We start from the raw sequence: 49,948 nt of genomic DNA on the forward strand, positions 1-49,948 counted from the left end.
GCAAGCCTCCGCCAATCGCAGGCCCAACGAAGGAACCGACCCGCCCGATTGCATGCCCCCAGCCCACCCCGGTTGCACGAATCTCCGGCGGATAGAAGGCGACTGCGAGCGCGGTTTGGCCCATGATGCCGTTGACCAGACCTGCGCCGATCACACCGATGAACAGCAGCACGATGGCCGGCGTCACCGCCACCTGGCTAAGGCTGCCGACGCTGATAATCACCAGCAACAATCCCACAACCAGCGCCGATTTCACCCTGAGCCTGCCGGCAAGCGTCATCATCGTGACCGCCACCGTCATCAGGACGTTGCCGCTCAGACCACCGATACTGAAGGCCGCCATGCCGACCGACGCATGGTTCGCTGAGAAGCCGAAATCCACCAGCAACGTCGGCACCCAGAACAGCAGTGCGTAGACGTCCATGAAGATCAGGAATGAGAACAGCCACAGCAGGCACGTATAGGCGCCCAGACCATTTTCGAACAGCGCCTTGAGCGGGTTAGACACACGCACGGCGGCGGCATCGGCTATCACCGGGCTGCGCGCCGGGAGGATGCGAAAGAACGCAACAACCAGCAGGAAAGGCAGGACACCACCGGTCACAAAGATCGACTGCCAGCCGAAGTGACTCATCAGAGGACCACCTGCCACGCCGCCCGTGACGGCGCCGACGGACATGCCAGTCGTAACGAGCAGGGACGCCGCCACCTTATGCTTCGCGCCAATGATGCCGGCCGCCGCCGTAATGGCGATCGGCAACGCCGCGCCCAAACCGATGGCCGCCGCAAGGCGCATGACGGACATGCTGGCGATATTGGTCGCGTACGCCGTCACGAGCGTGCTCCCGGCAAATAGCACAACACTCGCGACACCTATGGAACGGTGTCCGAAACGTTGAGCGAGCGGACCGGAAATCATGAAGCCGATCGCCGCGCCAATGTTCGTCGCGACAAAAACGGTGGTGAAGAGCGCCGGCGCCAGATGCCATTCATGAGCGAGCCTCGGCACGACAAAGGAGATCGACGTGGTGTTGAATCCGTCCAGAACGATCACCAGGAAGCACACCAGCAGGGCCAGCACGGGCCCCACGCGGCGTGTTTTGGCCAGGCCGCCTTCCATGGACGGGTTCGGGTCTTTCGCAATCATCGAATCATCTCCTTTGCAACTCGTGCACGGGTACGCGACCCGGCTGACATGCTGTAGCCAGGCGCGAGTACACGCCTGTTGAACTGACGCACCACCATGGACTCAGGCCCGTATAGACGCCGCGATGCGCTGCTGCAGCGCGGGGGTAAAAATGCGCTTGGGAAGCATGCAATGAATACCTTTGGGCGGAATGGTCGAGTAGACCGTTCCGGTCTGATTGGCGTATTGCGTCACACGGAAGCTGCCTGCCACGCTATAGATTCCGTAGCAATCTTCCGGTGCAATGCCACTGGCGGCAGACAGCCAGCTGATCATCTGGCGCAGACAGGCAACCAGTGAATTCTCGAGAGAGTCGGAAAACCCGAAACCGATCCAGTGGTCAGGCGTCTCCGCCATGGGCACATTCAGCGCAGCGCCTTTGTGCAGGATGTACTGGATACGCATCTCTTCGAAAGCCGTCTCAATCGAGGTCTGATCGACGTTGCCTTCACCCGAGGCGCCCATGGAGCCGCCCGTCCACACCCGCGCACCGGTGACCTGTACAGGCAGGAAGATCGACGTGTCCACCCCCAGCACGGCACAGTCCAGATTGCCGCCGTAGTTGCCGGCCAGATTCGCGCTGATGGGTTTCTCGCCGGCCGGCTGCGTGGCGATATACGCCTGAAATGGCTGTAGAGGAATATTGACGCCCGGCACATATGCCGCTGCGGTCCTGTCCTTGTCGAATTTCAGATAGCGCAGGTAAGGCTTGAAATCGTGCGGCAATGCGCCGACACCGGGAGGCGCGGAGTTCCAGCCCCAGTCGATCGGCCGCATCTTCAACATACGGCATTCAACCAGATCGCCCGCTTCGGCACCGATGATCGAAACGGGCCCAATCAGCGAGAAGGGACCGTTGGGGTACTTCTTGCGGATCGGCTCGCGCTCCTTGAAGGTCAGCCCATACTTGGCCTCATTGCCCCAATTGGTCCAAGTGCCGTCATACCAGACCGTATCGCCCGACTTGATCGTAACTGCCGTCGGCGCGCTGGGCTCGATCTGCCCGACCTTGACCGTTTCCAGCGACGGCACCAGTTTGATGGTCTGACCTTCGCGCGAGGCTGCCGCGACAGCCGCCCCTTGCGACGAGCCGCTCTGCGCGCGAGCCGCGCCGGAAAAACCTAAAGCACCCGCCGCAAACGCGCCGAAACCAAGCTTCAGAATCGATCGGCGGCAAGCGTCGGTGGCGTCACATGTCGAGGCATGCCTGTCGTCCGTGGCGCCTGTTACGCCCACTGCATCGCGTTGTTCTGTTTCGCGTTTCATGAAAATCTTCCCAATATCGTTTCAATAGGACACGACGTGTCATCGCACAGTCGTTGCGCCGATTGCTTCAATTGCACCCTTGACGACCTGATCATCGATCTCCGAGGGCGCCCCACTCGCGCCAACGGCACCTAACAGATGCCCGTCGACAAAAACAGGAAACACACCCCGTGCCGGCAGAAACGGGGCGAAATACCCAGCACCGGAAACATTGCTGTACTCCGAAGGATCGTCCTTGAAGCGCTGCTCCAGCGTTGCACCGGACTGGCCGCCGAGCGCAACGGAGGCGAAGGCTTTGCCGCGGGCGAAATCAACGCTAACAAATGGTGCGCCGTCCATTCGTACAGCCATGATGAGGTGCCCTCCCGGGTCGAGCACGGCGAAACTCATCGCGAGATGGCGGCTCTGCGCAGTTGCCGTTGCGATGTCGACAAGCTTCATTGCCTGCTTGATACTCAGCGAATAGCTTGCAAGCGGAGGCGCTGCCTGCTGCGCTTGAGTTGTGTCGGCAGCGCAAACGTTGCTCAGAAAGACGAGGCACGCCGAACCCAGCAATGTGGCGAATACAGCCTTGTTTGACGGAGCTGAACGACGGAATCTCAAGCTAGTCTCCTCTTCATGACACCTCGAGCACCGCTCGATAGATGAAGCTTATGCTGGGGAGCGCGCGTCCCTATAACCAGAAAGATTGCGCGCTTACCAACGAGTCCGATAATTTCTGATCAGGCCTATCGCTGAGAACGCAGCCCCCAGCGCCACCCTTAAAGTCGAGCGTGTTATTGACCCGATGCGGACGCCGGCGTAGCGGGTTTCGATGCAGCGGCCTTACGCTCCGCGTCCATGAGATTCTGCGGATAGTTATCCTGATTGCCTGACTCTCGATAGCCGTTCTTCTCGAGGGCCTTCAACTCGGCGTTCTTCTTTTCCCGCCGGGCCTTGCTAGCAGCCTTCCGTTGGGCCTTGGCGATCTGCTTTGGCGTTGATGCGCCCATGGAGGAGGACGCCTGCTCGCCACTAGCCGGTTGAGCCGTCGCCACAGGCGTCTCGATAAGCACCAAACCAAGCGATACGACGAGTGCAGCTGAAACTGCACGAAACTGGACCATGATTGAGTCTTTTTGAAAGTTGAACTACTGAGGGCAGCCGGACAGTGCTGCACGGCGCCCCAGGACCACTCGACGAAGTCCTGGGGACATGGCAACGGCCCGACTGCGAGTCACACGCGGCAAACAGCTACAGGGGCACTTACTCGGTCGCGAATACCGCTACGCCCGCACCTGCAAACTGCTCCGAGTGCCCCGGTCCGTGCGGCACGAAGACACGATGAGACTCACCGTCCACCGCCACTGAGTGCGCGCCCATCGTGGTCGGAACAATCGCGACGATGCTGCGCGTAGCGGCGTCGATAATGCCGAGTGCCGGGTCGAACTTCGCCGTCTTGCTGCCGACCTGGGAGACGTTGTCGGCCGAGCGGTGACCGGCGGCGAGGAAGTAACGATTGGACACCGGGTCGTACACGACTTCGTCCGCGCCGCCGAACGGCAACTCGGCGACGGTTTTGCCGTTTGTACGGTCGATGATCACCGTAGTCTGCTTGCCACCCTCGTCCGGATCGCATCCGATCAGTGCATCGTTGCCCGGGCCCATCGCGAGGCCGGTCGGGCCTTCACAACCCTTCAGCGAGAAAACGTTCGCAACGACAGGCTTGCCTTCGAGAACCGACGCGACCGGAATCACATCGACTTCTCCTTTCGGGTTGGCTTTCGTACCATCGTTGTTCAACACGAAGTTCTTGCCCTTCGGGTCATACGCGCACGCTTCAAGACCGGTCGAGTCCTTCAACGAGAGTTTCCCGATCACTTCCTGGCTCTCGGTATTGATGAAGGTGGCAAAAGGCGGTTCCTCTGCGCCGCTCGAGAACATCACGACATGATGCACAGGGTCCAGGCAGCTCTCATCGGCGCGAATACCGGACGCGCTGACGGTAATGGTCTTAACCAGCTTTTTGGTTGCGACGTCGATCACCTTGACCGAGTTGACGTCGCCCACGTACACCAGCGACGTGCCCGGCAACGGCGTGACCCCCGACGGTCCAGATTTGTCATGGCTCGGTCCGATGCCGGCGAAGTTCGCCGAAATCTGGTCGAGCAGCGTGGCCGTCTTTGCGTCGAACACGTCCAGCGTGGCGTTCGCCCCGTCAGCCAGGTAGTACTTGCCATCCGCCGACGCACTGATGTCGAAGCCGAACGGCTTGGCGCTCGTCACCGGAATATTCGCAACCCATTTGGGCGCGGTCTCCGCCGCGTTGCTCGCCCATGTATAAGCGCCGATCGCGCAAGTACCCGCTAAAGCCAGGCCAAGGTATGTACGTTTCATGTGTTGACTCCTCCAATCAATCGTTAAAATTTCCAGCCGCGGCTGGGACGGGGAGCACTTCCCCAATTTGGTTATCGCAGCGCAGAAAAACCCGCGAAATAAGGGTGCTTAGAAAGCGTGATACATGCCGATTCGCACGTCAGCCTGCTGACGTGCCAGCGAGGGCGCGAAACTCCCGCCGATGACGGGGTCCACGCCGGATGACGCCTTCAGGTAATCCGAGGAGATATAAACCTGGGTCCGTTTCGACAGCGAATAAAGCGCCGCTGCAGTCACCTGATTCCAAGTGTGGCCTTCGAAGCCGGTGTGCTGATAACCCAGAACCAGTTGCGTGGCCGGAGTGACCTGATACGTCGCCCCGGTTTCATAGACATGCATGACCGAGGTCTGGGCCAGGTACTTCAGGACGGTGTCGCTGAAGTCGCCGTAGAGCGTAAAGTCTCCAATCGCGTACGATGCGCCGATCCCGAACGTTCCCAGAGAGCTGATCTGGAACTCGGGCATCAGATCGGTCGCGGTATTGCCCGACACAGAGGCGACAGGCACATTGAAGAACGTGTGGACACCAATTTGCGCATAAGGGTCCAGCGTGGGCTTTGCCTCGTACGTGTACGCTGCCCCCACAATCAGAGGTCCATTGGCGTATTGCAAGCCGGCACTCCAACCGCTTCCGTCATGAAAACTTCCCGGCGTATTGCTAAAGCCGTACATCGCGCCAAACGTGAAGCCGCCCCACACAGGACTCGTGTACTTGATGGAGTTGTTCAGGCGGTCATTGTTGGTGTGGTCGAAGTCGCCCTGATGGATCGCGTAACCGCTGCCGGAGGCGCCCACGTTGAACTGCCCAAAGAAATCCGCGCTGAAGTCGAACTGCCTGCCCATTGTCAGCGTGCCGTAGTCGGTCTGCAGACCCACCCATGCCTGCTGGCCAAATAGCGTGTTCGTCTGATTGAGCTGACCGTTGTTCAGGTTAAACAGCGACGACAACTTGAACACGGTCTTGATGCCGCCGCCCAAATCCTCGGTGCCCGTCAATATCCATAGATTTGGAAAGAGCACGCCGCTATCGGCCTTGTAATTGTGGTGACCGCCTTCGTTGTCGACGAACGTGATACCGTCGTCCAGTTTGCCCGCCATCGTGATGCTGCTCTGCGCAAAGCTCGCACAGCTCAAACCAGCGCTGCACAGCCCCGCGCCAATGACCGCGGCAATCAGCCTTCGTTTCATGTCTTCCTCACTCGCTCTTAGTAATGGATTCACTGCCAGCCGTTTCCGACTTCACAGCTCGCATTTATATATTCGTTGTACGAATCGTTCAGGAAAGAAAGACAAGCTAAAAGAAACACGCGACGCACCTGCACGACAGCCAGATTGCCTCGGTCATCGCCTTAGCCGGCTTTCCGCCCCACCACCACGCCAAATCCTTCCTAAAGATCTACTTCTGCAATACTGATGCAATCGATTGCCTGAAGACTCGTATTGAAGATCCGTTGGCCGCCCTATTCTTCCGGTGCGTTCTCAACTGATCTCGTTAGCGATTACGTTTGTGTCGGCCGGATCGTTATTCAGATAATACGGAACATCCGGTTAAAGTCCTTGACCTCGAAGTCTCGCCGCTTATCAAAGCGTCCGTTTTCGTGACTAACGTCAGGTGGAAATAGCGACAACAACGGCAAAGGGCATACAGGACTAACAACACAATGAGCGACAAACAACCGTGAGGTCATGTATCGCCTGGCAGAGTCAGCCGATCCGCTCGTTTCTGCCCCGTCCGAGCACGTCCGCGAGTACGGCAACGAGCAGAACGGCGCCAATGATCAATGGTTGCCAGTTTGAGTTGAGGTTCAGGAGGTTCATCCCGTCGATCACGAGTGCAAGAATGAGGCACCCGGACAACGTGCCGAGCAAGCTCCCTGCGCCACCGAACAGGGACGTGCCGCCGATCAATATGGCCGCGATGACGGGAAGCAGAAGCGGCTCGCCCATGGCTGAATCTGCTGCATTGACCCGCGCGAGATAGATGAGCGCGGCAATCCCGGACATCAAGCCGCTTATCGTATAAACGGCAATTTTGCGCCGGCGCACCGGTATGCCTGAGAGCCTCGCAACTTCGCTATTGGCGCCGATCGCATAGATTTCCCGGCCGAAGTTGAGTCCTCCCGTGACGATCGTCGCGCCAATCAGCACGAATACCATCATGTAGACGGGCAACGGTATGCCGCCGAGGAATCCTGTGCCCAGTGTTCTGAACCCCGTCGGAAAGCCGTAGATTTCGTTGCCGCCCATGTAATGGAACGCGAGCCCCTGAACGACCCAAAGCATCCCATAGGTGGCGAGAAACGGCGGAAGCCGCAGCAACGTCACAGCGAGACCATTGAGCAGACCGATCAGCGTGCTGCATGAAAGCGCGGTGGCGGCTGCCAGAATCGGCGACCCGCCTGTCTTCATGACACCGGCCGCCAGGCAGGCCGACAGCGTCAGATTGGCCGCGATCGAGAGATCAAAGCCGCCGGACAGGATCACCAGCGTAAGCCCGGAGGCGAGCAGGAACATCAGGCTCGCCTGACGCAGAACGTTGAGCAGATTGGGGGCTGTGGAGAACGCCGACGTCGTGAAAGCCAATGCCATCGCAATCAGAACGATGAGTACGGCGCGATAGATCAGCGTGGCCGTTTCCTCGCGAACATGATGACGCACATCCAACTGGCTGACACGGGACCATACGAAGCGGGAGTTGTTCAGAATACTCATACTTTCGCTCCATTGACTCTGGACTTGCGCACACTATCGATAACAACGACAAGGAGCACCAGCATCCCGACGGAAACAACCTGAAGAGAGGACTCAATGCCAAGGAGATTCAAGGCATTGCGCAAAACGCCGATCGTCACGACGCCCATGACCGTGCCGAACAACCATCCTTCGCCACGCTCGAAAGACGTGCCACCGAGGACCACGGCCGCAATGGCATCGAACTCCATGCCGATTGCCGAATTGGGCTCTGCAGAATTCATTCGACCGACCAGCACCAGTGCTGCCAGGCCGACCATCAACCCACCGAAGACATAGATCGCAATGTGAAAGGCTTTGGCTTTGATGCCGGCTAGAAGCAGCGCATCCCGATTGCCGCCGATGGCGAACACATAGGTGCCAAACCGGGTGTGATACAACAGGAGATGGGTAAGCGCATACGCGAGGAGCGCAAAGATCACCGGAAACGGAATGCCGAGAAGGGTCCACGCGTAGAGCTGGGCCACGCTGGGGTTCCCGACGACAACCGCATTGCCGTCCGTCAGCACTAGCGCGATACCGTGGGCAATGCCGAGCGTACCGAGTGTGACAACAAAGGGAGGAAGCCCCAGCCTCGCGATGAGGGCGCCGTTGAAGAGACCCGTCAGCATCCCTACCGCCACCGAAGCACATAACGCCAGCGCGATGCCCCACCCCAACCCAAGAGTCTGAGCGAAAACGACCGCACAGAGACTGAGGAGCGCACCCACGGAGAGGTCGAGCCCCTCGCTCAGGATGACGAGCGTCATTGGCATGGCAATCATGAGCAGGATCGAGACCTGCAGTCCGATGTTGGTGATGTTGCCACTCGATGCAAACCCGGGCACGCCGAACATCGCCGTCACCGTAAGTACACCGCTCGCCGCGACAATCGACGGCACTGGCCGCCGCTTTCGTATCACACTGATTCTTTCAGCGCTTGCGTCCATGATTTAACTCCCATGCATTGCCAGGCGAAGAATGTTCTGTTCGCTCAAGCTTTCTCTGGGCAATTCACCCGAGACCACGCCTTCGCGCATGACGTATGCGCGATCGCAAACGTGAACAATCTCCGACAATTCGGAACTGATGAGAAGAACGGCGGCACCGTCTTTAATCAGTTTCTCGATCAGATTGAAAATTTCCGTCTTTGCGCCTATGTCAATGCCGCGCGTCGGTTCATCGAATATGAACAGCCGGCAGCCGGCGCTGAGCCATTTGCCGATCACGATCTTCTGCTGATTTCCGCCGCTGAGGACACGAGCGCTCTTGCCGGGGTCGCCGGGAGCGATCCGCAAGGAATCGATGAGCGCTTTAGTCGCACTCCTTGCTTTCTCCGCTTGATACCATCCTCTCGGAAAGAGTTTCCACAGGCTGGCGGTGAGCAGGTTTTCGTGCACGGAGCGCTTCAGCGCCAGCCCTTCCTGCTTCCGGTTCTCAGGAATCAGACCCACGCCCATCGCCGCGACTTTGTGAGGACCGCCGGTCACAGCCTCACCAAAGACGGCGACCTGGCCGGTTTCGATCGGGTCTGCGCCAAAGACCGCCCGCACGACTTCCGTGCGCCCGGCGCCGACAAGTCCCGAGAGTCCGACGATCTCGCCGCACCGGACCTGCAGATCGACACCTCGGACGCCTGTTGTGGTGGTCAGTTGGCGCACGTCGAGCGCGACCTTGCCCGGCTCGCCGAAATATTGGCGCTTGTACACCGTTCCGACTGACCGGCCAACCATCAACGCGATCAGTTCATCGGGTGTCGCCACGGTGGCCGGCATCGACCGCACCAGACGGCCGTCACGCAATACCGTGACGCGATCGCCCAGGTCGAACACCTCCTTCATGCGATGCGAAATATAGACAATCGCGGCACCGGACTCGCGCAGCTTCCTGACGACACTGAACAGCGCCTCGGCCTCACGGTCGGAAATCGCTGCCGTCGGCTCGTCCATGACCACTACGCGGGCATTGTGCGAGAGCGCCTTCGCGATTTCCACCATCTGCTGCTGCGCGACGCCGAGGTCGGCCGCGTACGCATGGGTATCGTAGGCAAGGCCAAGTTCTTCGAGCGCGGCTCTCGCGTCGAGATGCATCTTGCGATGATCGATCAGGCCAAAGCGATTGCGCGGTTCGCGCCCAAGGTAGATGTTCTGCGCGATGTTCAGGTGCGGTACGAGAGAGAACTCCTGGAAGATCACCGCGATGCCGAGTCGTTTGGCGTCGGCAGGCGACTCGATTGTTATCGGTCGGCCGTCGCTGAAGAACTCGCCGGAGTCCGCTCTGTACGCGCCGAACAGTACTTTCATCAAGGACGACTTCCCTGCACCGTTCTCCCCGAGAAGCATATGCACTTCACCGGCATACAACTGAAGGTCGACGTCAGTCAGGGCGCGCACACCCGGGAAGCTTTTGCAGATCTTGCGCAATTCCAGAAGAGGCACGCCATCGGTCGGAATCGTTGTTTCCATGTTTGCCTTCGTTTTGTGGCTTGAGCAGTCACTGGCGGTGCCGGCGTATCGTTCGAGCGAGAATCCGGCATCGCGACAACGCGAACTCCGGGCTCGTTAGTTGCTCACGACATCGCCCCATTTCGGACACTGCCGTTTGTCGCCGGGCACTTCGAATGGCGCATAGTTCGTCTTGTCGATGACGATGCCTTTGATCAGAATGGTCTGCGGAACGGACTCCTTACGCACCGTCTTCACGGCCGCCATCGTGGCAATGCAGCCCATCTTGTAGCCGTTGAATTCGGCCGTCGCCAGCAGTCGACCGTCCTTGATGGCTTTGACCGACTCCGGCACGCCCCCGATACCCACCACCTTGACCTGCTTCTGCCCGGCCGCCTCCAATGCCTCAATGGCACCCATCGCCATCACGTCCGCTGCCGCGAGAACACCGTCGATCTTTGGATTTGACTGAATCAGGTTTTCCATCACCTGAAGCGCCTGCAAACGCTGATAGTTCGCAGGCTGGGAGGCAAGGAGCTTGACGTTCGGAAATTCCTCCAGCGCCTTGTGAAAACCGCGGACCCGTTCGTCACTCGTGGTGGAGCCCTTCACACCTTCAAGAATGACGACATTGCCTTTCCCGCCCAGGCTCTTCAGCAGATAGCGGCCGACGTCCAGCCCCAGATTGAAGTCATCGGCAACGACGACGGAGGCGAATTTTCCGCCTGCCACTCGATCGTTGTAGTTGACGATCGGGATACCGATCGCGTTGACCTTCTCGATCTCCGGAACGACGCCATGAGGATTGACGCCCATGAACAGCACAACGCTGGGCTTCTTGACACTAACGTCCTCGAGCTCGCTGAGCTGCTCGCCGAGATCATTGGGCCGCGTCGGCGCATAGTGGGTCACCGAAACGCCGAGATCCTTTGCTGCCGCCTCGACGCCGGCGTGGACGAGCGCAAAATGCGGGTCGACCTGATTCTTGTAGAAAGCCGCAACGCTCTCGCCAGTCGCAAATGCGTTTGGCCCCGCGGCAATGCCCAGTGCAAACGCACAGGCGCTGAGAATGCGTTTTTTCGCCAGTCGGCTCGTCAGTTCTGTCGTCAGTTTCAAGGTCGTCTCCGTTTAACTGTTTTTTGGCGGCCCTCAAGCGAGTGCCCGAATCCGGTACGCCAGCCCGGTTGCGGGAATGCATCCCGGGAAGCACCTCCAATCTTGCGCACAATCGATGCAATCGTTTGCTTAAAAGCAAATCAATTATTAAGCTTTTACTGCATCTCGCCTGCCATTCTCACTTTCTTTCATGCAACAAATTTTATGCAAACGTATGCACATACTAGCCAGGCAGATACCTTTGTCAATTCATTTATGACGCTCAGCGCATAGGGTTTGTACTTGCAACATTGAGAGCAACCCTTTGCACCTATACAATGACTTCCATGGCCAAAACATCAGAATCCCGGGCAACGATCCGCGTCACCATTCGCGAAGTCGCGCTGCATGCGTCTGTCAACGCGTCGACGGTTTCGCGCGCCCTCAATCCTGCAACCCGTCACCTGATTGGGGACGAAGTCGTCCGCAGAGTGTTGGCGTCCGCGAAATCGCTCGGTTACCGTCAGAACAAGCTCGCGTCCGCGCTTCGTGGGGGGCAGTCAAGGGTGATCGGGGTGTGCTTGCCCGATATCGAGAATCCGGTATTCCCGCCAATTGTCTGTGGCATCGAAGAAGAACTCGCGGCCGTTGGCTATGGCGTCCTGATCGCCAATACCGTTGGCACGTTGAAAGACCAGGAACGCATGCTTGAGCAGATGCTCGAGCGCCAGGTCGACGGCCTCGTTCTCGCAACCGCTGCCCGTCACGACCCGTTAGTACGGCGTTGCATTCTCGACGGCATACCCGTCGTGCTGGTGAATCGCGCGGAGGAAGGCGGACATGTGCCGGAAGTGATCAACGACGACTTCCTCTCCATGAAGCTTGCGGTCGATCACCTGGTGGAGTTAGGGCACAAGCGGATTGCGCATCTCGCCGGTCCTGAGCGCCTCGCAACCGGGCTCTCGCGAATCCAGGGCTTCCAGATGGCGACGCAGCAGCATCGCCTGACTGGGACGGTTATCCTCGAGGCCGCCGAATTCACGCGCGAAGCGGGCCAGGTGGCCTGCGACCAGTTGCTGAAGGAGCACAAAGGTGTAACGGCGATCATTGCCGCAAATGACCTGATCGCGCTGGGGTGCTATGACGTTTTCGCAGAACAACGTCTGATTTGCCCGAAAGATATTTCGCTCATCGGTCACAACGACATGCCGCTTCTCGACATGCTCCATCCGCCATTAACCACGCTGCGTATCCAGCACCGGGAAATGGGCAGGCAGGCCGCGAGACTGCTGCTCGGGATGATCGCGACACCGGGCGCGGCTCCACACCGCATTACGCTCCCCCCCGAACTGATGGTGCGCGGCTCGACCGCCATGCCACGCAACACGCCGCTGCGAGCGAGAACGCCGAAAACCGCGCCTGCTTCTGCTGATTGAGTGCCGAATGAGCACAGAAGCGCCAAGCATCAACCTGAAGCGCTTCGTTCACGCGGTCTGGTGCGCTGACGCGCGAGCCATTCGCGCGGCGCGTTACCGATCCGTGATTTAAAGAGCGTCGAAAACGCGCTCGACGTGAACCCAAGAACACGGGCCGTCTCCGCTACGGAAATCCCGTGAACAAGCGCGCACATCGCCGCCCCTACCTGCACCTCCCGGCGCCATTGGCCGACACTGGCGCCCAGTTCCTGGGTAAAAATCCGGCTCAACGTACGGCTGCTGACTTTCGCCCGGCTTGCCGCGTCCGCAATCGCCATATCCCTGGTTGGATGGATGAGCAGCGCCTCGCATAGCGCCGCGACACGGCTTCCCGATGACGGCATGCGGACAGCAAAATGCCCGGCGATTTCAGGCACCGCACGCAGTTCGTCGGCTAACAGAGCCACGACCGCTGCAAATGAGCGTTCGATAGTCGATCGTTGCGTGGCCGCGAAAATCGCGATCAATACGTCAGAGCAGTTCAGAACGCGCGCCGCCGGTACGAAATCGGCGCTTAGCCCGGCATCGATTCGAAGCGCGCAAATATCGGCTCCGTACACCGCACAGACGCTATGTGCGACGGCCGGCGGAAGCCACACGCCGTTGCCCTCTGTCACACAGTACGCGCGCCGTTCAGCCGTTATCCACACGCCGCCTCGCCGCACATAGAGAAAGCAGCCGACCGCGGCGGATTGGGCATGCCGCTGATCACGCGCGCCAAGCCGCACATCCGTCACCACACAGGCGGAATATGTCATGTGCAGCTTTTGCAGATCGCCATGGAAAGCACGCGGGCGGTAATCACTGCCGTCGCCTCATCCGCAGTGCTCAGGCCGCAGAAACGGCATCGCCAGCAGAATCTTCGCCGGGCGGCGGGACCGATTGTGCAATGCTCGCCGTTCGCCCGGCGCAATGCGGCACGAATCGAAGGCCGCGAGAATAACCTCGCCCTCATCGGTCATGACGACGACTTCACCTTCCAGCACCACATAATGTTTTTCAACGGGCGACGCATCCGAGGTGGTGTAGCCGCCCGGCTCGATCGCCGAAACGCCTAGCCACAGCGACTCCGCCGGTCCGGCTTCATGGCCTTGAAGCCGGACGCACCGCATCGAAAAGTGATTGGGCGGAAAATATTCCGGCGCATCTTCGAAGCGGGTTACGTTCATGGCTTGAGCAGGACCCGGTTAGCCGCGCCGCGGAAAACGGCCTGATACGCGAGCGCCGCGTCGGAGAGATCGAAGACAAAATCCTCAACGATGGGAAACGGTTTTAACGTGCCACGTTCGAAATCCGGCAACAACGCATCGAGAATGAGCGCACCTTCCGTGCTGTCGAGTGCAAGCGTATCGATGCCGACATAGGTGTGCTGCCCCCGATAGAACGTAAAGATGTCAAATGGCACCGGACGTTCGACGGTAGAGATGAAAATTTGCTTCCCGCGCACCGCCATGGCCTTGTTGGCCTTTTCGAAGTATGGACTGCCAACCGTGTTGTAGACGATGTCAGCGCCATGGCCGTCTGTCAATTCTCGAACCACCTCGTCGAGGTTTTGCGACGAGGCGTCGATCATGGTGACGTCGGCGTTCGCATGGCCGATGTACGGTGCATTCGTGCGCTCGACACCCAACACCTTGGCCCCTGCCTGGGTCGCAAGTTGTATCGCTGCCTGCCCCACCTTCCCGTTTGCACCCAGCACGAGGACGACGTCGCCTTGTTCCACGCCACCCGCCCGTTGCAGTCCTTCGAAGGCGGTAACGAAGGGGACGCCGATCGCGCCCGCCTCCTCCATGGTCAGATTGGCCGGTTTGGCACGCACGCTGTCCACGGGCACGGCGAGATAGCCGGCATGCGTGCCGTCGCGCCGGATACCCAGCTCGCCGCCGCTACCCCACACTTCCTTGCCGAGCATCTCCTGCGGCCCCTCGACAACAATGCCGGCGTAATCCCGACCCGGCGTGCGCGGCCACACCGCATGCGGCATGAAGCCCAGCACAGCCTTCACGTCGCTCGGATTCACCGCGGCACTCACCACGCGCACGAGACACTCGGCAAACTCGACGTCCGGCGGATCTTGCGCGCCAATGTGCAGATCGAGCGAGTCGATATCGGCGCTCTTTTCCAATACACGAACTGTTTTCATTTTTTATTTTCCTAAAAGGTCAAGATGACCGGTCGAGCCGAATACCGACGCGTCCTGAAACGCGCTCATCGGTTCAGCCCCAGAAGCTCGCGAGCCTCCTGACTGGTCGCCAGTTCGCCGCCCAGCGAGTGCACGATGTCGCGCGCACGCGCGACCAGCTCCGCATTGCTGTAAGCGAGCACACCCTTGGCAATGTAAATGTTGTCTTCCAGGCCGACCCGGACATGGCCGCCCGCCAACCATGACTGGGCGACGATCGGGAATTCGGAACGGCCGACACCGAAGGCCGACCAGGTGGCCTGACGGGGTAGCAGGTTACGCGCGTAGAGAAGCGTTTCCGGACTGGCCGAGAAACCGTATTTGACGCCCATCACCAGGGTCCACAGCCCCGGACCGTCAAGAACGCCCTCCTTGATCAGGTCCAACGCCAGGTGCAAGTCACCTGAGTCGAAAATCTCCAGCTCCGGCTTGACGCCCGCCTCCCGGATGACGTGGGCCATGCGCGTGACATTCTTAGGTGTATTGATGACAACGTCGCCGCCGGAGTTCATCGTGTTCAGGTCGAGACTGCAAATGTCCGGCTTGAGCTCGAGAATATGCTCGACGCGCCTCTCCGGCGGCAGCAAGGTGGTGCCAGGCGCCGCAACTCTGGGATCGTCGTCGCTCGGAATAAAGCGGCCGCCCGGACCCGTGGTCAGATTGATGATGAGATCGACGTTCATCGCGCGGATGCGCTCGATGACTTCCCGGTAAAGCGCCACATCCATCGAGGGCCGCCCCGTCTCGGGATCACGCACGTGGATGTGAACGGCTGCCGCACCGGCGCGTGCAGCCTCGAGCGAGGCGGTCGCGATCTGCGCGGGTGTGATCGGCAGCCCCGGATGTTGCTCCGGTTTGGTGATATTGCCTGTTACAGCGCAGGTGATGATGGTCTTGCGGGAATGCATATCAGGCCTCGCTGCAACTAGTTCAGACGACGGCCACCGTCCACGACGATGGTCACCCCAGTGCTGAATGTCAGATGAGTGGCGCAGGCCTCGATGGCCGCTGCAATATCGTCCGGCGTCCCGATGCGGCCTAGCGGCGTGGTGGCCGCAACCTTGTCGTTGAAATCATCGCCACGGCCGGGAACGAACGACGTGTCGACCACCCCCGGGGACACGTTCAGGACACGAATGCGAGGTGCAAGTGCACGGCCAAGCGATGCGGCCATCACGTCAAGCCCGGCCTTGGCCGCGCAGTAGGCGATGTTGCTGCCAACACCCGTCGTGCCGGAAATCGATGAAACGTTGACGACCAGGCCGTCCCCCGACGCATCGAGCAGTTCGCGGAAAGCACGGATGGCGGCAAATTGCCCGCGCCAGTTGACCTTCAGAATCTCATCGATCAATTCGTCGGTAAGCGCATTCAGGTCGGAATGCTTGACGGGCTGGGTGAAGCCCGCCGTGTTCACGAGGATATCCGCGCGGCCATACCGGTCACGCACCAGCCCGGCCAGCGCGTTCAGAGTCTCGCTCGCGGTAATGGACGCGAGCGCCGCGGTGTGGCCCTCGCCCGGCAGATCGTCGGCCACGCGCTGAGCTTTGGTCAGGTCATGCTGACCGACGACAACGACGCGGGCGCCAGCTTGCCCAAGACGGCGGGCCGCAGCAGCGCCGATACCTCCGGTTCCGCCCAAAATAACCGCGACCTTCCCTGAAAGTGTGTTGGACACGTGAGACCTCTTCTTTACTTGATGGGGGGCGTGGGATAGGTCGGCGTTCCTTCGGCAAGAACGAAGTCGTAGTCGAGCGTGTAGTACAGCCTGTCTACGTCTCGCTTCGGACCCGTGCCGGAATCGTGGCGCTGGAACGTGCCAACGAGACGGCGATTGACACCGAACACGACGTCGGAATTCAGGTGCTCCGAGTCGTCGGCGAACACCTGCGAGACCAGGGTCGCATAGCCTTCCGCGATGATGACGAAATGCAGATGCGCTGGCCGGAACGGGTGGCGATTCTGCCTTTCAAGCAGCACGCCTACCGGCCCGTCGGTGGGCACAGGGTAGCCGGCAGGGCGCACGCTCTTGCAGGTAAACCGCCCTTCGCTGTCGGTGTAGAAGTGACCGCGCAGGTTCTTGTCGGGCTGGCTCGAGTCCTGGTTTTCGTACAAACCGACTGGCGAGGCCTGCCAGACGTCGACCTTGGCGTTGGCAACGGGCTCGCCTTTGGTGTTGAGTACGCGTCCGTTCACGAAGAGCGGGGAGCCGGGTGAGTTCTCGCATGCGATGCATTCACCATTCGCATACTGCGGCGAGTCACCCCGGTAGAACGGTCCCAACAAGGCGCCCGGCGTGCGACCGCTTGCGTCCGAGTTGTTCAGCAAAGTAACCAGGGTTGAGAGACCCAGCACGTCGGCGAGCAGAACGACCTCATTGTGCTTGTCGTTGCAAGCCAGGCCGACCGCCCTCACGAAATCAAGACCCTTCTCGAATTCCTCGTCGGTCAGCTTCACCTGCTTAAGGAACGCGTGGCCGTGGTCCACTAGCGCGTCGAGCAGTTCCTTGAGCCGAGGATTGTCGGTCTGGCTCATTGCCGCCTTGACAACCGCGGTTATCGAAGCGGCGTCGTCGACGATGTTCTTCAGATGGTTCGAATTTTCCACAGGGCATCTCCATCAGTGCAATCGTTTGCATAGTAAATTGCAAAAATGCCGATGTCAAAGCTTAAAGATGCCATAGTTAACCCTGAGTACGCGTGTAGACAGGGTGATGTAGGAATTTGCGAACTACGCAACCGATTGCGATTGAATGGCTGCGGCTGCGCCGCAGCCAGTTAGCGTCCCGTCTTTAGTCGAACTCTCTCAGAAGCTCGTGCGCAAGCCAATCCGCGCAAGCGTCTGCGACCGGTTGCTCGCCGCGCCGTCCGGCTGCAACAAGCCGTTGATCCACGCTCGCGTCACTGCCGCATCGCCGCCCGCGCGTTGATAAATCGCTTCGACGTAACCAGTGGTGCGCTTCGAAAAGTTGTATTGCAGCGCCGTGGTGATCTGCTGCGCCTTGTTGTCCAGCAGCACGTCGTTGCCTTTCATATAGGCATAGTCGAGACCGAGGGTCCATGCCCCGGAGATCGTCCACGACGCGCCGCCCTTGTAGACATCGATCTTCGCGCCGCTCGCGGTATTTTTCGTGTTCGTGTACAGCAGCATGGCCAGCACACTGCCGAAGTTATAGTGCGCACCCACGCCGAAATTGCGGATACCGTCGTGACCGTTGCCCAGTTGCGGATACTTCACTTCGATGTACGCCGCCCCCACGCCCAGTGGACCGTTCGCATAGTTCGCGCCGAAACTCATCGTCGAGTCCGAGGAGAACGAGCCGGGCACGCCGCCGAATCCGTAGAGCGCGCCGAAAGTGAAGCCCGAGATATCCGGGCTGCGATACTTGACCGAGTTCGCCACGCGCGTTGCGCCGGCCATCCGGTCAAAGTCAAATGAGCCGGTCGGATTGTTCGGCACGCCCAACGCGGTAAACGGCCCCTGGCGAAAATCGTAGATCCCGCCGAACAGGAACGCACCGTCATACAGTCCGAGCGTCAACGTTTCGAACATGAAGTCATACTGATTGCCGAAGGTCAGCGAGCCGAAGCGGTCGTTGGTGAGTCCAACCAGGGCCGTGCGGTTGAAAAGCTGCCCTGCGCCGGGAATCGTCGCGCCGCTGCCCAGATCGAACTGCGACGTGAGTTCGAAGATCGCCTTATTGCCGCCGCCCAGGTCCTCGCTGCCTTTGAAGGTCAGCAGATCCGGCGACAGCACGCCGCTGTCGAACAGCGTCGCGGCGCCGCCATGCTGGTTGTTCACATAAGTGACGCCCGCATCGATCACGCCTTGCAGTGTCACACTGCTTTGCGCGCCTGCGAAACCCGGCACCATCAACGCGACCGTGCAGCCTGCTATCGAAAAGCGCTTCGACTTCGTCCTCTTCATGCCCGTCTCCTTCATTCGCTGTTGAATATATTTCGCTGCTCGATACGAATGGCAACGCGCGTGAGTGCCGCCCCCTGACACGGACCGTCAATGCACTGACCATCTTCGAAACGGAACATCGCGCTGTGATGTGCGCACATCAGCAATTCGGCGTCGTAGGCCCAGAACGTGTTCGGCTCGTAGTTCAGCGGAATCGAAAAGTGCGGGCAGACGTTGCGATAGGCCCAGGCGTCGTCACCCCGGCGCACCACGACGATGCCAGGGGCACCCGCTTGCTCAGCGGCAATTTCCAGCGCGCCGCCGTCCGGAATATCGTCGAGCGTGCACATAAAACCCGCTTGAGGTTCGGGACTCGCCGCATTCATGACGTGCCCTCCTCACGCGAGTCGCCGACTCATCACGAAGTCGCGCTGGACTTCGAAGAACGGGCTCGGCAAGTCCCATTCCTTCGCGGCCGCCACGCTGTCGTTCGGCACGTAGTCGATTACGAGCGACGGCTTCGCGCCGAATACCGCGTCGGAGTCGACATATGGGTCACCAGCGGAATACAACGCGGTGGTGAGCGTCTCGTAGCCGGGCGCCTCGATCAGGAAGTGAATATGAGCAGGCCGCATCGGATGACGTCCGGTCGCGAGCAACATCTGTCCGACCGGGCCATCGGTCGGAATCGGATAACTGGTCGGCTTGATGGTTCTGAATGCGTATTCGCCGTTCGGTCCAGAACGGAATTTGCCGCGCAGATTGCTCTCGGGCTGATCGGGGTCCTGGCCTTCGTACATGCCGTTATTGGCCGTTTCCCACACCTCGATCAATGCGCCGGGCACCGGTGCGCCACGCTCGTCGACGAGACGGCCGTGGATGAGCGTCGGCTCGCCTTCGGTGCGCGCGATGTTGGCACCGAAGGCCTCATCTCTCGCTCCCTCGCGATAGAACGGGCCGAGCAGGCTGCTCTCGGTCGTGTCGCCGGTGCGTTCGTGATTGATCGCGTCGACCATGATCGACAGGCCGAGCGTGTCCGACAGCAGAATGAACTCCTGGCGAATGCCGCTGCACTTGTTGCCGGTCGCAGTCAGGAATTCAATGCCGCGGCGCCACTCCTCGCCGGTCAGTTCAACTTCGCTGGCAAACGCATGCAGATGCTTCACCAGCGCGGTCATGATCTGCTTGAGTCGCGGATCGGTGCAGTCGGCAAACGTCCTGAGCACGTTCTGCGTCAAGGGATGAATGGTTTCGTCGTTCATTGTCGACCTCATGCGCGATGGGGAGCCGACGGTGTCTCGACAGAATCGGTCGATGCATCGTGCGGTGAAGCTTGTTGTGAATCTTGCTGTGAAGCGCCGGCGTCGACGAACACGACGCGGCGTCCCACGGGGAACAATTGCAGTCCGTAGCGGCGCGATACCAAGCCCCACAGCCCTTGCGGAAAGAACATCGTCACGACGATCGCCAGCGCACCGAGTCCGATCAGATACCAGGTGCCGAAGTCGGAGAGGAACTGGTTCAGCACGAAGAAAATCAGCGCGCCGACAATCGGCCCTTCGAGCGTGCCCAGGCCGCCGATCATCACGATAAAAATACCGAACGCGGTCCAGTTCACCGAGAACGCCGCGTCCGGTGAGATACGCAGGTTGCCGACGAAATACAGACCACCGGCCAACGCCGTACCGCACGCGGATACCAGATAGACGAGCAACCTTGCACGCTTCACGTCGACACCCTGACTGCTGGCCGCCACGGCGTTGTCGCGCATCGCGGTCAATGCGAGACCGGCTTTGGAGCGCAGGAACAGATACAGCAGACCGATCGCCGCCGCGACGATAACGAGCGCGAGCCATAGCGTCAGCGATTCACGCAGCGCACGCGGCACGTCCTGCAGCGCGGTGAGGCTGGTGCCCGAACCACCGCCCAGCACCGATACGTTCGCCACCGTCAGCCGGAACACTTCGGCGATCACCCACGTGCCGATTGCGAAGTAACCGCCTTCCAGCCGGAACGCCACCATCGATGCCGGAATTGCGATGACCGTTGCGATTGCCGCCGCGATCGGCACAGCAACGAACGGCGAGATCCCGCAGTAGTTGGCGAGAATCAGCATCCCATAGCCGCCGATGCCGAAGAACGCCTGCTGCCCGATCGACACCATCCCGCCATAGCCCGCCAGCAGATTCCACATCAGCGCGAACACCAGATACGACGCGAGCTGCACGAAGTCGCGCATCGCATCGCGCCCTGCCCACCATGGCGCGCTCGCCACCGCCAGCGCGACGATCAGCAGCACGATCATCGCCACGCGGCTCGCACGGGTCGCGCGCCGCACTTCGAAGCCCCCTGCGGGCCGGTTCATATGCATCGTCATGTCGAGCCTCTATGCGGTTTTGGGCAGCAAGCCCTGCGGCCGGGCCACCAGCACGCCGAGAAACACCACGTGGCCAAGCCAGATACCCCAGCCGGGATCGAAGTAAAAGCCCACCTGCTGCGCAATACCGAGCGCCATGCCGCCGACGAAGGTGCCCCAGAACGAGCCCATCCCGCCGATGATCACTGCTTCGAACGCGTACAGCAGCAACGCCGGGCCATCGGTCGGCGACACCGCGGTGCGCATCGAATACAGCGCGGCAGCGACCGCGATCAACACGAACGCGATGCCCATCGCCAGCGCATAGGTGCGGCGATAGGAGACGCCCATCAGTTGCACGATCTCGCGATCATCAGAGGTGGCGCGAAACGCGCGGCCAAGCGGCGTGCGGCCAAACAGCCACTGCATGGCGAAAGCCAAAGCGGTGGTGACGACCAAAGTGACGAGCGGCAGATAGCCCAGCGTGATGCCGCCCGCGAGCGTGAGGCTCTTCGACTCGAAGCTGCCCGTTGCGATCGAACGCGGATCGGCGGAGAACACCTGTTGCAATACGTTCTGAATCACGATCGACAATCCGAACGTGACAATCAGCGAAGGCAGCGGATCGCGGCTGCTCACCCGGTTGAGGATCGTGTACTGCACCGCGTAACCCGCGCCAAACGCAATCACGAGCAGCAGAACCAGCGACACGGCGAGCGGCAGATGCGCGTAGTTCGTCAGCGCGAAGAGCACGAACACCAGCAACACGATGAAATCGCCGTGCGCAGTGTTGGTGAGCCGCATCACGCCGAACACCAGCGATTGACCCATCGCGAAGAGCCCATACAGCGCGCCCAGCAGCACACCCTGCACGACGATATTGATGAACGTGTTCATACGACCGCTCCAAAATATGCCTGCGTGATCGCCTCGTCCGACACCTCGGCCGATACACCCGCCAGCGACACACGCCCTTCCTGGAAGCAATAGAAACGCGACGACACGCGGCGCGCCAGTTGCACGTCCTGTTCGACGACGATCGCACTCATGCCGCCGGCGACGATCTCGGGCAACGCCGCATAGATCTCGCGCACGATCACCGGCGCGAGGCCGAGCGAAAGTTCGTCGCACATCAGCAGATCGGGATTGCTCATCAGCGCACGGCCGATTGCGACCATCTGCTGCTGACCACCCGACAAGGCAGTGCCCGCATGGTGACGACGCTCCCGCAATGCCGGAAACAGCGAGTAGACGCTTTGCAGGTTCCAGCGGCCGGGCCGTTTGGAAAATGCACCGAGCAGCAGGTTTTCCTCGACGCTCAGGCTCGCAAACAGACGCCGTCCTTCCGGCACCAGCGCGATACCCTTGCCGACGATGCTCGCCGCGGCCGCGCCGCCGACCGGCTCGCCGCGATACAGGATCTGCCCGGCGGAACGGGGACGCAGCAGGCCCGCCACCGATTTCAAAAAGGTCGACTTGCCCGCGCCGTTCGAGCCGATCAGCGCAATCACCTCGCCTTGCGCCACCGTTACATCGATGCCGAACAGCGCCTGGAAGTCGCCGTAAAACGCGCTCAGCGCGCGAGTCTCCAGTAATGCCGACATGGTCATGCCTCCAGTCCGAGGTACACGCGCCGCACTTCGGGGTCGTCCATCACGGCGCCGGGCAGGCCTTCGGCGAGCCGTTTGCCGAAGTTGATGACGAGCAGCCGGTCGGCCACCGCGAGCAATGCATGCACGACGTGTTCGATCCACACGATCGTCACGCCCGCCTCTTTCACGCGGCGAATCTCGTCAACGAGTTCGTGCGTTTCGGGTTCGGTCAGGCCGCCTGCTATTTCATCCAGCAACAGCAGTTGCGGTTGCGTAGCCAAAGCGCGGGCCAGTTCGAGGCGCTTGCGGTCCAACAGGCCCAGCGTGCCGGCCAACTGGTTGGCACGCGCTTTGAGACCCGTGCGTTCGAGTACATCCATGCAGACGTCGTAGGCAGCATGCTCGGCCAGTTCGCCGCCGAAGGTTGCGCCGACCAGCAGGTTTTCGAATACCGTCATGCCGCCGAACGGCCGCGGCACCTGATACGAGCGGCCGATCCCCGCCGCGCACCGGCGATGCGGCGGCAAGTGGTTCACATCCGCGCCGTCGAATTCGACGCTGCCCTGATCGGGCCGGACGTCGCCGCTAACGAGGTTGAATAGCGTGGTCTTGCCCGCGCCGTTCGGGCCGAGAATGCCGTACGTCTCGCCGCGTTCGACAGCGAAACTTATGTCATCGGTCACCTGCAGCGCGCCATAACGCTTCGACACACCGGTTAATCTGAGAACTGGGTTCATCGCCGCTCTCCGCAATGCGTTCACGCGATCAGCTTGAGCGGGCCGGATAGCGGCACGTTCGGCGCGAGCTGGTTGTTGACGATGGCGAGATCGAAACGATGCTTCTGCCCCTTCACCCATTGGCCACCTACCAACGGCGTTTTCGCGACGTTCTTCACCGGCCCACTGTCCCACGCGACATGACCGACCAGCGTATCGAGCTTCGTCGCTGCCACTGCGTCGCGGATCGCTTCATTCGAGTCGACATCTTTCGCGCGCTTTAACGAATCGACGGCGATTTCGAACAGCGCATGCGCGAAGCCGATCGGTTGCGTCCATTGCTTCGACGTGATGCGCTCGTAGTCGTCCGCGACTTGCCGCGCGCTTTGCCCCGTCAACGACGACTTGAACGGATGCGAAGGCGACCACCACACTTCGGTGGAGAGTCCGTCACCGAGATCGCCGAGCGCTTCGATCGAAGTGGGAAACAGCAGTGCCTTACCGATCGAAATGACCTTCGGCTTCAGGCCTTGCTGACGCGCCTGCACGAGAAAGTTCTTCGCGTCGGGCGGAATCACGACGCCGGTGACGATCTGCGCATTCGCCTGCTTGAACGACGAAATCTGTGCGGAGAAGTCCTGCGTCATGCTCTGGAAGCGGCCCGGGTCCTTCAGCGTGAAGCCCTTCTGCGCGAGCACGGGCGGGAAGCCAAGCTTCGCGTCACCCCAGGCGTTGCCGTCGCCATCGTTCGGAAACAGGCCGCCGACGCTGTGATTGGTCTGCACCGACTGCCACATGCCGGTGAACACGGCGATCACGTCCTCGAGTCCCCAGAAGAAGTGATAGGTGAAGCGGAAGCCTTTCTTCGGATCGCCCTTTCTGCCGAAGAACCACGGCTGCCATGGCACCACCGTCGACACGCAAGGCATCTCGTTCAGCTCGCACGCATCGCTGACCGGATTCGCGGTCTCAGGCGTACCGGAGACGAGCATGATGTCGACCTTGTCCTTCAGGATCAGATCATTGGCGACTTCGCCGGCGCGATTCGGATTCGACTGGCTGTCCTTGACGACAATCGACACCGGATAGGTTTTTCCGCCGATCACGATGCCGCTTTTCAGCGTCGTCTGCATCTGCTGGATCGTGAAGCGGTCGGCTTCACCGAACGGCGCGAGCGGGCCGGTTTGCGGCGATACGTAGCCGATTTTCAGCGTGCGCGGGCCGGCGGCGAAGACGAGCGGCGAGAACGCCGACGTTGACGCGGCGAGCGCGCCGCCTGCGGCGAGTGTGACGAAGCGGCGGCGCTTCGCATCGAAGGAATATGCGTCCATGGTTGTCTCCTGAATTTTTTTGTATGAGTGGGGGGCGTTCGTGCTAATCCGGCCGTCTGCCTTCGAACGCAGCTTCCAGCAACGCGCGTAGCGGCGTTCGTTCGACTGGCCGCGGATTCCAGTACGGATTCTTCAGCGCGAGATCGAGCGCGACGTCGAGATCGCTTGCGCTCACACCGATGTCTTTCAGCGCGGTAGGCGCGCCGTTATCGCGTGCGAGGTCGAATACGCCTTGCGCGGCGTCGTCGGCGTGCAGCGCGTGTGCGATACGCTTCATCGCCCCCGGTGCGGCCTCGCGGTTATAGGCGAGCACGTGCGGCAACACGATCGTGTGCGTTTCCGCGTGCGGCAGATTGAACGTGCCGCCGAGCGTATGGCATAGCTTGTGATGCAGCGCCATGCCGACGCTGCCGAGCACCGCGCCGCACAGCCATGCACCGTAGAGGCAATCACCACGTGCAGCGAGATCGTCCGGTTTCAGCATCACCCGGGGCAGACCTTGGCCGAGCGCACGGATCCCCTCTTCCGCCATCAGCTCGATGATCGGATTCGTGTCCTGCGCGTAGAGCCCTTCGGCCGCGTGAGCGATTGCGTTGATGCCGCTCGTCAGCGATAACGCGGGCGGCAGCGATGTGGTCAACGACGGGTCGTAGATCACCGTCTTCGGCAGCACGCGCAGATCGCGACCGGTCTTTTTGACACCGGCTTCGGTGAGGCCGTAAATCGGCGTCATTTCGGAGCCTGCATAAGTGGTCGGAATCGCGATGATCGGCAGCGAGGTTTCGAGCGCGATCGCCTTGCCGAGTCCGGTCGTCGATCCGCCGCCTATCGCGATCGCGCAATCGGCGCCGACCTGCATGGCAAAGTCACGGGCCGCGCGAGCGGTTTCGATCGGTACGTGCATCACGGCTTCGGCGTAGACGCCCGCCGCCCGCGAGCCAAGACTTGCCGCCAACGCTTCGGCCTGGGCACGCTGCTGCGGCGTGGACAGCACGATCGCCCGCGTGGCGCCGAGCAGGCCAATCTCACGATCCAACTGGTCGAGACTGCCCGCGCCGAAGATCACGCGCGACGCCAGGCCGTTATAGACGAACGATTCCATGGCGGTTCAGCGCGGGTAGTAAGGCGGAATCTGCGCATCCACGTTGACCCAGACCGACTTGGGCTGCGTGTATTCGCGCATCGCTTCGAAACCCATCTCGCGTCCATAGCCGCTCGCGCCGACACCGCCGAACGGGGACGCGGGGCTCACGCGCTTGTAGCAATTGATCCACACCATGCCGGCGCGAATCTCGCGGGCCACCAGGTGCGCGCGTTGCAGATCGCGTGTCCAGAGACCCGCGCCGAGACCGTACTCGGTGCCGTTCGCGATCGCGAGTGCTTCTTCGTCCGTGCGGAATGTCGTGACCGTCATGAACGGACCGAACACTTCTTCCTGCGAGACCCGATGCTCCGGCTTCGCTTCGACGATGGTCGGCTCGACATAGCAGCCATTCGCGAGCGCGGCATCGTCCGGCGCCTTGCCGCCCGCCAGCACGCGGCCACCCTGTTCCCGTGCGACGTCGACGAACGACAGCACGCGGTCGCGATGCTGACGCGAGGTCAGCGGGCCCATTTCGGTCAGTGGATCGAGCGGATTGCCGATCCGGATCGTGCGGCTCAATGCGGCGAACTTCTCCAGCACTTCGTCAGCGATCGATTCATGGACGATCATCCGTGAACCGGCGATACACGCTTGCCCCTGGTTGTGGAAGATCGCGAACGCGGAGCCTTGCACAACGGCATCGATATTCGCGTCGCCGAATACGATGTTCGCGCCTTTGCCGCCGAGTTCGAGCTGCACCTTCTTCAGATTGCCGCTCGACGCCTGCACGATCTTGCGCCCGATCGCCGTCGACCCGGTGAAGGCGACCTTGCTGATCTCCGGATGCTCGGCGATGTACTGACCCGCCACATGACCCAGGCCCGGCAAGATATTGACGACACCGTCCGGAAATCCAACCTCGGCCATCAGTTCTGCGATCGCGAGACTCGACAGCGGCGTGAGTTCAGCGGGCTTCATGATCACGCAGTTGCCCGCGGCAAGCGCCGGCGCCATCTTCCAGCTCGTGAACATCAGCGGGAAATTCCACGGCACCACTTGCCCAACGATGCCGACCGGCTCGCGCGTCATGTAGTTCAGAAAGCCCTGTTCGACCGGAATCACCGAGCCTTCGAACTTGTCGGCCATGCCGCCGAAATAACGGAACGTAGCCGCCGTGCGCGGCACATCGAGATTGCGTGTGTCGCGAATCGGATGGCCGGTATCGAGCGATTCGAGGCGCGCCAGCGCGTCGGCATTCGCTTCGATCGCGTCGGCGAGTTTGAGCAGCAAACGCCCCCGCTCCATCGCGGCGAGATTGCTCCACTTCGGAAACGCCGCCTTCGCCGCCGCCACGGCGCGATCGACATCGGCGGGTCCGGCCATCGCGACTTCGGCAATCACCGAGTTGTCGTGCGGATTAAGGGAGGCGAGCGTTTCGCCGTTTGCAGCCGGCACGAAGCGGCCGCCGATGAAGAGTTGCGTTTGCATGTCAATCCCGCACAAGTAAAACTTTGGACGTGACATTCCCCGCGGCGCCAGCGGTCTGGCGCCGTTCGATCGACGATCGGAGGGAATGTCTGAGAGTTAGATCTGGATCGGATACGGCGGCAGTTCACCGCTTTCGTAGCGCTTCGGCAGATCGGGGGTGGCGTTCTCCCACACCAGCAGCATCGAACGCTTCTGCGAGTAGCCCTTGTGGCGGATGTCGGCCGGCATCGCAGCGATATCGCCCGCGTTCATCGTGATGCGCGCACGCGGCTCACCGCTGTCTTTATCGGCGACGTCCCAGATGATCTGGTCGGACAGTTGCAGGAACCATTCGACGCGGTCGTTGCCATGAAACACCGGCAGCACGAATTCCTCGGTGGTCGGACAGAACAGGCTCTGCTGGCAGACCGACGTGACCGACGGATTCCACGTCACGTCCGAGCGCGACAGGTACTTGAAGAGGCTGAACGCATGCAACGCGCTCTCGAATCCTGGCTCCGCATGAATCTCAGGTTCGTCCTGGACCACATCGGCGAACTGGCGATTGACCGGCAAGTCGTCGCGCAACGGCGAATCGCCTTCGAGACCCGGCATGCGCTTCGTGGCGATCCGCGTGCGCTCGATCGCGGCGATGTTGTCGCCATGTTTCGTGCCGAACGCGGAGCCGGTTTCTTCGGGCGCGGCGAACGGGTCGAAGCCTTCGTTGACCCAGTCCCGCAGAATCGCCTTGAAGGTGGCCATGATGAGCGGCGTATCGAACTGCTGCGTGTGATCGATACCCGCTTCCTTGAAACTTGCGTTGTACGCACCGGCGTACATGTCGACCTTGCCGTAGTGATTGCGCGTGCCGATCACTTCGTCGAAATTGACCCAGCCGTAGAAGAAGCCCCAGGCCACGTCGCGCATCATCGCGCGCAGGAAGTCGTCGGCGTGCATCTGGTGCGAGCGGGTCTCGCCTTTGGCGGGCCATTTGACGGTAGCGAAATAAGCATCGCGGCTGAATTCGAAATCACCGAGGCGGAACGTGCGATAACCGGACACCGCGTCGGCCTCGCTCGCGGTGACGTTTTGCAGGGTGCTTTTGTCCATGATGGGCTCCAGGAGAAGATCGATCGTGTAGAGGGAATCAGTGGATGCAGATGTCGGCCCACTTCTCGACCGAATAGCGCCCGAGGATCGTCTGCACGAGCAGCACGCCCTTCGTCCTCGCTTCGAAGCGATACGCGGCGCCCGCAGGCAGCAGCGCCTGATGGCCGCGACGCAGCCGCACATAACCCATCGACTGGCCCGACGGTTGGCCTTCGAGCCGCACGCTGCCTTCGGTCTGCGCGTCGACCAGCGGTCCGTCCGACGGCTTGATGAAATAGATATCGATCTCGCCGTCGAGCACGACCGCGAATTCATCGTGCGACGCAGCAAACCACGGCGACGCGCCTTCCGCGCGCAGTGTCTCGATCACGTACTTGAGATTCTTGCCGACGACGACTTTCTCGTAGGGCGCGGCGCGGCTCGCGACCTCGAACACGTTCGACATCGCGTAGTGCTCCGGTTTGCCGTTGATGATTTCGATGGAGCCTTTGCGGAAATTGTCCAGGCTACCGAACCAGGTCTGTTGCATGTCTGCCTCCAGTTGATCTAAGAATCCGCGAATGCGTTGCATGGATCGAAGATTAAGTGGCGGCAGGCGCAACAGCAATGTTCTGAGGGTCGGGAAACGCGAACCATGGGTGCTTCAAAATCGCGCCAGGGAAACTACCTGGTGGAGAACCCGGGCGGTTCTCCGCTGGTTCGCCGGTGGTTCTCAGTCTTCGGCCAGCTCCTCGCCGACGCTCTTGGTCTCGTCGTCCGGCGGTGAAATGCCGAGCGCCTTGTCCCACTGCGGTTCGCGCAGATAGCGGGCGCGCAGGAAGTCGACGAAAGCCTTGACCTTGGTGGTCGAGCGGTGCGAGGCGGGATAGACCGCCGACAGCCACAACGGCGGCGCCGCGTACTCCGGCAGCACCCGTTCGAGGCGCCGTTCGAGCAGATCGGCCGCAGCGACCATCGTCGGCAGATAGACGACGCCCGCACCGGCCCGCGCGAACTCGAGCAGCAGGTGCACGCTATTGGTTTTGAGCACCGGATTCAGCGCGATTTCGAAGCACTCGTTGCCTCGCATCAGCGGCCACTTGTCGCCCCATGGGTAGTACGAATAGCGGGCGAAATCGTGCCGCAGCAGGTCGAGCGGCGTTTCGATCACCGGCTCTTCCTTCAGATAACCCGGCGCCGCACACAGCACGCCACGCACGGGAAACAATCGCCGCTCCACCAGCAGGTTGGAGGCCGGCGGATAGATCTGCAAAGCCAGGTCGAAGCCTTCCTGCACCGGATCGATCACCCGGTCGTTGACGGTCACGACGAACTCGACGCGTGGGTAAGCGGCGCGGAATTCGATCAGTGTTTGCGAAAAATGGCCAAGCGCGAAGCCCGGCAGAACGTGGATATTGAGCGTGCCGGCAAGCGCCTGCGGATCGCCGCGCGAGCGTCCGGACAGATCGTGGACCTTGTTGACCAGTTCGGCACATTCGCGGTAGTAAGTCTCGCCGAGTTCCGACAGGCGCACCGCGCGCGTCGAACGATGAAAGAGCGGCACGCCGAAATGGTCTTCAAGCTGCTTGACGCGCGAGGTCACCACCGATTTGGCGACACCCAGCTGGCGCGCGGCACCGGCGAAGCTTTGCGCTTCCGCCGCCCGCACGAACGCTTCCATCGACATGAACAGGTCCATCTTGTCTCCTCCGGTCACCGTGGCCCGTAGTCTGCCTTGCTATCGGCAAGTGTAGTCTGCTTCGGGAGACTGGACGCGGAAACGGCATTAAACACCGGTGCGAGCCCCATGCTGTCGAGTAACCTGCTGAATTCACCGAGCCGTTTGTGCAGGTACGCCGGCACATCGACATCCGCGTAATCGTAGAAGCCACGCGCATCGCGCAGGCCATCGCGGCCTTCACGCATGTTGTCGCTGACGATCGCGGCGGGCAGGAAGCGTGGATCGATCGCCCTCGCCAGATAGTGCGACGCATAGTAGAGAATGTCGCAGCCGCCCCAGTCGATAAATTCGAGCAGACCCAGCACGGAAAACCGCAGACCGAAGCCGGTACGGATAGCCGTATCGATGTCTTCCGCGCTGGCAACGCCCTCCTCGACCATGCGCGAGGCCTCGTTCATCGCCAGCGCCTGGATGCGCGGCACGATGTATCCCGCCGACGGCGCGCACACCACCGGCACTTTGCCGACCCGGCGCAACAAAGCGACAACGCATTCAACGGTCTCTTTCGCTGTGGCATCGCTACGACTGATCTCGACGAGCGGCATCAGATGAGCCGGGTTGAGCCAGTGCGCGTTGAGAAGCCGCCGGGGATGCACGACCACTTGCTGAAGCTCGGTCACAAGAAACGTCGACGTAGTCGATGCAAACAGCACCTCTGCTCCGGCGTGTTCACATAACCAGGCGAACGCGGTCTGCTTGGCCTCCATCACTTCGGGCACGGCCTCGAAGACGATCTCGCCTTCTGCTAGCCCTTCCCGCGCGCGCTCACGATCCACGATGATGATGCGCGCCATCGTCTCCGCTGCCTGTGCCTCGGTGATGCGACCGAACACCACCGGCGTCTGCAACTGCCGCACGATCTCGCCACGCGCGGCAGCCGCAAAAGCGCTACGGGCTGCCGGGTCGCGCGCCTTGAAGTCGATCAGCGTCACGCGCAAGCCGGCATAAGCGAAGGCAAGCGCGATACCTTGCCCCATCCGCCCCGCACCGAGGATATGAACGTGCTGGATCTCGATGGCCGCGCTCATTGGTCGAAACCCCGTTCGAGCAAGGCCGTCATCGCCGCGCGCGAAAGCGACGCGAGGCCCAGCCGCTCGAGCGTGCGGCCTTCGCCGAACAGGTCGCGCTCCGACACTGCGCTCGCCAGATTCAGCAGACCTTCGGCGACGGGCGTCGGCACTCCGGCCCAACGTGCCGCCGAAACCAGAAACGACAAACCGAGCCGCGTATCTTCGAGCATATAGCGGTGCGTCTTCAGATCGATGTCCTCGCGCCAGTCGCCGCTATCCGTCAGCTTGCCGTGCGCGCCGCGGCCGTACATCCACTCGTCGCCCTCGCTCGCGTAGTGGTCGGCGAGCGGCAAATGCGGCGCGCCGTAGCCGAGCGCCTCGCGTACCGCCATACGCTCGCCGTCGAGCACATTCGTTACGCGGCGGATCGACGGTTGCGTGCCTTCGTTGTGGATGTCCCAGGCATCGAAGTGCTCGAGCGGGCCGGCGTTCATCATGATCAACGGCGGGTGGATCACCGGTCCCGCGTTCATCAGGGCGCCGCTCAACGCATCCTCGATCGGCTCGACCGATGGATAGGCCGCCTGCAGCACCGGAACCGCCCACGTCGCAAACCGTGCGGGAAAGACGCCGCTCGGCAGGCGCGTGGCGTACGCGCTCACCACCACATTGTCTTCGCCATGTTTTCGCGCGAGGTACGGCAACGTGCCGGTCTCCGCGAATGCCACCTCGTTCGCGTTGCCCGCCTCGTGCATCGCCTTCGCGAACACATAGCTGCCGAACGTGCCGGGCGGCAGGAACACCACCTGATGGTCCGCGAGAAATGGTGCCAGTTGAGCCGCCAGCGCTTCGTGCGTCGTTGAAGGCAGCGGGATCACGATGAGCCGTGAGCCCTCCACCGCTTCCGCAAGATCGTCGACGAGACGGATCGCGCCCGGTTGCCCTCCGATCGGCACCCGCCGCTCGCCGCGAAAGTCCTTGACCTTGAGCGCGCCGAGTTCGCGCAGCCGCGCCGCGGCGACCGTATCGCGGCGCCACCACGTCACGTTGTGGCCTTTTTCCAGCATGTCGATCACGGCCGCATAGCAGCCATGGCCTCCGCCCAGTACGCTGACATTCATCACACTTCTCCTTGTTCGATGATCGTCAGACTACGGGGCCACCGGCACAAAGACGCTTCACAGCGCGCAAGCCGCATTCAAATCCGGCAACTCAATGCAAGCGCCGTCGCGCGCCTGATGAACAATCGCGCTATCCGGGTCGATCCGTTCTTGCGCGAAAAAAATGGCCATCGCATGATGAGCGCGCTGCCCGCTCCCCGCTTCGAGGCCCATGAATGGAAATCGCGATTTCACGCAGAAACCGTAACCGTCTGATCGCATCGCACGCCCGCGAGGATATCGAGCGGGAAGTGTCACAGGTGCTCTGTCCGCACCGGATGGAAGTCCCGCACCGCGGCCCGCTCAACGCCGAGCTATACGGCGTCGCGCTCCATCAGGCGATGCTCCTCGAACTCCACTACGGCAGCGAAACCCATATCGATGCCGGCGACATCGGCAATCACTACCTGTTTCGCACCACACTCAGCGGCCAATGCGCGCTGGAATCGGGTGGCGAACGCGTTTCGCTGCGGGCCGGGAGCCTGAGCGTGTCATCGCCCGCACGTATGAGCCGCATCGTCACGGACCGCGAATGCCGCAACCTGCTCTTGCGGATCGACCGGCAGGCGCTCGAGGTCAAGCTTGCCGAGATGTTGAACGACAGCGTCAAACAACCGCTCGTGTTCGATCTCGCTTTCGACAATGCACATACGGGCACCACGGTTTTTTTGTCGACCTTGCGCTACCTGTGCAATCTGTGCGACCAGTTCGACGAGCCCGCGCAGGAACGGATCTTCGGCCGCGATCTCACGCAGTGGCTGATGACCGTTCTGCTCAGCCAGTTGCCGCATTCGTACAGCGCGACGCTGGCGCGTGCCTCCTCGTCGCCACTGCCGGTCCACGTGCGCCGCGCGCGCGACTATATCGACGCCCACCTCGACGAGCCGCTGCGGATGGACGCCTTGGCGCGCGCCGCCGGTGTGTCGACGCGCACGCTGCAGAACGGTTTCAGCCAGTTCCTCAATAGGTCGCCCGGCGGCTATATCCGCGAACGGCGGCTCGAGGCCGTGCACCGCGCACTACAGACGCAGCCTGAACGCTCAGTGACCGATATTTTCGTCGAGCACGGCGTGCACAGCTTTGGGCATTTCGCCAAGGCATACGCGCGGCGCTTCGGTTGCCTGCCATCGGCCACCGCGAAGCGCATGGTGCGCAACTGACTCTCATGCAGACCGATCCCGCCAATTCTGCCGATCCCGCCGATTCCACCGCTTCCGATCCGCACGAACATGACCCGTTGGCCTTCACAGAGACCACCGGGGCCCCTCGCGTGCGGGACCTCGATCTGAACCTGCTGAAGGCATTTCACGCGGTGTACATCGAGAAAAATGTCGGCCGTGCGGCGTTGCGGCTGGGGATCACACAACCTTCCGTGAGTCACGCGCTTGCCCGCCTGCGGCTCGTGTTTCGCGACGCGCTGTTCGTGCGTACGCCCGGCGGTGTCGAAGCGACGCCGCGTGCGCAGCGCCTCGCGATTTCCATCGATCGCGTGCTGGACATCCTCCAGGACATGCTCGATGAGGGCGCGCAGTTCCGCGCCGCCACGTCGCGCCGCGTGTTCCGCCTGCATATGAGCGACTTCGCCGAAGCCGCGTTTCTGCCGACGCTAATGCGCGAACTCGATACGCGAGCGCCCGGCGTGGTGATCGAAACCCATCAGATCGACGACAGCCAGTTCAACGTCGCACTCGAATCGGGCCGCATCGACTTTGCGCTCGGGCATTTTCCGCATGCGTCGAGCCACTTTCACCATAGCGAACTGCTGCAGGAGCGTTATGTGCTGCTGATGGCGCGACGCGTGGCGGAGCAGTTCGAACTGCGGGAAGGCTATACGCTGAATGCGAACGTGCCCGCGGGACTGCACTTCATCGCGGTGACTTCACACCCGCAATCGGTCGAACTGCTCGAACGCTATGGGCTCACCTCGCGCGTGCGGATTGCGGTGCCGAACTTCATGGTGGTGCCGGCCATCCTGAGCCGCTGCGATTACGCGCTGATTCTGCCGCGCACCGTTGCGCGCGCGTTCTCCACGCTCGGTGAATCGGCCGTGTTCGAACTCGAAGATGCGCTCACGTGGCCCGTGAACGCTTACTGGCATCGCCGTTTCGATGCCGATCCCGGCCACCGATGGCTGCGCGGTGTGCTCATGGAGCTGTTCCGGATCGGCGCCCGTGAGCCTTTCGACAGTTGGCTCAGCGCGCCGCTCGATCTCAATCCGGAAGGCGTACGTAGCGCCTGAACGGGTCAAAAGGGACGCGCCGGTTCATCAGCGCGTCCGCTTGATCGGCCGCCTAGAAGGCCGTCATGATGCCGGCCACCACCGAGCTTGCGGTCGCACCAGCCTTCGCTACCGACACGCCGCCACCCGCCGCGCCGTTGACCGTGAAGTTCGCGTGTGCGCCGTTGCGGATCATCGCCGCGCCCGTATAGAGCACGGTGCGCTTCGAAAGCGGATAGTCGCAGCGCACGCCGAACGAATCAGCATTGCCTTCGCTGTCGGCCACTTTGCGGTAACGGCCGTAGCTCAGCAATACCAGCGAACGGCCAACCGGCACGGTGGCGTCGAGCTCGAACAGATCGTTGTGCGGATTCGAACTGGCGGCGTTCACGCTCGTCGCGACGTCCGGCCCGCCGCGATGACGTAGATAGATGAAAGCCGGTTTGACGAAGCCGAAATCGTACGAGATTGCCCCGAGCGCGTAATTGCCGGCGGCCGTCGGACTTTTCGCGTTCAGTGCCGCCGCGCTCGCCGGACTGAAGGTCTGCTGCATGTAGTCGGCGTCGACCGACAGACTGCCGTTCACATAGTTAACCGACGCGCCATAGGTATCGCCCAGCGTCGAAGGAACGTTCGACGCACCATTCGCTCCGCGCGCGGCGATAGCCCGCACCAGCACGCCGCCCATACGGGGCGAGGAATAGCGTATCGAGTTATTCACGCGCAAAAAGGCCGGCCCGACGAAGTTATTCGCCGCATTGCCCCATGCAAGACCGGCGCCGTCTCCCGGCAAGCTGTAGGTCACGAATGACGTATGCAGCACCGTGTAATTGACGCCGGCCTGCATCGCGCCAAACGGACCCGCCAGCCCGACCCACGCTTCGCGTCCGAACAGCGCGCCGTTGTTGCCGAGCGTGCCGTTGGCCGAGTTGAAGCCGTTTTCGAGCTTGAAGATCGCGCGATAGCCGCCGCCGAGATCTTCACTGCCCTTCAAGCCGAATTGCGTCGCGGAGATATCGCCGCTTCCCATCCGCACCACGTGGTTAGGACCGAAATTCGCGTATTCGATCGACGTGTCGATCCGTCCGTACAAAGTCACGCTCGATTGCGCAAGCGCGGGTGCCGCTGCGAGGCTCAGCAGCGACACGCACCACATCCGTTTGGTCATTCCTTTAGTCCCGGCGAAAGTCTGGTTCTATCTGCCGCGCGGATTTGCCGTCGCGACGCTCGTGTTTTCCGCCTTCCCCAAAGCCTTTCGTTTGATGGAGCGGAAAACGAGGCGAGTCTAGGAACACCAATTTCGAGCGTCGATGAATGCGCACATATAACACTTATAGACAGCACGAATGAGGTGCGCCGCGCACCGTACAACGGCCTCTTTCGCCCTACTGGACAAGCCTTTCCGGCCGCCTCCTGGGGAAAACTTTAGTGACCCAGGGGAATCTCGCCGTGTGTGCGCAGGCCTTGCGTATATGTTTCGGAAATTTGTTTACATACGCTGCATCGCAACCTCATTGCAACCTCATCGCAACTTCGTCGAATATCAGGCACAGGAGAATCGGCATGGCCGTATCAACGAGCAATAACCCTGCGCGCAGGCGCTATACGTACGAGTGGTACGTGGTACTGATCTGCATGCTTGCGTATGTGTTTTCCTTTGTCGACCGGCAGGTTCTCGCGTTGATGATCGAGCCGATCAAGAAGGATCTGCATCTGACCGACACGCAGTTCAGTCTGCTGCAAGGCTTCGCGTTTTCGCTCTTCTATGCGGTGATGGGCATGCCGCTCGCGTATCTCGCCGACCGCTTCGCCCGCCCTCGCATCATCGCGACAGGCATTGCGTTGTGGAGCCTCGCCACCGCGGCCTGCGGCGTTAGCCAGAACTTCATCCACATGTTCCTTTCCCGCATGAGTGTCGGCGTGGGCGAAGCCGCGCTATCGCCCGGAACGTATTCGATGTTGAGCGACTACTTTCCGAAGGAAAAATTGGGGCGCGCGGTGGGCGTGTACTCGCTGGGTTCATTCATCGGCGGCGGGATGGCATTCCTGATCGGCGGATACGTGATCCATCTGCTCAAGCAGATGACGACGATCAGCGTGCCGCTTCTCGGCGACGTGCGTTCGTGGCAACTCACGTTCTTTATCGTCGGATTGCCGGGCTTTCTCGTTGCTTTGCTGTTTATCCTCACCGTGCGCGATCCGGCGCGTCGAGGACTCGTGCGGGATGGCGCAGGCCAGGCAAAACGCGTGTCGATGGGCGACTCGCTGCGCTTCATCGGGACGCATGGCAAGACGTTCACCTGCCACTACCTCGGCTTCTCGTTCTATGCGATGACGCTGTTCTGCCTGATGAGCTGGACACCCGCGTTCTATATCCGCCACTTCGGACTCACGCCGGCTGAAGCCGGTTACACGCTCGGCACGATCCTGCTGGTCGCGAACACCATCGGCGTGTTCTGCGGCGGATGGCTCAACGACTGGCTCATGAAGAAAGGCCGCACGGACGGCCCGATGCTCGCGGGCTTCATCGGCGCAGTTGGGATGCTGGTGCCGGCCGTTGCTTTCACACAGGTCGACAGTCTGAACGTGTCGCTTGCGCTGCTGGTCGTTGCGATGTTCTTCGCGTCGTTCCCGATGCCTACTTCGACCGCCGCGATGCAGACGCTCGCGCCGAACCAGATGCGTGCGCAGATTTCAGCGGTGTTTCTGCTGGTCTCCAATCTCATCGCACTTGGCATCGGCACGACGCTCGTCGCGTTGTTGACTGACAAGGTGTTCGGTTCGCCGAAAGCGGTTGGCGACTCGATGTCGATCGTTAATCTTGTTGCCACGTTGCTGGCTGCAGGGTTGTTGTGGTTGGGGTGCAAGCAGTTCCGACTCAGCCTTGCGCGTGAGACGGGTTCAACGGCGGCCGGGGCACATCACGGCGCCGCAGACGCCGCGCATGCCGGCGGCGTTGCGCCGCTCGTGGGACAGTAAGCCTTTTCTTGCTTCGTTCTTAACCCGTATCTTTGCACTATCCGCTGAAGGAAGAACCGCCCGCTTTCGGGCGGTTGAGCATTGGACGGCAGTCAGCGAACCGAATTCGTCCGCCTTCTCGGTGCTTAATGTTGCACGGGAGCTGGCTGTTCGTCCGCGTCTTCTTCTTCGTTTGTCGCGGATTTGGCTGACGTTTGTTTGGCCGGGCTTGGCTTCGTGGTTACCGGCGTTTCCGTCGTCGCTATTTGTGATGCCTCTGCGAGAAGGCGCGCTGCACGGCTCGCGGTGATGCGGCTCTGCGGGATGCCCTTCGCGTCGAGCGCGATCACCTGGTATAGCTCACGGTCGCACTCGAGCTCCCGATGATATTGCTCTGCTGTGTCGACAAGCAATTCAAGCATGGTCTGCTGGCGTCGTCTTTCGTCGCTCGTGATGGCAGGATTCCTACACATTGAGGACGCAAGTGTGATCAATGTGTTGAGTTGGCTCAATTGCCGGTTGCAGAGGGCGAAGGTGGAAAGCGCAAGCTTTTCGTACTGGAGCGCGTCGACTGGCGGGCGTGAAGCGGGTTGGGATTGTTTTGTAGGTTTGTTGCTCATGGTGCGACCTCCCTGGTACTTCCTGGATCGCCCGACACTCGCTTGAGGAAGTGGGTGAGCGGGCACGTGGCGGGTTTGGAAGACCGGTGTTCTAACGAGCCGGCGAGCCTTGCGGCTCCCCCACCACAGCCCGCCCATAGAAATACAGACGTGCATAGGTAGACGCACGCCCGCCTGGGCGGGTGTGCGGTTAGAACAACAGGCTTCCACACCTGGCTGCCGGGTGTTTCCCGACGGCTTGATGATTATAAATCAAGGCAGCCGCGTAGCGTTCAACCAGGCAGGCTAAGTGTTTGCGTTTGACCGATTGGACAAGGCATCGTCGGCGGCGGTTGGCGTGTTGTCGCGGACTCGGAGGTCACAGAGGACGCGGGCGGCTGGTCGTCTCTGCGTCGACAGTCTGCGCGCAGGTGTATCCGGGGTTCGTCAGTGTCTGAACTTGGCGGTCGATGACAGTCCGATCGGCCTTAACGGACGTTCGACTTCCATCTGATTGCAACCGGTCGAATGACTGCTCTCCGAGAACGCGGAGGACTGAAGTCGACCCTAAGCGGACCGGCTCAGGTAGACCGGCCGAAGGCTGGTTCGGGAACGACAACGGCCACTGATCTTACGGCTGTCGACGCGGACGAATTAGTACTTCGCGGCATGGGGGTTGGGTCGTGCGACGGTGAGAGAAAAAGCGCGCTTCATAGCAACGTTGTCCGCATCGACGTAAGTTCTTCGGCGACCTGACCACTCAGAACGAATGCCGGATGCCGACGGCCACGCCGGTCTGGTCCGCACCGGGCGTGACATCGTTGTCGGCCCCGCGCACGCCCACCGTGGAAAACGACGGATTGCTGACATACGCGCCTTCGGCATATAGCTCGGTTCGCTTCGAGAGCGAGTAATCCACTAGCAGGATGCCCATTGTCGGTCCGCCGCGAGGATTCCGATATTGCGTGCGATACACGCCCGCTGAAATGAGCAGCGGCGCCACCGCGCGATAGTTCACGCCGCCCCAGTACAGCATCGAACTCGCCAGCGTCGAGGTGTTGCTGACGTTGAGCCAGCGCAATCCCGCCAATACCGTCACCGGGCGGAAATCGTAAGAGACGCCAAACATGGCACGGCTTTGCGTATTGCTCTGCGTCGCAATCGACGTACCCTGCAACTGGTCGTATGTTACGCCCGCGCTCAGCGGTCCATTATCGTAAAGAAGCGCAGCGCTCATCTCACGGCCAACCTTGGTCGCCCCGGGCACGTTGGCGCCGTTCGGGATCGTCGAATCGTAGCCGCTGCTATAGAGTGCCGCAAAGGTCACTCCCGCGACGTGCACACCGTAGCGAATGGAGTTGTCGGCGCGATTCACGAGTTGCGCATCCATCGACTGCGCCGAATAGCTCGGATTGAGCGTCAGCGGATCGTATTTGTACATCAACTCGTAAAGCAGATTCTGATGGCGTCCGAGCGTCACCGTGCCGTATGGCGTCGACACGCCGACGAACGCCTTGCGACCGAAGAGGCGTCCGCCTTGGCCGAGCGCGCCGTTGTTCAGGTTGAAACCGCCTTCGAGCGTGAACACGGCCATGTAGCCGCTGCCGAGGTCTTCGTTGCCCTTGAAGCCCCAGCGCGATCCCGCGAGATTGCCCGACTGCTCGCGAACGGCGGATGCTGAGCGTTGGCCCTGCACGACATGATTCGCATATTCGACGCCGACGTCGAGAATTCCGTATAGCGTAACGGAGCTTTGCGCGTGAACGTGCGCGGACGCGCACACGCACCCCGCCGCAATCAGCGAGGCGATCAGGTTTCTTTTCATTGTTCTTGCTTGTGATGTGAGGAGCACGCCCGATGCGCCGGTCTCCACGGCGCATCGAACGCGTTGTAAAGGGGCGCGCGAGACGTCGCCGATATCAGATTTTGAAGCTCTCCAGCGTGGCGGGATGAAACAGCTCTTCCGGCTGCAGCAACCGGTTCGACAAGCCTTCCTGGTGATGCCGCGTCAGGAAGCGCGACAGCACATCACGGTTCGGCTCGAAGCCGTACGACCAGAAATCGTGGCCCATCAACCGGCGCGCGTTGCGCAACTGCTCTTCGACGAAGGGCAGCGTCACTTTGGTCGCGGAGGTGTCGCTCAGCTTCGCGAGCGCGACAGCCTTGCTTTTCTCGAACGCCTTCGCGATCGCGCCCGGCAGCCACGGATGCTGCTCCGCCAGCGTCCGGCGCACGCCCAGCAGATGCATGATCGGGAACAGCTTCGTGCGGGTGTACCAGTCGGCGGCGGCCTTCTGCGGATCGTCGTAGAGATACTTCACGTTCGGATGACCGTTCGTGAAGCACGACGGCGCTCGCGGGCCGATGACCGCATCGATTTCGCCGGATGCCAGAAGGCCCGTGATCGTCGCGTTCGACGGCGCGTTCTCCAAACGCACATCGGCGGGCAGGTTAAGCCTGATCTTCTCCTCGCGGCCCGTTTCCTCGTAGCCACCGCGTACCCAGGTCACGTCCGACGCCTTTAGACCGTGATCCTCTTCGAGAAACAAACGCGCCCACACATTGGCCGTCAATTGATACTCGGGCACGCCGATGCGCTTGCCCTTCAGATCAGCGGCCGTATCGATGCCTCGATCGGTGCGCACATAGATCGACGTATGCCGGAACGCGCGCGACGGAAAGATCGGCACGCCGATATACGGACTCGTGCCGGCCACCGTCTTCACGCTATAGCTGGAGAGCGACAGTTCGCAGATGTCGTAATCGGCATGACGGAATGCCCGGAAGAAGATCTCCTCCGGGTCTTGCAGCATGAAGACCGGATCGACGCCGTCGATCTGCACCTCGCCGTCCACGAGAGGACGCATGCGGTCATAGTTGCCTACCGCTACCGACAGATTGAGCTTGCCCATATTCAAAGTTCCCTGATGATTGGTTTTCTAGCCGCCGATGAGCGCGTCGCGCTGTTCTGCGCTGGATCGCAGCATCGCGAGGCAGATTTCGAGCGTGCCGCGTGCCCAGACACCATCGTGCAGCGGCGCGATATCGCCATGCACGGCGGCGATAAGTTCGTCGATGACTTCGGCGCGGGGCACGGCAGGCGCGTCGAGTTCGACGCGCTCCCGACGTTCGTCACCGTAGACGAGGATGGCATCGGGCATCGGCCGCAGATCGCCGTGCTCGCATGACACGATGAGCGGTCCGAAGTGCTGATGACGCTTGCGCGCTTCGGGCGTTGTCTGGGAAAGCGGCGTGTAGGCGTTGCCGCCATAGGTGCCTGCAGCTTTCAGCCGCGCTTCTTCTTCCTTAGACTCCACGCGCGCCAACTTGCGGCGCGCGTTGCCGTATTCGTCGGCGCCGCGTGTCTGCCCCATCTCGCCGATCCAGCCGGTCCACTCGTCCGAATCGAAATGGGCGTAGCCGTTGTATGCGAGCGTCGCGAAGGCGCCGTTCTCGAACCAGATCGTTGCGGTGTAGGCGCCTTCGGTCGGACGCGCCCGATCCCAGTTGCCCACTGCCGCTCGGATGCGCGTCGCGCGGCTGCCTGCGAGCAGCCGCACGATATCGACCTGATGCGCGGCCTGGCTGAAGACGGCTCCGCCGCCATCTTCAGTCTTCAGTTCCTCCGGCCTGCGCGGACGAAACAGATAGTCGGTGTAGTTGAGCGCCTGGATCATCTTCACGTCGCCGTACGCGCCCGATGCGACCAGTTCACGTGTGCGCAGATATGGCGTATCGAAGCTATGGCAATGACCGACGATCAGATGCACACTCGCGTCGCGGCATGCGGCGATCATGTCGTCGCATTCGTCGAGCGACAACGCCATCGGCTTCTCAACAAGCACGTGCTTGCCGTGCGATGCCGCGATCCGCGTGTGCGCCGCGTGAAACTGATGCGGACTCGCAATGTAAATCGCATCGATGTCCGGCAGGCGCGCGAGCGCTTCAATATTGTCGAAGGTGGGTGCGTCGAAATCGGCTTCGAACTGCTTGCGGGCCTGCGCGCGAGGATCGCATGCGCCGACGAGTTGCACGCGTGTGTCAGCGAGAAACGTCGGCACCATCAGCGAGAATGCGCGGCCGAGACCCGCAATGCCGAGTCGGATCTTCTCCATCAGACCTGAACCTGATAGTTCGGCTCGAGTTCCGCCGCTGCTCCTTCAGCGCGCTCGACGCACACGGGGTGCGCGGCATACTGCTTCCAGTCCGTGTCCTTCGGCACCATCGCCTGGAACGAGCACACGCTGCGCGGGATCGCGTTCTCTCCGGCTCCGATCGCCGTTTCGCCCGACTGGAATTCCTTCAGCGCATCGAGCATGCGGCGGCGGAATTCGACCACAGCGACGTCGCTCGCGCCCAGCCGCTCTTCGGTACGATCCGCGATCGGGCCCATCGTCAGCCACATCGCGATGTCCTGGTTCGGAAAGCCCTTGATGCCGGTGAAGTTGCCCGCTTTCATTGCCTCACGGTCCTGCCAGAAGCGGTTGTCGTGATTGCGCAACGGCCGGTAGAACTCGTCGAGGTCAATGCCGACCTGCTGCCCGAGGAACTTGCGCCACGTCTCGGTTTCGGGTGTCTTGTCAGGATGACCCCACGCCATGAAATAGAACGCGGTGCTGGTGTCGTCGCACGGCACGTTGATGTTGGCCACGTTGTACAGGTTGTTCGGCGGAATGAGCGCGGTAGCCGGCGCGACGAACACGGTCGAGCGCACGTAATCGTGCGTGGCCGCGTTCTGGATTGGGCGGCGCAGCGCGGCATAGCGGAAGCCGTAACTCGTGCGATGCACCTGCAGACGCGGCGCCTTGTCCGTCGACGGACGCAGCCAGTTCTTCGACGTTGCTTCTGCACCGCCCACACGCGCCGGCACAAAGTCCGACGAATGCAGGCTCGAGCTATGCGCGGAATCGATCGCACCTTCGAGAATCTGCGCCCAATTGCACGGCAAAATCGCCTTAGCGATGCTGACGCGCGTGTCCTCGGTCGGCGCCCAGGCGGGCGGCACGAATTCAGGTATTGCGTCCTGCGGGCCCATGTACGCCCAGACGAAGCCGCCCCATTCGTTCGTCTCGTAGGCCTTGTGTTTCACCTTCCTGGTCATGTCGCTGCACGAAGGCTCGGATACCATTTCGATCACGTTGCCCTTTACGTCCATCTTCCAGCCGTGATAGAGGCAGCGCAGGCCGCAATCCTCGTTGCGCCCATACACGAGCGACACCCGCCGATGCGGACAGTATTCGTCCATCACGCCGACGTTGCCGTCAGTGTCGCGGAACACCACGAGGTCCTCGCCGAACACGCGCGCTTTCACGGGCGCGCCGTCCGGCTCGCTGATTTCTTCGCTGAGACACACGGGCGTCCAATGACGGCGCATCAACTGGCCCATCGGGGCATCGCCTTCGACACGACACAGCAATTCGTTTTCTTCATGCGTGAGCATTTACGCTTCTCCTGGCCAACGTATTCAATGGGGATGATTTTCAGAGGTCCAGCACCAGTTCTTCGCTCTTTGCGCGCGACACGCAGATCATGATCTGGCCGCGCTTCTCGTCTTCGTCAAGCACCATGTCGCGATGATCCGCTTCGCCCGCACACAGCGTCGTGCGACACGATCCGCATGTGCCGCTTTCGCATGAACTCGGCGCGCGGATGCCGTTGTCGCGCAGGATTTCGAGGATCGAGCGGTCCTTCGGAATGTCGAAGCAGCGGCCCGATCGCTCGAGCCTCACGCTGAACGGCGTGTTCTCGGCCGCGCGCGACTGATCCACGCCGAAGCTCTCGAAATGCACGCTGCCTGTCGGCCAGTGACCAGTCATGTCGCGCACGCCGTCCATCAGCGCGCGCGGGCCGCAGCAGTAGACGTGCGCACCGCTGCCGGGCTTTTCGAAAACAGGCCAGAAGTCGAACGCATTGGCGAGATCACCATGATCGTGATGCACGACGACGTGCGGCTTCCATTCCGCGCTGCTTAGTTCCTCGAGGAACGCCGTCGTCTCCGGGCTGCGCGAGACGTAATAGAGCTGGAAGCGCGGGCCGCCGGTGGCCTTGAGGTGACGCATCATCGAGAGAATCGGGGTGATGCCAATGCCGCCCGCGACGAACACAAAGCTGCGCGCGCGTTCGCTCAGTTCGAATTCGTTGCGCGGCTCGGAAACTTCGATGCGGCCGCCTTCCGCGACGTCATCCGTCATGCTGACCGAGCCGCCGCGGCCCGCTGCGTCGCGCTTCACGGCGATCACGTAGCGGTCCGTTTCGTCAGGATCGTTGCACAGCGAATAGTTGCGGTTCGCGCCGCTTGGCACGCGCACCGTCAAGTGCGCGCCCGCCGTGAAGGACGGCAATCCGCGCCCTTCTTCATCGCGGAGCTCGAAACGGAAGATGCCTTCCGCCACCGGGTCCTTCTTCGTCACCACGAGCATCCTGAATGACAGTTCGTTGCTGGCCGAATCGCTCATTGCACCTACTCTCCCGCATTTGTCTTCATTCGATGACACCATCCCTCCGCCGTCGATCACCATGACGTTTATATTAGATATCTAATCATGTAGAAGCAAGCGGGTTTTCCCTGAAATCGTTCGGATGACGCAAATGAAAACGGCGCCTTCACATCGAAGACGCCGCCCTTGCTGCGAGAACTGAACGCTAAGATTGCTTTTCCGCGTGCTCGCGCAGCGTATTGGCCGGCACGCCAATCAGCACCGCGAGTCCGCCAAGCATCACGAGTACGGCGATTGCGGATAGGCCGATCGCAAGGCTGCCCGTCATCGTCTTGATCCAGCCGAGCGCGATCGGTCCACAGAACGCGCCCACTTGCCCCAGGCTGCTGATCGCGCCGATGCCTGCGGCGGCGGCATCATCGGATAGATATGCGGGAGGGATCGACCAGATAATGGCCGCCGCGCCGAAGTAGGAAATGGAGATCATCCCCAGACAGACGATGGCCGCCGTGGTGTTGCCCGACAGTACGGGCAGCAGAAAGCCGCCCAACGCGCCGACCGCCGTGCACCCGAAGAAATGCCAGCGCCGCTCGAGCGTGACGTCCGAACTGCGCGCGACCGCGAACATGCCGAGCGCGCCGATGATGTACGGCAACGCCGACAGCAGGCCCACGTTGAGCACGTCCGAAACGCCTGCCTGACGAATGATGGTCGGCGTCCAGTAGTTGAGGATCGTGCCGCACAGGGGCACCGTGCCCCAGCCTGCCGCGAGGATATACACGCGCGGGTCCCTCAGCGCGACCAGCAACTGATGATGCGTGTGCTTTGCGGGCTTCTTCTCGGCGCGGTCTGCGGCGAGCGCATCAAGGATGATCTTCTTCTGCTCGTCGTCGAGCCAGCGCGCGTCCTGCGGACGGTCGACGAGATAGAAGAACGCCACGACGCCCATCAGCAGCGCTGGCAAGCCCTCGAGAAAGAACAGCCACTGCCAGTTTTTGTAGCCGAGCACATCGACGAAGTTATGCAGGATCCAGCCCGACAGCGGGCCGCCGATGATGCCCGCCGCCGCGATCGCCAGCAGAAAGCGCGACGTGATGCGCGCGCGCCGCGCGCCCGGATACCAGTACGTCAGGTACAGAATGATGCCGGGCCAGAAACCGGCCTCGGCCGCGCCGAGCAGGATTCGCGCGATATAAAACTGCGTTGGCGTGGTCATGAAGGCCATCGCGGTGGAAATGCCGCCCCACAGGATCATGATGCGCGAGACGGTGAGGCGCGCGCCGATCTTCTTGAGCCAGAGCGTGCTCGGCACTTCCAGCGAGATATAGCCGATGAAGAACAGGCTCACGCCAAGGCCGTACGCGGCATCGGACAAGCCGAGATCCTGCTTCAGATGCAATTGCGCAAAGCTCACGTTCACTCGATCCAGATAGTTCAGCACCCAGCAGACGAAGATGAACGACATCAGCCGCCAAGTGACCTTGTGATACGTGGCCTCGACGCGGGCTGCCGTCGCGTCCGATTCCGACATGAATTGCGTGACTGTGGATTTGGCCACCAAACGTCTCCAATTTCCGTGCATGAGGGCGACACACCGGCGCGCGAAGTGTGACCGCACGTCCCGCATATCAAGGATATTTTGTTCGATATCTAATCATAATGGTAAGGAGACGGTCACGCGTGAGCAAGTTCGGGTTTGCACCGAGATCCTTGCGGAGGATCCTGGCTGCGCAAAGCGTACGGCCCGCAGCTATCATGTCGGGCAAGACACCTGCACTCTGGAACGAGACATCGCCATGACACGAAAGAAGACTGTGGAAGGCACGCCGCGTGAAACCGCGGAGATGCTGCGCCACTGGCACGAATCGGTGCCGAACGACCGCCTCGCGCACCTTGTGAAAGACGCCTCACGATCGATGGTGCGCGCGTTGCAAATGCGGCTTGCGGAGCATTCGGTGTCATTCGGGCACTGGACCTTCCTGCGCATCCTCTGGGAAACGGACGGGCTCACGCAGCGCGAACTGAGCGAGCAGGCGGGCGTGATGGCGCCCACCACGTTCGCCGCCGTGACGGCGATGGAAAAACTTGGACTGGTCGAGCGCCAGCAGCGTCCGGAGAACAAGAAGAACACGCACGTGTATCTCACCGCCGAGGGCCGCGCGCTGAAGGACAAGCTCGTACCACTTGCGGAGGAGGTAAACGAGATAAGCGTGACCGGCCTGAGCGAACGCGATATCAAGACCGCGCGCAAAGTGCTGCTGACGATTATTGAGAATCTGGCAGACGACGAGTCGGGCTCGACGAACCCCATGCGACGCGTACTTTCCACTCGCGAACTTGGCAAGCTGATTGCCGAGCGCGGTGAAACGTGGGAGGACGCTTAAGAGCTAAGAGCAAGCGCGGCTTGATACTGAAAAGAACATCACTGGTATCGCGGATGCTTGGACTGCGACAACGATTGCAGCTTCGGATCGTTCATGACAGTGCTGATGCCGCATCGATAGTAAGAACACTCCGGTCCATCGCGCATTCGCCGGCGAGGAAAGGCGGAAGCGCTTGCCACCGTCGAAAGCCGGAAGCGCCGAGCCAGTTGTCTGCGGACAGCTCGCAAGTACGACCTCTTCCACATCTCGAAGGGCCGCAATTGCAACAACGACGGACAGACGGACACCAAGTTATAGCTGCGGCTCAAGGACCGTTCATGGCCGACCTCTGCCTCACGCGATCCGCATGTGCAGCACGAGCCCGGCGGTCGGCACCGCGCGACCCCAAAAGCGGACAGTCTGGCGAGACCCGCTACAAACTTTTCAGAAGATTGTCGATTTTCGATCATCAGCTTCGTCGTCAGGTTATTCACACCCAAAGGATCTCCCATGAAATACCTCGGCTTGGCCTACTTCACCCCCGATAAATTCGCCGCGATGGCGCCAGACGACGTCAAGAAATTGGTGAGCCAATGCCCCGCATTGGACGACAAGATGCGGGCTACCGACAAGGTACTGATTTCCGCATCGCTTGGCGATCTGGACAACTGGAGGACGCTCCGCCCGCGCAGTGGCAAGACGCACGTCACCGATGGGCCCTATACCGAGTCGAAGGAAGTCGTGGGCGGCCTGTTCATCATCGAGGCGGATACCCATGACGAGGCGTTGCGCATCGCCTCCATGCACCCGGCGGCCACGCTGGGCGAAGAAGGTGGATGGGTCGTCGAGCTTATCCCCGTGGATTCCTACTGGTCCCGATGAGGGCTTGGACGCGTGTCTCAATTATGCGTTGGGGCTCTGTTCTCCTCAAACACCTTCACGGCTTCGTGAGTCATCGCGACGATGCTACTTCTGGGCCGAGCGGCGACGCCTGTGATCGACCCACAACGGTCCCCGCGCTTCTAGTAAGCGCGGTCATTCAAAGCGCACAAGACAAACGCTAGATCGCTGTCCTGATACGATCGGGAGCATCGACTTCTCAGAGGCCAAAGATGGACTGGAACAAGATATATGGCAAAGTGTTTCGCGACGATGCTGGCGAAGAATACGGGGTTATTCGGATGCTTCCACAAGGCGATCGAAACGAGCTCTTCAGCTCGTCTGTCAAGCCGTTTGCCGTCGATGACTGCGGGAACTACTTCCTCCGCACCGACGATGGCGTCTCTTTTTGGGACCACGAAACAGGCAGCGTCACAAGGCTCGCAACATCCGAAAACGCGTTTGTCGAGCGACTTACCGAGCCTCGGCCAGTCACGATAGAGGAAGGGCAAGTGCGACGTGCGTGGATCGACCCTGACTTCTTGAAACACCTGAACAAGAAGTGAGGCTGGCAGGCCGCTTGTGGCCGAACTGAGCCCGACGACGACCGGCTCTGATCGACCCACTCCGGTCAGCCGCCAGGAAGCCGTCACCTCCGCTCAGGCGTCGAGACGAGACGGTGGTCATTGCCACTCTTCCTGGCTTTCTTCGAACGAGCTGGAAGAGCGCGCCAGCCTGCTTATCATGCAATGTAGACATTTTTGGCGCGTTGCTTTCAGGCACGCGGATGAAAGAAGCGTTGGCCGCACGCGGCACTGGAACTGTCGCCAAGAGAGATCGTTTGGAAAGCAATCAGCAGCGAGCTCAGGTCGACCACCAACGTGCCACCAGAACGCTGGTCTGTACAACGTCGATCCACGCGTTTTTCCTTTCGTTGCACCAAAGGCCGACACCGCTGCGCGCCGTTACCGGGCAGGAGCGAGGCTACGGGGGCCCAACGTACTGCCGCCGACCATTCAGGGCTTTCTTGCAGACGCGAGCACACACGGCATCGGGACTCGCACCTCGCCGTTATCCGTATACGTTGCCGCATCGTCGGACACAGCTTTCTGGATCGAAGCCAGCGCCTCCGGTGACTGCGCCTTCAAGATCGCCGCGACGCGCACACCGCCGCGCATCAGAACGTCGAAAGGCGTTTCGGGCGCGCGGATACGCAAAGTTTGACTGACTTCCTTGATGCGGGGCTCAACGAAGCCCGCATCAAGCAGCGCACGCTCCGATTCGTGTGAGTCGCTGAAGCGGAAGAACGGAGGCCCGGGAGGTAGTTGGACATCCATGCGGCCGTACTTCTCAATGGCCTTGAGCACCATCCCAAATCCAACGGCCTGGTCCGGAGGCGCCCAAACGGTAAACGCGATTCTGCCGCCCGGGCGCAGCACCCGAAACGCTTCGGCGAGCGCCGCCTCGGGACGAGAGAAATGCAGCATTCCGAAGCTGATACCGACCGCGTCAAAACTCATATCCGGAAAAGGCAGATCTTCGGCACTGCCGGACCGGAATGCGAGGTCGGGAAAAATGCGTCGCGCTTGCTGAACCATCGCGTCCGCGAAATCGACGCTGACGACATCGGCGCCACGACGCGCCGCAGCAGCCGCAAGATAGCCGGGCCCCGACGCGACATCAAGAAGCTGGACGCTGGCACGTACCTCAAGCGCGTCGAGCAGCGCATCATTGGACTGCATCGTCAATTCGCCAAAATACGAGTGATACGGTTGTGCGACCGTTTCCCAGCCCTGACGCTCAAAGACACTGAATTCGTCTTGTTCCATGCCACCCATCCACAGGGTTTACCCTGCCTCAACACGACGTCGGATCGACGCGATTCGCGCCGGTGCATGGTGGTCAGGTTAGTGCCACTAGGCCACTTGTACAAGACTGGACGGGAGTTCCAGAATTCGTTCTCTCGCGCCACCGCCAGCGACTAATGCCGTGAACCGCGTCGCATATGAGATTGCGGCGAGATCGACGATCCCGTCCGCGATGTGCGTCCCCTGTCCCCCTATGAAGGGACGATCGCGGGCATTGGCCGAATGGCTCCATCTGGCCGCACCCCGTCGGTCGGTCAAAACTGTTGCAATAGCGCTCGCCAGCATCGGGCCATACCGGACCGGCGAGCTGCGTGTACGATAGGACCAGTTGACTTATGAGTCTCAGGAGACACCATGAAAGCGGTGTGCCCGCTGCACGGGCCA

General features: G+C 61.2%; 47 protein-coding genes (1 of these 47 running past the window's edge). 7 read left to right on the forward strand and 40 right to left on the reverse strand.

Going from position 1 to position 49,948, the window contains the following annotated elements; translation table 11 throughout:
* From P3T25_RS34120 to P3T25_RS34165, 10 genes are all read right to left on the reverse strand, one after another.
* A protein-coding gene (locus P3T25_RS34120) for an MFS transporter (protein ID WP_429361402.1) crosses the window boundary here: on the reverse strand, positions 1-1,147 show its 5' portion. 143 nt of this gene lie to the left of the window's left edge; 1,147 of the gene's 1,290 nt are visible here — the first part of the coding sequence; the start codon lies at positions 1,145-1,147; the stop codon falls past the left edge of the window.
* Between the two features lie 102 nt (positions 1,148-1,249).
* Positions 1,250-2,452, reverse strand: a complete 1,203-nt coding sequence (locus P3T25_RS34125) for an acetamidase/formamidase family protein (RefSeq protein ID WP_429361404.1) — start codon at positions 2,450-2,452, stop codon at positions 1,250-1,252.
* A gap of 39 nt (positions 2,453-2,491) precedes the next feature.
* Positions 2,492-3,055, reverse strand: coding sequence for a GlcG/HbpS family heme-binding protein (locus P3T25_RS34130; RefSeq protein WP_429361406.1), 564 nt, complete (start codon positions 3,053-3,055; stop codon positions 2,492-2,494).
* 173 nt (positions 3,056-3,228) lie between these two features.
* Positions 3,229-3,444 carry a hypothetical protein gene (locus P3T25_RS34135; protein WP_429361408.1) on the reverse strand — a complete coding sequence of 72 codons (216 nt, stop codon included), beginning with the start codon at positions 3,442-3,444 and terminating at the stop codon, positions 3,229-3,231.
* A 253-nt stretch (positions 3,445-3,697) separates the two neighbouring features.
* Positions 3,698-4,828, reverse strand: coding sequence for a YncE family protein (locus P3T25_RS34140; protein WP_429361410.1), 1,131 nt, complete (start codon positions 4,826-4,828; stop codon positions 3,698-3,700).
* A gap of 108 nt (positions 4,829-4,936) precedes the next feature.
* A complete protein-coding gene (locus tag P3T25_RS34145; RefSeq protein ID WP_429361412.1) occupies positions 4,937-6,055 on the reverse strand; it encodes a porin in 1,119 nt (372 codons plus the stop codon).
* Between the two features lie 516 nt (positions 6,056-6,571).
* Positions 6,572-7,579: an ABC transporter permease gene (locus tag P3T25_RS34150; protein ID WP_171928604.1), complete on the reverse strand. Its 1,008-nt coding sequence runs from the start codon at positions 7,577-7,579 to the stop codon at positions 6,572-6,574.
* Positions 7,576-8,547 (reverse strand): ABC transporter permease, encoded by a 972-nt coding sequence (locus tag P3T25_RS34155; RefSeq protein WP_154566105.1) that lies wholly within the window; start codon positions 8,545-8,547, stop codon positions 7,576-7,578. The genes P3T25_RS34150 and P3T25_RS34155 overlap by 4 nt, the downstream gene beginning before the upstream one ends.
* 3 nt (positions 8,548-8,550) lie before the next feature.
* Positions 8,551-10,062 (reverse strand): sugar ABC transporter ATP-binding protein, encoded by a 1,512-nt coding sequence (locus P3T25_RS34160; RefSeq protein WP_429361415.1) that lies wholly within the window; start codon positions 10,060-10,062, stop codon positions 8,551-8,553.
* 96 nt (positions 10,063-10,158) lie between these two features.
* Entirely contained in the window at positions 10,159-11,157 is a 999-nt protein-coding gene (locus P3T25_RS34165; RefSeq protein ID WP_429361417.1) for a sugar ABC transporter substrate-binding protein, read from the reverse strand.
* Positions 11,158-11,483: 326 nt separating this feature from the next.
* Between P3T25_RS34165 and P3T25_RS34170 the strand changes: the two genes are divergently transcribed.
* Positions 11,484-12,572: a LacI family DNA-binding transcriptional regulator gene (locus tag P3T25_RS34170; RefSeq protein WP_429361419.1), complete on the forward strand. Its 1,089-nt coding sequence runs from the start codon at positions 11,484-11,486 to the stop codon at positions 12,570-12,572.
* Positions 12,573-12,601: 29 nt separating this feature from the next.
* On the opposite strand, the gene P3T25_RS34175 is transcribed toward P3T25_RS34170, so the two are convergent.
* The 21 genes from P3T25_RS34175 to P3T25_RS34275 all read right to left on the reverse strand — a co-directional run bounded on the left by P3T25_RS34175 (position 12,602) and on the right by P3T25_RS34275 (position 32,203).
* Positions 12,602-13,369 (reverse strand): helix-turn-helix domain-containing protein, encoded by a 768-nt coding sequence (locus tag P3T25_RS34175; RefSeq protein WP_429361421.1) that lies wholly within the window; start codon positions 13,367-13,369, stop codon positions 12,602-12,604.
* Positions 13,370-13,426: 57 nt separating this feature from the next.
* Positions 13,427-13,780, reverse strand: coding sequence for a cupin domain-containing protein (locus P3T25_RS34180; protein ID WP_429361423.1), 354 nt, complete (start codon positions 13,778-13,780; stop codon positions 13,427-13,429).
* A complete protein-coding gene (locus P3T25_RS34185) occupies positions 13,777-14,754 on the reverse strand; it encodes a quinone oxidoreductase family protein (protein ID WP_266240479.1) in 978 nt (325 codons plus the stop codon). The genes P3T25_RS34180 and P3T25_RS34185 overlap by 4 nt, the downstream gene beginning before the upstream one ends.
* Before the next feature lie 65 nt (positions 14,755-14,819).
* Positions 14,820-15,701: a 3-keto-5-aminohexanoate cleavage protein gene (locus P3T25_RS34190; protein WP_154566112.1), complete on the reverse strand. Its 882-nt coding sequence runs from the start codon at positions 15,699-15,701 to the stop codon at positions 14,820-14,822.
* Positions 15,702-15,718: 17 nt separating this feature from the next.
* Positions 15,719-16,468 carry an SDR family NAD(P)-dependent oxidoreductase gene (locus P3T25_RS34195; protein ID WP_168435953.1) on the reverse strand — a complete coding sequence of 250 codons (750 nt, stop codon included), beginning with the start codon at positions 16,466-16,468 and terminating at the stop codon, positions 15,719-15,721.
* A 14-nt stretch (positions 16,469-16,482) separates the two neighbouring features.
* A complete protein-coding gene (locus tag P3T25_RS34200; RefSeq protein ID WP_154566133.1) occupies positions 16,483-17,325 on the reverse strand; it encodes a dioxygenase in 843 nt (280 codons plus the stop codon).
* A 270-nt stretch (positions 17,326-17,595) separates the two neighbouring features.
* Positions 17,596-18,717 (reverse strand): porin, encoded by a 1,122-nt coding sequence (locus tag P3T25_RS34205; protein WP_429361427.1) that lies wholly within the window; start codon positions 18,715-18,717, stop codon positions 17,596-17,598.
* Positions 18,718-18,728: 11 nt separating this feature from the next.
* Positions 18,729-19,082 (reverse strand): Rieske (2Fe-2S) protein, encoded by a 354-nt coding sequence (locus P3T25_RS34210; protein WP_154566114.1) that lies wholly within the window; start codon positions 19,080-19,082, stop codon positions 18,729-18,731.
* Positions 19,083-19,094: 12 nt separating this feature from the next.
* Positions 19,095-19,958: an intradiol ring-cleavage dioxygenase gene (locus tag P3T25_RS34215; protein WP_233465081.1), complete on the reverse strand. Its 864-nt coding sequence runs from the start codon at positions 19,956-19,958 to the stop codon at positions 19,095-19,097.
* Positions 19,959-19,966: 8 nt separating this feature from the next.
* On the reverse strand, positions 19,967-21,073 hold the full coding sequence (locus P3T25_RS34220; RefSeq protein ID WP_154566116.1) for a branched-chain amino acid ABC transporter permease: 1,107 nt from the start codon (positions 21,071-21,073) through the stop codon (positions 19,967-19,969).
* Positions 21,074-21,082: 9 nt separating this feature from the next.
* On the reverse strand, positions 21,083-21,949 hold the full coding sequence (locus P3T25_RS34225) for a branched-chain amino acid ABC transporter permease (RefSeq protein ID WP_054041271.1): 867 nt from the start codon (positions 21,947-21,949) through the stop codon (positions 21,083-21,085).
* Entirely contained in the window at positions 21,946-22,656 is a 711-nt protein-coding gene (locus P3T25_RS34230) for an ABC transporter ATP-binding protein (RefSeq protein ID WP_154566117.1), read from the reverse strand. The genes P3T25_RS34225 and P3T25_RS34230 overlap by 4 nt, the downstream gene beginning before the upstream one ends.
* 2 nt (positions 22,657-22,658) lie before the next feature.
* On the reverse strand, positions 22,659-23,381 hold the full coding sequence (locus P3T25_RS34235) for an ABC transporter ATP-binding protein (protein WP_097396162.1): 723 nt from the start codon (positions 23,379-23,381) through the stop codon (positions 22,659-22,661).
* Between the two features lie 20 nt (positions 23,382-23,401).
* The gene (locus P3T25_RS34240; protein ID WP_429361432.1) at positions 23,402-24,691 is read right to left on the reverse strand and encodes an ABC transporter substrate-binding protein; all 1,290 of its coding nucleotides are present in this window, start codon (positions 24,689-24,691) and stop codon (positions 23,402-23,404) included.
* Between the two features lie 43 nt (positions 24,692-24,734).
* On the reverse strand, positions 24,735-25,793 hold the full coding sequence (locus P3T25_RS34245; RefSeq protein WP_429361434.1) for a maleylacetate reductase: 1,059 nt from the start codon (positions 25,791-25,793) through the stop codon (positions 24,735-24,737).
* A 6-nt stretch (positions 25,794-25,799) separates the two neighbouring features.
* Positions 25,800-27,263: an aldehyde dehydrogenase family protein gene (locus P3T25_RS34250; RefSeq protein WP_171928591.1), complete on the reverse strand. Its 1,464-nt coding sequence runs from the start codon at positions 27,261-27,263 to the stop codon at positions 25,800-25,802.
* Positions 27,264-27,359: 96 nt separating this feature from the next.
* Entirely contained in the window at positions 27,360-28,352 is a 993-nt protein-coding gene (locus P3T25_RS34255; protein WP_154566121.1) for a hydroxyquinol 1,2-dioxygenase, read from the reverse strand.
* Positions 28,353-28,389: 37 nt separating this feature from the next.
* Complete coding sequence (locus P3T25_RS34260; protein WP_154566122.1) at positions 28,390-28,881, reverse strand: hydroxyquinol 1,2-dioxygenase; 492 nt, start codon at positions 28,879-28,881, stop codon at positions 28,390-28,392.
* Between the two features lie 183 nt (positions 28,882-29,064).
* Positions 29,065-30,030 carry a LysR family transcriptional regulator gene (locus P3T25_RS34265; RefSeq protein WP_093645125.1) on the reverse strand — a complete coding sequence of 322 codons (966 nt, stop codon included), beginning with the start codon at positions 30,028-30,030 and terminating at the stop codon, positions 29,065-29,067.
* A 14-nt stretch (positions 30,031-30,044) separates the two neighbouring features.
* Entirely contained in the window at positions 30,045-31,100 is a 1,056-nt protein-coding gene (locus P3T25_RS34270) for a 3-hydroxybutyryl-CoA dehydrogenase (protein WP_429361438.1), read from the reverse strand.
* Positions 31,097-32,203: an NAD/NADP octopine/nopaline dehydrogenase family protein gene (locus tag P3T25_RS34275; protein WP_429361440.1), complete on the reverse strand. Its 1,107-nt coding sequence runs from the start codon at positions 32,201-32,203 to the stop codon at positions 31,097-31,099. Before P3T25_RS34275 ends, P3T25_RS34270 begins: the two co-directional genes overlap by 4 nt.
* 215 nt (positions 32,204-32,418) lie before the next feature.
* On the opposite strand from P3T25_RS34275, the gene P3T25_RS34280 reads away from it, so the two are divergent.
* Positions 32,419-33,402: an AraC family transcriptional regulator gene (locus P3T25_RS34280; protein ID WP_266260624.1), complete on the forward strand. Its 984-nt coding sequence runs from the start codon at positions 32,419-32,421 to the stop codon at positions 33,400-33,402.
* Positions 33,403-33,407: 5 nt separating this feature from the next.
* Positions 33,408-34,481 carry a LysR family transcriptional regulator gene (locus P3T25_RS34285; protein ID WP_266260625.1) on the forward strand — a complete coding sequence of 358 codons (1,074 nt, stop codon included), beginning with the start codon at positions 33,408-33,410 and terminating at the stop codon, positions 34,479-34,481.
* A 52-nt stretch (positions 34,482-34,533) separates the two neighbouring features.
* Here P3T25_RS34285 and P3T25_RS34290 read toward each other — a convergent pair whose 3' ends face one another.
* Positions 34,534-35,628 (reverse strand): porin, encoded by a 1,095-nt coding sequence (locus P3T25_RS34290; RefSeq protein ID WP_429361443.1) that lies wholly within the window; start codon positions 35,626-35,628, stop codon positions 34,534-34,536.
* A 395-nt stretch (positions 35,629-36,023) separates the two neighbouring features.
* Between P3T25_RS34290 and P3T25_RS34295 the strand changes: the two genes are divergently transcribed.
* A complete protein-coding gene (locus tag P3T25_RS34295; protein ID WP_429361445.1) occupies positions 36,024-37,439 on the forward strand; it encodes a spinster family MFS transporter in 1,416 nt (471 codons plus the stop codon).
* Positions 37,440-37,564: 125 nt separating this feature from the next.
* Here the strand turns inward: P3T25_RS34295 and P3T25_RS34300 are convergent, their stop codons facing one another.
* From P3T25_RS34300 to P3T25_RS34330, 7 genes are all read right to left on the reverse strand, one after another.
* A complete protein-coding gene (locus P3T25_RS34300) occupies positions 37,565-38,038 on the reverse strand; it encodes a hypothetical protein (protein ID WP_429361447.1) in 474 nt (157 codons plus the stop codon).
* 739 nt (positions 38,039-38,777) lie between these two features.
* Complete coding sequence (locus P3T25_RS34305; protein WP_171928580.1) at positions 38,778-39,842, reverse strand: porin; 1,065 nt, start codon at positions 39,840-39,842, stop codon at positions 38,778-38,780.
* A 94-nt stretch (positions 39,843-39,936) separates the two neighbouring features.
* Complete coding sequence (locus tag P3T25_RS34310; RefSeq protein ID WP_429361449.1) at positions 39,937-40,929, reverse strand: ABC transporter substrate-binding protein; 993 nt, start codon at positions 40,927-40,929, stop codon at positions 39,937-39,939.
* Positions 40,930-40,956: 27 nt separating this feature from the next.
* The gene (locus P3T25_RS34315; RefSeq protein ID WP_154567606.1) at positions 40,957-42,132 is read right to left on the reverse strand and encodes a Gfo/Idh/MocA family protein; all 1,176 of its coding nucleotides are present in this window, start codon (positions 42,130-42,132) and stop codon (positions 40,957-40,959) included.
* Positions 42,132-43,457: a Rieske 2Fe-2S domain-containing protein gene (locus P3T25_RS34320; protein ID WP_429361452.1), complete on the reverse strand. Its 1,326-nt coding sequence runs from the start codon at positions 43,455-43,457 to the stop codon at positions 42,132-42,134. Before P3T25_RS34320 ends, P3T25_RS34315 begins: the two co-directional genes overlap by 1 nt.
* A gap of 40 nt (positions 43,458-43,497) precedes the next feature.
* The gene (locus P3T25_RS34325) at positions 43,498-44,472 is read right to left on the reverse strand and encodes a PDR/VanB family oxidoreductase (RefSeq protein WP_429361454.1); all 975 of its coding nucleotides are present in this window, start codon (positions 44,470-44,472) and stop codon (positions 43,498-43,500) included.
* A gap of 187 nt (positions 44,473-44,659) precedes the next feature.
* The gene (locus P3T25_RS34330) at positions 44,660-45,985 is read right to left on the reverse strand and encodes an MFS transporter (protein ID WP_154567609.1); all 1,326 of its coding nucleotides are present in this window, start codon (positions 45,983-45,985) and stop codon (positions 44,660-44,662) included.
* A 265-nt stretch (positions 45,986-46,250) separates the two neighbouring features.
* Between P3T25_RS34330 and P3T25_RS34335 the strand changes: the two genes are divergently transcribed.
* The 3 genes from P3T25_RS34335 to P3T25_RS34345 all read left to right on the forward strand — a co-directional run bounded on the left by P3T25_RS34335 (position 46,251) and on the right by P3T25_RS34345 (position 48,262).
* On the forward strand, positions 46,251-46,838 hold the full coding sequence (locus P3T25_RS34335) for a MarR family winged helix-turn-helix transcriptional regulator (RefSeq protein ID WP_154567603.1): 588 nt from the start codon (positions 46,251-46,253) through the stop codon (positions 46,836-46,838).
* 489 nt (positions 46,839-47,327) lie between these two features.
* Positions 47,328-47,699 (forward strand): YciI family protein, encoded by a 372-nt coding sequence (locus P3T25_RS34340; RefSeq protein WP_429361456.1) that lies wholly within the window; start codon positions 47,328-47,330, stop codon positions 47,697-47,699.
* A gap of 230 nt (positions 47,700-47,929) precedes the next feature.
* Positions 47,930-48,262: an SMI1/KNR4 family protein gene (locus P3T25_RS34345; protein ID WP_216674465.1), complete on the forward strand. Its 333-nt coding sequence runs from the start codon at positions 47,930-47,932 to the stop codon at positions 48,260-48,262.
* A 450-nt stretch (positions 48,263-48,712) separates the two neighbouring features.
* On the opposite strand, the gene P3T25_RS34350 is transcribed toward P3T25_RS34345, so the two are convergent.
* Positions 48,713-49,525: a class I SAM-dependent methyltransferase gene (locus P3T25_RS34350; protein WP_429361458.1), complete on the reverse strand. Its 813-nt coding sequence runs from the start codon at positions 49,523-49,525 to the stop codon at positions 48,713-48,715.
* Between the last annotated feature and the right edge of the window lie 423 nt (positions 49,526-49,948).

The sequence above is a fragment of the Paraburkholderia sp. GAS32 genome, from assembly GCF_050434225.1.
In the GTDB taxonomy this organism is placed as follows: Bacteria; Pseudomonadota; Gammaproteobacteria; order Burkholderiales; family Burkholderiaceae; genus Paraburkholderia; species Paraburkholderia madseniana.

Excerpts from the sequence above, each read along its gene's own strand:
- P3T25_RS34315 (WP_154567606.1), bottom strand. The coding sequence starts at position 42,132 with ATGGAGAAGATCCGACTCGGCATTGCGGGTCTCGGCCGCGCATTCTCG.
- P3T25_RS34235 (WP_097396162.1), bottom strand. The coding sequence starts at position 23,381 with ATGAACCCAGTTCTCAGATTAACCGGTGTGTCGAAGCGTTATGGCGCG.
- P3T25_RS34295 (WP_429361445.1), top strand. The coding sequence starts at position 36,024 with ATGGCCGTATCAACGAGCAATAACCCTGCGCGCAGGCGCTATACGTAC.
- P3T25_RS34350 (WP_429361458.1), bottom strand. The coding sequence starts at position 49,525 with ATGGAACAAGACGAATTCAGTGTCTTTGAGCGTCAGGGCTGGGAAACG.
- P3T25_RS34125 (WP_429361404.1), bottom strand. The coding sequence starts at position 2,452 with ATGAAACGCGAAACAGAACAACGCGATGCAGTGGGCGTAACAGGCGCC.
- P3T25_RS34185 (WP_266240479.1), bottom strand. The coding sequence starts at position 14,754 with ATGAAAACAGTTCGTGTATTGGAAAAGAGCGCCGATATCGACTCGCTC.
- P3T25_RS34290 (WP_429361443.1), bottom strand. The coding sequence starts at position 35,628 with ATGACCAAACGGATGTGGTGCGTGTCGCTGCTGAGCCTCGCAGCGGCA.
- P3T25_RS34340 (WP_429361456.1), top strand. The coding sequence starts at position 47,328 with ATGAAATACCTCGGCTTGGCCTACTTCACCCCCGATAAATTCGCCGCG.
- P3T25_RS34160 (WP_429361415.1), bottom strand. The coding sequence starts at position 10,062 with ATGGAAACAACGATTCCGACCGATGGCGTGCCTCTTCTGGAATTGCGC.
- P3T25_RS34180 (WP_429361423.1), bottom strand. The coding sequence starts at position 13,780 with ATGAACGTAACCCGCTTCGAAGATGCGCCGGAATATTTTCCGCCCAAT.
- P3T25_RS34300 (WP_429361447.1), bottom strand. The coding sequence starts at position 38,038 with ATGAGCAACAAACCTACAAAACAATCCCAACCCGCTTCACGCCCGCCA.
- P3T25_RS34325 (WP_429361454.1), bottom strand. The coding sequence starts at position 44,472 with ATGAGCGATTCGGCCAGCAACGAACTGTCATTCAGGATGCTCGTGGTG.
- P3T25_RS34285 (WP_266260625.1), top strand. The coding sequence starts at position 33,408 with ATGCAGACCGATCCCGCCAATTCTGCCGATCCCGCCGATTCCACCGCT.
- P3T25_RS34200 (WP_154566133.1), bottom strand. The coding sequence starts at position 17,325 with ATGAGCCAGACCGACAATCCTCGGCTCAAGGAACTGCTCGACGCGCTA.
- P3T25_RS34305 (WP_171928580.1), bottom strand. The coding sequence starts at position 39,842 with ATGAAAAGAAACCTGATCGCCTCGCTGATTGCGGCGGGGTGCGTGTGC.
- P3T25_RS34345 (WP_216674465.1), top strand. The coding sequence starts at position 47,930 with ATGGACTGGAACAAGATATATGGCAAAGTGTTTCGCGACGATGCTGGC.
- P3T25_RS34245 (WP_429361434.1), bottom strand. The coding sequence starts at position 25,793 with ATGGAATCGTTCGTCTATAACGGCCTGGCGTCGCGCGTGATCTTCGGC.
- P3T25_RS34250 (WP_171928591.1), bottom strand. The coding sequence starts at position 27,263 with ATGCAAACGCAACTCTTCATCGGCGGCCGCTTCGTGCCGGCTGCAAAC.
- P3T25_RS34170 (WP_429361419.1), top strand. The coding sequence starts at position 11,484 with ATGGCCAAAACATCAGAATCCCGGGCAACGATCCGCGTCACCATTCGC.
- P3T25_RS34260 (WP_154566122.1), bottom strand. The coding sequence starts at position 28,881 with ATGCAACAGACCTGGTTCGGTAGCCTGGACAATTTCCGCAAAGGCTCC.
- P3T25_RS34275 (WP_429361440.1), bottom strand. The coding sequence starts at position 32,203 with ATGAATGTCAGCGTACTGGGCGGAGGCCATGGCTGCTATGCGGCCGTG.
- P3T25_RS34145 (WP_429361412.1), bottom strand. The coding sequence starts at position 6,055 with ATGAAACGAAGGCTGATTGCCGCGGTCATTGGCGCGGGGCTGTGCAGC.
- P3T25_RS34215 (WP_233465081.1), bottom strand. The coding sequence starts at position 19,958 with ATGAACGACGAAACCATTCATCCCTTGACGCAGAACGTGCTCAGGACG.
- P3T25_RS34150 (WP_171928604.1), bottom strand. The coding sequence starts at position 7,579 with ATGAGTATTCTGAACAACTCCCGCTTCGTATGGTCCCGTGTCAGCCAG.
- P3T25_RS34265 (WP_093645125.1), bottom strand. The coding sequence starts at position 30,030 with ATGGACCTGTTCATGTCGATGGAAGCGTTCGTGCGGGCGGCGGAAGCG.
- P3T25_RS34190 (WP_154566112.1), bottom strand. The coding sequence starts at position 15,701 with ATGCATTCCCGCAAGACCATCATCACCTGCGCTGTAACAGGCAATATC.
- P3T25_RS34270 (WP_429361438.1), bottom strand. The coding sequence starts at position 31,100 with ATGAGCGCGGCCATCGAGATCCAGCACGTTCATATCCTCGGTGCGGGG.
- P3T25_RS34255 (WP_154566121.1), bottom strand. The coding sequence starts at position 28,352 with ATGGACAAAAGCACCCTGCAAAACGTCACCGCGAGCGAGGCCGACGCG.
- P3T25_RS34210 (WP_154566114.1), bottom strand. The coding sequence starts at position 19,082 with ATGAATGCGGCGAGTCCCGAACCTCAAGCGGGTTTTATGTGCACGCTC.
- P3T25_RS34135 (WP_429361408.1), bottom strand. The coding sequence starts at position 3,444 with ATGGGCGCATCAACGCCAAAGCAGATCGCCAAGGCCCAACGGAAGGCT.
- P3T25_RS34205 (WP_429361427.1), bottom strand. The coding sequence starts at position 18,717 with ATGAAGAGGACGAAGTCGAAGCGCTTTTCGATAGCAGGCTGCACGGTC.
- P3T25_RS34225 (WP_054041271.1), bottom strand. The coding sequence starts at position 21,949 with ATGAACACGTTCATCAATATCGTCGTGCAGGGTGTGCTGCTGGGCGCG.
- P3T25_RS34310 (WP_429361449.1), bottom strand. The coding sequence starts at position 40,929 with ATGGGCAAGCTCAATCTGTCGGTAGCGGTAGGCAACTATGACCGCATG.
- P3T25_RS34335 (WP_154567603.1), top strand. The coding sequence starts at position 46,251 with ATGACACGAAAGAAGACTGTGGAAGGCACGCCGCGTGAAACCGCGGAG.
- P3T25_RS34280 (WP_266260624.1), top strand. The coding sequence starts at position 32,419 with ATGGAAATCGCGATTTCACGCAGAAACCGTAACCGTCTGATCGCATCG.
- P3T25_RS34155 (WP_154566105.1), bottom strand. The coding sequence starts at position 8,547 with ATGGACGCAAGCGCTGAAAGAATCAGTGTGATACGAAAGCGGCGGCCA.
- P3T25_RS34230 (WP_154566117.1), bottom strand. The coding sequence starts at position 22,656 with ATGTCGGCATTACTGGAGACTCGCGCGCTGAGCGCGTTTTACGGCGAC.
- P3T25_RS34330 (WP_154567609.1), bottom strand. The coding sequence starts at position 45,985 with ATGTCGGAATCGGACGCGACGGCAGCCCGCGTCGAGGCCACGTATCAC.
- P3T25_RS34175 (WP_429361421.1), bottom strand. The coding sequence starts at position 13,369 with ATGACATATTCCGCCTGTGTGGTGACGGATGTGCGGCTTGGCGCGCGT.
- P3T25_RS34140 (WP_429361410.1), bottom strand. The coding sequence starts at position 4,828 with ATGAAACGTACATACCTTGGCCTGGCTTTAGCGGGTACTTGCGCGATC.
- P3T25_RS34320 (WP_429361452.1), bottom strand. The coding sequence starts at position 43,457 with ATGCTCACGCATGAAGAAAACGAATTGCTGTGTCGTGTCGAAGGCGAT.
- P3T25_RS34240 (WP_429361432.1), bottom strand. The coding sequence starts at position 24,691 with ATGGACGCATATTCCTTCGATGCGAAGCGCCGCCGCTTCGTCACACTC.
- P3T25_RS34220 (WP_154566116.1), bottom strand. The coding sequence starts at position 21,073 with ATGACGATGCATATGAACCGGCCCGCAGGGGGCTTCGAAGTGCGGCGC.